General features: G+C 69.6%; 50 protein-coding genes and 3 tRNA genes (1 of these 53 only partly in view). 21 read left to right on the top strand and 32 right to left on the bottom strand.

What is annotated here, in order from left to right:
* The 4 genes from ELQ40_RS00265 to ELQ40_RS00250 all read right to left on the bottom strand — a co-directional run.
* A protein-coding gene (locus ELQ40_RS00265) for a TIGR03364 family FAD-dependent oxidoreductase (RefSeq protein ID WP_127791798.1) crosses the window boundary here: on the bottom strand, nt 1-1,042 show its 5' portion. The gene continues 185 nt to the left of window position 1, outside the view; only the first 1,042 of its 1,227 coding nucleotides appear in the window; the start codon lies at nt 1,040-1,042; the stop codon falls past the left edge of the window.
* On the bottom strand, nt 1,039-2,790 hold the full coding sequence (phnE, locus tag ELQ40_RS00260; RefSeq protein WP_127791796.1) for a phosphonate ABC transporter, permease protein PhnE: 1,752 nt from the start codon (nt 2,788-2,790) through the stop codon (nt 1,039-1,041). The genes ELQ40_RS00265 and phnE overlap by 4 nt, the downstream gene beginning before the upstream one ends.
* Complete coding sequence (phnC, locus tag ELQ40_RS00255; protein WP_127791794.1) at nt 2,787-3,668, bottom strand: phosphonate ABC transporter ATP-binding protein; 882 nt, start codon at nt 3,666-3,668, stop codon at nt 2,787-2,789. The genes phnE and phnC overlap by 4 nt, the downstream gene beginning before the upstream one ends.
* Before the next feature lie 73 nt (nt 3,669-3,741).
* Nucleotides 3,742-4,671: a phosphate/phosphite/phosphonate ABC transporter substrate-binding protein gene (locus tag ELQ40_RS00250; protein ID WP_127791792.1), complete on the bottom strand. Its 930-nt coding sequence runs from the start codon at nt 4,669-4,671 to the stop codon at nt 3,742-3,744.
* A gap of 173 nt (nt 4,672-4,844) precedes the next feature.
* Here ELQ40_RS00250 and ELQ40_RS00245 point away from each other — a divergent pair, with 173 nt between their 5' ends.
* Complete coding sequence (locus tag ELQ40_RS00245) at nt 4,845-5,597, top strand: GntR family transcriptional regulator (protein WP_240665873.1); 753 nt, start codon at nt 4,845-4,847, stop codon at nt 5,595-5,597.
* A gap of 42 nt (nt 5,598-5,639) precedes the next feature.
* Here ELQ40_RS00245 and ELQ40_RS00240 read toward each other — a convergent pair whose 3' ends face one another.
* Nucleotides 5,640-6,542 carry an EamA family transporter gene (locus ELQ40_RS00240; protein WP_127791790.1) on the bottom strand — a complete coding sequence of 301 codons (903 nt, stop codon included), beginning with the start codon at nt 6,540-6,542 and terminating at the stop codon, nt 5,640-5,642.
* 241 nt (nt 6,543-6,783) lie between these two features.
* On the opposite strand from ELQ40_RS00240, the gene ELQ40_RS00235 reads away from it, so the two are divergent.
* Nucleotides 6,784-7,491, top strand: a complete 708-nt coding sequence (locus ELQ40_RS00235; protein WP_127791788.1) for an SOS response-associated peptidase — start codon at nt 6,784-6,786, stop codon at nt 7,489-7,491.
* Here ELQ40_RS00235 and ELQ40_RS00230 read toward each other — a convergent pair.
* The 3 genes from ELQ40_RS00230 to ELQ40_RS18650 form a co-directional block, all read right to left on the bottom strand.
* Nucleotides 7,469-8,272 (bottom strand): DUF2306 domain-containing protein, encoded by an 804-nt coding sequence (locus ELQ40_RS00230; protein WP_127791786.1) that lies wholly within the window; start codon nt 8,270-8,272, stop codon nt 7,469-7,471. The two genes, ELQ40_RS00235 and ELQ40_RS00230, sit on opposite strands and share 23 nt — an antisense overlap.
* Before the next feature lie 62 nt (nt 8,273-8,334).
* On the bottom strand, nt 8,335-8,871 hold the full coding sequence (locus ELQ40_RS00225; RefSeq protein WP_127791785.1) for a MarR family winged helix-turn-helix transcriptional regulator: 537 nt from the start codon (nt 8,869-8,871) through the stop codon (nt 8,335-8,337).
* Between the two features lie 58 nt (nt 8,872-8,929).
* Nucleotides 8,930-10,393 (bottom strand): alpha/beta hydrolase fold domain-containing protein, encoded by a 1,464-nt coding sequence (locus ELQ40_RS18650; RefSeq protein ID WP_164863421.1) that lies wholly within the window; start codon nt 10,391-10,393, stop codon nt 8,930-8,932.
* Nucleotides 10,394-10,527: 134 nt separating this feature from the next.
* Here ELQ40_RS18650 and ELQ40_RS00210 point away from each other — a divergent pair, with 134 nt between their 5' ends.
* Nucleotides 10,528-13,068, top strand: a complete 2,541-nt coding sequence (locus ELQ40_RS00210; protein WP_127791783.1) for an MMPL family transporter — start codon at nt 10,528-10,530, stop codon at nt 13,066-13,068.
* A gap of 86 nt (nt 13,069-13,154) precedes the next feature.
* On the opposite strand, the gene ELQ40_RS00205 is transcribed toward ELQ40_RS00210, so the two are convergent.
* Nucleotides 13,155-14,654: an arylsulfatase gene (locus ELQ40_RS00205; RefSeq protein WP_127791781.1), complete on the bottom strand. Its 1,500-nt coding sequence runs from the start codon at nt 14,652-14,654 to the stop codon at nt 13,155-13,157.
* Nucleotides 14,655-14,824: 170 nt separating this feature from the next.
* Between ELQ40_RS00205 and ELQ40_RS00200 the strand changes: the two genes are divergently transcribed.
* Nucleotides 14,825-17,158, top strand: coding sequence for an arylsulfatase (locus ELQ40_RS00200; RefSeq protein WP_127791779.1), 2,334 nt, complete (start codon nt 14,825-14,827; stop codon nt 17,156-17,158).
* A gap of 30 nt (nt 17,159-17,188) precedes the next feature.
* On the opposite strand, the gene ELQ40_RS00195 is transcribed toward ELQ40_RS00200, so the two are convergent.
* Both ELQ40_RS00195 and ELQ40_RS00190 read right to left on the bottom strand, forming a co-directional pair.
* Nucleotides 17,189-18,904 (bottom strand): SulP family inorganic anion transporter, encoded by a 1,716-nt coding sequence (locus ELQ40_RS00195; RefSeq protein ID WP_240665872.1) that lies wholly within the window; start codon nt 18,902-18,904, stop codon nt 17,189-17,191.
* The gene (locus tag ELQ40_RS00190) at nt 18,901-19,431 is read right to left on the bottom strand and encodes a gluconokinase (RefSeq protein WP_240665871.1); all 531 of its coding nucleotides are present in this window, start codon (nt 19,429-19,431) and stop codon (nt 18,901-18,903) included. The genes ELQ40_RS00195 and ELQ40_RS00190 overlap by 4 nt, the downstream gene beginning before the upstream one ends.
* Nucleotides 19,432-19,512: 81 nt before the next feature.
* Between ELQ40_RS00190 and ELQ40_RS00185 the strand changes: the two genes are divergently transcribed.
* Both ELQ40_RS00185 and ELQ40_RS00180 read left to right on the top strand, forming a co-directional pair.
* The gene (locus ELQ40_RS00185; protein ID WP_240665870.1) at nt 19,513-21,474 is read left to right on the top strand and encodes an MDR family MFS transporter; all 1,962 of its coding nucleotides are present in this window, start codon (nt 19,513-19,515) and stop codon (nt 21,472-21,474) included.
* Complete coding sequence (locus ELQ40_RS00180; RefSeq protein ID WP_127791776.1) at nt 21,471-21,839, top strand: hypothetical protein; 369 nt, start codon at nt 21,471-21,473, stop codon at nt 21,837-21,839. The genes ELQ40_RS00185 and ELQ40_RS00180 overlap by 4 nt, the downstream gene beginning before the upstream one ends.
* Nucleotides 21,840-21,964: 125 nt before the next feature.
* On the opposite strand, the gene ELQ40_RS00175 is transcribed toward ELQ40_RS00180, so the two are convergent.
* A complete protein-coding gene (locus tag ELQ40_RS00175) occupies nt 21,965-23,113 on the bottom strand; it encodes an epoxide hydrolase family protein (RefSeq protein WP_127791774.1) in 1,149 nt (382 codons plus the stop codon).
* Between the two features lie 62 nt (nt 23,114-23,175).
* Here ELQ40_RS00175 and ELQ40_RS00170 point away from each other — a divergent pair, with 62 nt between their 5' ends.
* Complete coding sequence (locus ELQ40_RS00170; protein WP_127791772.1) at nt 23,176-24,144, top strand: YafY family protein; 969 nt, start codon at nt 23,176-23,178, stop codon at nt 24,142-24,144.
* 131 nt (nt 24,145-24,275) lie between these two features.
* Nucleotides 24,276-24,935, top strand: coding sequence for a hypothetical protein (locus ELQ40_RS00165; RefSeq protein WP_127791771.1), 660 nt, complete (start codon nt 24,276-24,278; stop codon nt 24,933-24,935).
* Nucleotides 24,936-25,032: 97 nt separating this feature from the next.
* Here the strand turns inward: ELQ40_RS00165 and ELQ40_RS00160 are convergent, their stop codons facing one another.
* Complete coding sequence (locus ELQ40_RS00160; protein WP_127791769.1) at nt 25,033-25,302, bottom strand: GlsB/YeaQ/YmgE family stress response membrane protein; 270 nt, start codon at nt 25,300-25,302, stop codon at nt 25,033-25,035.
* 229 nt (nt 25,303-25,531) lie between these two features.
* On the opposite strand from ELQ40_RS00160, the gene ELQ40_RS00155 reads away from it, so the two are divergent.
* Nucleotides 25,532-26,035, top strand: coding sequence for a GNAT family N-acetyltransferase (locus ELQ40_RS00155; RefSeq protein ID WP_205649387.1), 504 nt, complete (start codon nt 25,532-25,534; stop codon nt 26,033-26,035).
* Between the two features lie 207 nt (nt 26,036-26,242).
* Here ELQ40_RS00155 and ELQ40_RS00150 read toward each other — a convergent pair.
* A tRNA-Leu gene (locus ELQ40_RS00150) sits at nt 26,243-26,329 on the bottom strand.
* A gap of 180 nt (nt 26,330-26,509) precedes the next feature.
* On the opposite strand from ELQ40_RS00150, the gene ELQ40_RS00145 reads away from it, so the two are divergent.
* From ELQ40_RS00145 to pknB, 9 genes are all read left to right on the top strand, one after another.
* The gene (locus tag ELQ40_RS00145; RefSeq protein WP_240665869.1) at nt 26,510-27,406 is read left to right on the top strand and encodes an HAD-IA family hydrolase; all 897 of its coding nucleotides are present in this window, start codon (nt 26,510-26,512) and stop codon (nt 27,404-27,406) included.
* On the top strand, nt 27,403-29,913 hold the full coding sequence (locus ELQ40_RS00140) for a glycoside hydrolase family 65 protein (RefSeq protein ID WP_127791767.1): 2,511 nt from the start codon (nt 27,403-27,405) through the stop codon (nt 29,911-29,913). The genes ELQ40_RS00145 and ELQ40_RS00140 overlap by 4 nt, the downstream gene beginning before the upstream one ends.
* Before the next feature lie 63 nt (nt 29,914-29,976).
* Nucleotides 29,977-30,741, top strand: coding sequence for a DUF3662 and FHA domain-containing protein (locus ELQ40_RS00135; RefSeq protein ID WP_127791765.1), 765 nt, complete (start codon nt 29,977-29,979; stop codon nt 30,739-30,741).
* On the top strand, nt 30,738-31,283 hold the full coding sequence (locus ELQ40_RS00130) for an FHA domain-containing protein (protein ID WP_127791764.1): 546 nt from the start codon (nt 30,738-30,740) through the stop codon (nt 31,281-31,283). The genes ELQ40_RS00135 and ELQ40_RS00130 overlap by 4 nt, the downstream gene beginning before the upstream one ends.
* A 3-nt stretch (nt 31,284-31,286) precedes the next feature.
* Complete coding sequence (locus tag ELQ40_RS00125; RefSeq protein WP_127791762.1) at nt 31,287-32,519, top strand: Stp1/IreP family PP2C-type Ser/Thr phosphatase; 1,233 nt, start codon at nt 31,287-31,289, stop codon at nt 32,517-32,519.
* Entirely contained in the window at nt 32,512-33,921 is a 1,410-nt protein-coding gene (locus ELQ40_RS00120) for an FtsW/RodA/SpoVE family cell cycle protein (protein ID WP_240665868.1), read from the top strand. The genes ELQ40_RS00125 and ELQ40_RS00120 overlap by 8 nt, the downstream gene beginning before the upstream one ends.
* On the top strand, nt 33,918-35,372 hold the full coding sequence (locus ELQ40_RS00115) for a penicillin-binding protein 2 (RefSeq protein WP_127791761.1): 1,455 nt from the start codon (nt 33,918-33,920) through the stop codon (nt 35,370-35,372). The genes ELQ40_RS00120 and ELQ40_RS00115 overlap by 4 nt, the downstream gene beginning before the upstream one ends.
* Complete coding sequence (locus ELQ40_RS00110) at nt 35,369-37,075, top strand: serine/threonine-protein kinase (RefSeq protein WP_127791759.1); 1,707 nt, start codon at nt 35,369-35,371, stop codon at nt 37,073-37,075. Before ELQ40_RS00115 ends, ELQ40_RS00110 begins: the two co-directional genes overlap by 4 nt.
* Nucleotides 37,076-37,146: 71 nt before the next feature.
* Nucleotides 37,147-38,904, top strand: a complete 1,758-nt coding sequence (pknB, locus tag ELQ40_RS00105; protein ID WP_127791758.1) for a Stk1 family PASTA domain-containing Ser/Thr kinase — start codon at nt 37,147-37,149, stop codon at nt 38,902-38,904.
* A 40-nt stretch (nt 38,905-38,944) separates the two neighbouring features.
* Here the strand turns inward: pknB and ELQ40_RS00100 are convergent, their stop codons facing one another.
* From ELQ40_RS00100 to ELQ40_RS00095, 3 genes are read right to left on the bottom strand one after another with little or no spacing between them, the layout of a single operon-like run.
* Nucleotides 38,945-39,586, bottom strand: coding sequence for an aminodeoxychorismate/anthranilate synthase component II (locus ELQ40_RS00100; protein ID WP_127791756.1), 642 nt, complete (start codon nt 39,584-39,586; stop codon nt 38,945-38,947).
* Nucleotides 39,583-39,741: a hypothetical protein gene (locus tag ELQ40_RS18645; protein ID WP_164863420.1), complete on the bottom strand. Its 159-nt coding sequence runs from the start codon at nt 39,739-39,741 to the stop codon at nt 39,583-39,585. Before ELQ40_RS18645 ends, ELQ40_RS00100 begins: the two co-directional genes overlap by 4 nt.
* A 1-nt stretch (nt 39,742) precedes the next feature.
* Entirely contained in the window at nt 39,743-40,582 is an 840-nt protein-coding gene (locus ELQ40_RS00095; protein ID WP_127791754.1) for a class E sortase, read from the bottom strand.
* A gap of 72 nt (nt 40,583-40,654) precedes the next feature.
* Between ELQ40_RS00095 and ELQ40_RS00090 the strand changes: the two genes are divergently transcribed.
* A complete protein-coding gene (locus tag ELQ40_RS00090) occupies nt 40,655-40,897 on the top strand; it encodes a cell division protein CrgA (protein WP_127791752.1) in 243 nt (80 codons plus the stop codon).
* A gap of 217 nt (nt 40,898-41,114) precedes the next feature.
* On the opposite strand, the gene ELQ40_RS00085 is transcribed toward ELQ40_RS00090, so the two are convergent.
* The gene (locus ELQ40_RS00085) at nt 41,115-41,828 is read right to left on the bottom strand and encodes a rhomboid family intramembrane serine protease (protein ID WP_240665867.1); all 714 of its coding nucleotides are present in this window, start codon (nt 41,826-41,828) and stop codon (nt 41,115-41,117) included.
* A gap of 149 nt (nt 41,829-41,977) precedes the next feature.
* Nucleotides 41,978-42,523 (bottom strand): peptidylprolyl isomerase, encoded by a 546-nt coding sequence (locus tag ELQ40_RS00080; protein WP_127791748.1) that lies wholly within the window; start codon nt 42,521-42,523, stop codon nt 41,978-41,980.
* A gap of 119 nt (nt 42,524-42,642) precedes the next feature.
* Between ELQ40_RS00080 and ELQ40_RS00075 the strand changes: the two genes are divergently transcribed.
* Together ELQ40_RS00075 and ELQ40_RS00070 are read left to right on the top strand one after the other, a co-directional pair.
* Nucleotides 42,643-43,164: a hypothetical protein gene (locus ELQ40_RS00075; RefSeq protein WP_127791746.1), complete on the top strand. Its 522-nt coding sequence runs from the start codon at nt 42,643-42,645 to the stop codon at nt 43,162-43,164.
* Nucleotides 43,165-43,774: 610 nt separating this feature from the next.
* A complete protein-coding gene (locus tag ELQ40_RS00070) occupies nt 43,775-44,020 on the top strand; it encodes a hypothetical protein (RefSeq protein WP_127791744.1) in 246 nt (81 codons plus the stop codon).
* 73 nt (nt 44,021-44,093) lie between these two features.
* Here ELQ40_RS00070 and ELQ40_RS00065 read toward each other — a convergent pair whose 3' ends face one another.
* The 13 genes from ELQ40_RS00065 to dnaA form a co-directional block, all read right to left on the bottom strand.
* Nucleotides 44,094-44,540, bottom strand: coding sequence for an NUDIX hydrolase (locus tag ELQ40_RS00065; protein ID WP_164863419.1), 447 nt, complete (start codon nt 44,538-44,540; stop codon nt 44,094-44,096).
* A 56-nt stretch (nt 44,541-44,596) separates the two neighbouring features.
* A complete protein-coding gene (locus ELQ40_RS00060) occupies nt 44,597-44,866 on the bottom strand; it encodes a DUF6510 family protein (RefSeq protein ID WP_127791742.1) in 270 nt (89 codons plus the stop codon).
* On the bottom strand, nt 44,866-45,621 hold the full coding sequence (locus ELQ40_RS00055; protein WP_205649386.1) for an FAD-binding oxidoreductase: 756 nt from the start codon (nt 45,619-45,621) through the stop codon (nt 44,866-44,868). Before ELQ40_RS00055 ends, ELQ40_RS00060 begins: the two co-directional genes overlap by 1 nt.
* Nucleotides 45,618-46,208 (bottom strand): molybdopterin-dependent oxidoreductase, encoded by a 591-nt coding sequence (locus ELQ40_RS00050; protein WP_127791738.1) that lies wholly within the window; start codon nt 46,206-46,208, stop codon nt 45,618-45,620. Before ELQ40_RS00050 ends, ELQ40_RS00055 begins: the two co-directional genes overlap by 4 nt.
* A gap of 64 nt (nt 46,209-46,272) precedes the next feature.
* Nucleotides 46,273-46,345, bottom strand: a tRNA-Ala gene (locus ELQ40_RS00045).
* 54 nt (nt 46,346-46,399) lie between these two features.
* Nucleotides 46,400-46,476 (bottom strand) — tRNA-Ile (locus ELQ40_RS00040).
* An 81-nt stretch (nt 46,477-46,557) separates the two neighbouring features.
* Nucleotides 46,558-46,962, bottom strand: coding sequence for a DUF3566 domain-containing protein (locus ELQ40_RS00035; protein ID WP_127791736.1), 405 nt, complete (start codon nt 46,960-46,962; stop codon nt 46,558-46,560).
* Between the two features lie 8 nt (nt 46,963-46,970).
* Entirely contained in the window at nt 46,971-49,493 is a 2,523-nt protein-coding gene (gyrA, locus tag ELQ40_RS00030; RefSeq protein ID WP_370296803.1) for a DNA gyrase subunit A, read from the bottom strand.
* A gap of 82 nt (nt 49,494-49,575) precedes the next feature.
* The gene (gene gyrB / locus ELQ40_RS00025) at nt 49,576-51,597 is read right to left on the bottom strand and encodes a DNA topoisomerase (ATP-hydrolyzing) subunit B (RefSeq protein WP_127791733.1); all 2,022 of its coding nucleotides are present in this window, start codon (nt 51,595-51,597) and stop codon (nt 49,576-49,578) included.
* Between the two features lie 123 nt (nt 51,598-51,720).
* Nucleotides 51,721-52,209 carry a DUF721 domain-containing protein gene (locus ELQ40_RS00020; RefSeq protein WP_127791731.1) on the bottom strand — a complete coding sequence of 163 codons (489 nt, stop codon included), beginning with the start codon at nt 52,207-52,209 and terminating at the stop codon, nt 51,721-51,723.
* Complete coding sequence (gene recF / locus ELQ40_RS00015; protein WP_127791729.1) at nt 52,202-53,407, bottom strand: DNA replication/repair protein RecF; 1,206 nt, start codon at nt 53,405-53,407, stop codon at nt 52,202-52,204. The genes ELQ40_RS00020 and recF overlap by 8 nt, the downstream gene beginning before the upstream one ends.
* Before the next feature lie 63 nt (nt 53,408-53,470).
* Nucleotides 53,471-54,619: a DNA polymerase III subunit beta gene (dnaN, locus tag ELQ40_RS00010; protein WP_127795037.1), complete on the bottom strand. Its 1,149-nt coding sequence runs from the start codon at nt 54,617-54,619 to the stop codon at nt 53,471-53,473.
* A 410-nt stretch (nt 54,620-55,029) separates the two neighbouring features.
* Nucleotides 55,030-56,454, bottom strand: a complete 1,425-nt coding sequence (dnaA, locus tag ELQ40_RS00005) for a chromosomal replication initiator protein DnaA (protein WP_370296801.1) — start codon at nt 56,452-56,454, stop codon at nt 55,030-55,032.
* Nucleotides 56,455-56,541: the final 87 nt, after the last annotated feature.

Below are 56,541 nucleotides of genomic sequence, written 5' to 3'. Positions count from 1 at the left end.
CGTCGAGGTAGTCGTCGGGTCCGCTGGCGTAGACGCCCTGCCAGCGTTCGAGCACCCGGAACGGACCGGTGCCGAACAGGCGGACGGTCTCCTCGAGCATCGCCTCCGAGGCCGACTCCGCCTGGAACGGGGCGACGGTGGCACCGCGGTAGTGGGTGTCGCCGACGATGAGCGAGCCGTCGGGCAACTGCGTGTACATCTGGTTCAGGTCGATGGCCGCGAGGTCGGGGCGGTCGGTGTGCAACCGCTCGCGAAGCGCGGCCGTCGCCGGCAGCGCCGCGAACGCGCCGTAGCGCAGCAGCGACCAGCCGGTGAGCAGCGGTGCATCGAGGGGCATCCGCAGGTCGGCCGCGACGCGGAGCATGTCGAGGCCGCAGCGGACGATGCCGTGGCGTTCCGCGGCGTCCGGGAAGAGCAGGTCGATGTCGTGGTTGACCGCGACGACGACCTGCCCGGCCGAGATGTCGCCCCGACTGGTCGAGACGACCCCCGGAGCGACGCGGCCCACGGCGGTGCGGAACCGGAACTCGACGCCGCGCGCGGCGAGGAACGCGGTGATCGCGCCCAGCGCCTGGCGGGGGTTCGCCTGCAGGTCGGCGGGCAGCATGGCGCCGCCGATCACGCTGCCCGGAGCGACCGGGACGCACGCCTCCAACGCGGCCCGGTCGAGCAGGTCGACCGGAGTCCGTGCGTCTTGCGCGGCACGCGCCTCGGCGAACTCGGAGAGCACGTCGAGCTCGTCATGGGCGCGTGCGGCGACGAAGGTGCCGGACTCGCGCAGCCAGACGCCGGCGTCGCGCGCCAGTCGGAGCCAGATCTCGCGGGCGGCGAGACCGTACTCGAGCGCGACACCGGTCTGGGGGGTCACGCAGAGGTGGCCGAAGTTGCGGATGGACGCGCCGGATGCCTCGCTCCCCCGCTCGACCACGATGACGCTGAGCCCACGGTCGGCCACGGCGAGCGCGACGCCGAGTCCGACGATGCCGGCGCCGACGACGACGACGTCGGCCCGGGCAGCGCCCGTGCGGGTGCCGCCGCTCAACGGAACACCCGCCGCATCCACACCGCGAGGCCTTCGAACACGAGCTGCACGACCAGGATCATCAGCACGATCGAGGTGACGACGTCGTAGTTCGAGCCCTGCCCGGCGTTCAGCAGGTAGTAGCCGATGCCGCCGCCGCCGACGATGCCGAGCACCGTCGCGGCACGCAGGTTCGTGTCGATCAGGTAGAAGCTGTGGCCGATCAGGGCGGGCACGCCCTGCGGCAGCGTCGCCGACGCGTACACCTGGAGGCGCGTGGCCCCGGTGGCGATGAGCGCCCGCTCGGGTCCGCGCTGCACCTCCTCGAAGGAGTCGGCGATGAGCTTGCCGAGCAGCCCGATGCCGCCGAACGCGAGCGCGATCGTGCCGGCCTGGGCGCCGAGGCCGGTGATGACGATGAGCACGATCGCGAGGATCACCTCGGGCACGCCGCGGATCCCGACGAGCAGTAGTCGGGCGCCGCCGCGGACCCCGCCGTTCGGCGCGACGTTGCGGGCCGCGAACGAACCGATCACGAGGGAGAGCACGAAGCTCAGCAGCGTGGCGGCGAGCGCGACGGAGACGGTCTCGACCAGGGCGCCGAACATCGTGTCCCAGTCGTACGATCCGAACGACGGCGGCCAGAACTGCACGGCGACGCCGGGAATCTTCGCCCACACGGTGACGAAGTCGGACCAGGTGATGTTGCAGACGGCGATGCCGGCGACGATGACGGCGACCGCGACCCAGAACGCCGCGGTGCTGCCGATGCGCGCGCCGTCCCACGGGCGGCGAAGGGCGGCGCGCAGGTCGGCGGGGCTCGTCGCGGCGCTCGTGCCCGACGCGGAGGCATCCGTACCCGAGGCATCCGTCGGGGCCTTCGCCCGCGTCGCCCGACGGACGATCCGGTCGCCGATGCCCCGACCGGTCGGCTGCGCACCGAGCATCGCCCGGCGGATGAGGCTGGAGACGACCTCCATCACGACGCACAGCACGAACATGACGATCGCGATGCCGATGCCGAGCGAGTAGTCCAGCGACTTGAACGCGTACGACATCTCGAGGCCGAGCCCGGCGACGCCCACGTAGCCGAGCACGACGGAGTGCCGGAGGTTGATGTCGAAGCGGTGCAGGATCGTCGCGATCCAGCTCGGCATGACCTGCGGCAGGATGCCGCTCGTGAACTCCTGCAGCTTCGTGCCGCCGGCGGCGCGGATCGCGAGGCGCGGACCCTCGTCGATCTGCTCGATCGCGTCGGCGAAGAGCTTGGCGATCATGCCCACCGAGTGGATGCCGATCGCGAGGATGCCGGGCAGCGTGCCGAGCGAGAACATGAGCACGAACACCATCGCGAGCACGATGTCGGGCACGGCGCGCGTGAACACGGTGATGAACCGGCCGATCGCGCGCCACGCCGGACCCGGCGTCGTGTTGCCCGCGGCGAGGTAGGCGACGGGCACCGAGAGGACCGCGGCGAGCAGCGTGCCCGTGAGCACGAGACCGAGGGTCAGCGCGGTGAGCGAGAGCAGTTCGGCGGGTTCGGGGAACGTGACGGTGCCGACCCGTTCGAAGAAGTGCTGCGCGTTCGCCCAGCTCTCGACCATGCCGGCGATCGAGATGTCGATGTCGACGAGCGCCCAGACGGATGCCGCGACGAGCGCGACGAGCGTGAGCCCGGCGGCGATGCGCTCGGGCGAGACCGGTCGGCGGGGTGCACGGTGGGCGACGCCGGCGCGCGTCGGCGCCGGGCCGGTGACGAGGGCGGTCATCGGGCTCCCTCGTCGGCGAGCGAGACGACGGATGCCACGCCGGATGCCCGGCCGGATGCCACGCCGGATGCCTCGCGGCCCGTGGTCTCGCCGAGCTCCCGCTCGATGGCCTCGAGCTCGGTCGTGGCGGTCGCGACGCGACCGTAGATCTCCATGACCTCGGCCTTGCCGAGCCCGGCGGTCGGGGTGTCCAGCACCACCTGGCCGTGCCGCAGGCCGACGATGCGGTCGCCCCACGAGAGCGCGAGGTCGACCTGGTGCAGGCTGCAGACGACCGTGAGTCCGGCGTCCATGGCGATCTCGCGGATCAGGGCCATGACCTGTTCGCTCGACTCGGGGTCGAGCGAGGCGACGGGTTCGTCGGCGAGCAGGATCTCGGGCTCCTGCATGAGCGCGCGGGCGATGGCGACCCGCTGCTGCTGCCCGCCGGAGAGGGTGTCGGCGCGCTGGTACGCACGGTCGAGCAGGCCCACCCGGTCGAGGTGGCCGAGTGCGGCGAGCTTGTGCGCCCGCGAGTACCCGAAGAGGCCGAGGCGGGGGCCGCGCAGTTCGGCGAGCGCCCCCGTGAGCACGTTCTCGAGCACGGTCAGCGACGGCACGAGTTCGAACTGCTGGAACACGAAGCCGACGCGCGAGCGCAGACGGCGGAGGCGCCGCCCGGTGAGGGACGGCACCTCCTCGTCGAGCACCCGCACCGAACCCGCGCTGGGCCGCTCGAGCCCGTCGAGGTGCCGCAGCAGCGTCGACTTGCCCGAGCCGGAGAGGCCGAGGAGCACGACGATCTCGCCGCGTTCGACCTCGAGGTCGACGCCGTCGAGGGCGGTGGTCCGACCGAAGGCCTTGTCCAGTCCTGCAACCTGGATGACCGGTGTGCTCATGTCAGTTCTCTCGTGTCGTGCGATGCGTATCGTGCGCTGCGCGGGTTCGGTGGGGCGTGCGGTCAGCGCCGGGTCAGCCCTGGCACTGGGTCGCGTTGATCTCCGCGCAGATGTCGCGGATCAGGTCGTAGTACTCGTCGTCGACCGGCTTGGTCGCGAAGAACACCGAGCGGAAGCCGTCGCTGTCGGCGCTCTCGACGCCCGACTCGATGATCTGGTCGATGGTGACCTCGGCGAGGATGTCGGTGAGCTGCGACTTGAGCTCGTCGGGGAGCGCGTCGGAGACGACGATCGGGGCGCCCGGCACCATGGTCTCGGCGACGATCTCTACCTGGTCGCTCTTGGCGACCTCGCTGTCCTCGGCGAAGCCGGCCTCGCACTCGACGCCCTCGCCGACCTTCGTCACCGAGACGTCGTGCTTGCCCGCGAAGACGGGGGTCACGTCGGTCTCGGCGTCGATGCCCTCCTGCAGGAGGTTGTACGAGGGGAAGAGGTAGCCCGAGGTCGACGACGGGTCGACGAAGCAGACCTTCTTGCCGGCGAAGTCGGCGAGGCCCGTGATGGAGCTGCCCTTCGGGACGATGGCCTGCGAGTAGTACCCGGGCTCCTGGCCTTCGGCGGTGACGATCGAGGAGATCGGCGTGATCTCGGCACCGTTGTTGGTGGCGGTGACGTAGGTGAAGCCCGAGAACGACGCGACGTCGATCTTGCCGGCGATCGCGGCCTCGATGAGGGCGGCGTAGTCGGTCGACTCGTGGTACTCGACCTCCTTGCCGGTCTCCTGCGCGATGTAGTCCATGAGCGGCTGGTAGTTGGTCTCGGTGTCGACCGAGTCGGGCACGACGCCGAACACGAGGGTGTTCTCGTCGACGGCGAAGCCCGCACCGGAGTCGGCGGCGGCCTCCTCGCTGCCGCCCGCGGGGGCGGAGCATGCGGCGAGCGTGAATGCGAGCGCGCCGGCGCCGAGGAGCGCGAGGGCGGAGGTGGAGCGACGGGTGGTCATGACGGCCTTTCGGACGAGGGGGTTGGGAATCAACGCTGGCAACCTTCGCATCCCGCGAGCCGAGATGTATACCGAACTCGGATGGATTCATCGGTTGTTCACCTATGTCCAGCCCGGGTGAATACTCGGTGCCCGACGTCGCGCGGCGAGGCTACGCGAAGTAGTATTCCTACGTGGCTTCGAGTATCTACAAGGAGATCGCCGACGAACTCCGGCAGCGCATCACCAGCGGGCAGCTCGCCGCGGGCGACGACGTGCCGACGGAGGCCGAACTCGCCGAGCGGTGGAACACGTCGCGCGGCCCGATCCGCAACGCGCTCGCCTCGCTCCGCGAGGAGGGCCTGATCGAGACGACCAGGGGCAGGCCGGCCCGCGTCGTCGAGCGCAAGGCGCACCAGGCCGTCGACGTGTCGATCCCGTTCACGAGATGGGCCCGCGACCTCGGCACGAAGCCGGGCGCGGTCACGCAGTCGCTGTCGCTTCGCCGGCCCACCGAGGAGGAGGCGCTGCTGCTCGGCATCGAACCGACCGAACACGTCGTGCACGTACTCCGGCTGCGCCTGCTCGACGGCCGCCCGACCATGCTCGAACGCCTGACGTACACCGAGACGGTCGGCCGCCTGCTCTTCGACGCCGACCTCGACACCGTGTCGATCACCGAGTACCTCGGCGAGCGCGGGCACGCCTCGATCGACGTGCACCACGAGATCGACGCGGTCGCCGCCGACGACGACGATGCGCGCCTGCTCGAGGTCGAACCGGGCGCGCCGATCCTCCGCCTCAAGCGGGTCAGCCGCGACGGCGAGGGGCGGGCGTTCGAGGCATCCGACGACCGCTATCGCAGCGACATCGTGCGGTTCACGGTCGCCGCGTCCGGCCGCGCGAGCAGCGGCGAGCACTACCTCCGCGCCTTCGCGGGCAGCTGACACCGCCGGGCGGTCGAGGCGCGAAGCGAATCGAGACTCAGGTCATGCGGTCATCAGGAGCACGCCCGCCAGCACGGCGACGGATGCCCCGACCCGCCATCCGGCCCGACCCTCGCGCAGCACGAGCACGCCGAAGACGCTCACCAGCACGACGCTGACCTCGCGCAACGGCGCGACGAGCGACAGCGGCGCCATCGTCATCGCGGCGAGCACGAGGATGTACGCGAGCGGCGAGAGCGCACCGAAGCCGAGGATGCGCCGCCACTGCGCCCGCCAGACCCCGCCGAGCTCCCGTGCCCGCCGGCCGAGCAGTGCCGTGAACAGCACGATCTCGCCGAACGTCGTGCCGACCATGTACGCGACGGGTGCCGCGCCCCACTCGCGCACGGCGTTCGCGTCCCACACCGTGTAGGCCGCGATGGCCACGCCGGTGAGCAGCCCCCACGCGATGCCCGGGTCGATGCGGGCGCCGATGCGTCGCCGCTCCGGGTCCGCCGCCCCGGTGCCCACGCCGGCCACGCGTCGATCCCGGTCGACGAGGCCGATCGCCACGACTCCGGCGATGACCACCGCGATGCCCGCGAACTCGGCGGCCGTGGGTCGCTCGCCGAACCAGACGATCGCGGCGACCACCGCGATGGCCGGCCCGCTGCCGCGCGCGGTCGCGTACACCGTCGACAGGTTCCCCGCGGCGTATCCCCGCTGGAGCACGAAGCTGTACGCGCAGTGCAGCACGGCCGACACCACGGCGCCCGTCCAGAACTCCGCGGGTGGGGCACCGAGTCCGCCCGTGAGCGGCACCGCCGGCAGCCACATCGCCGTCGAGGCGACCGCGCCCCACCAGAGGAACGGCACGCCGATGCGGCTCACGCCGTGGGCGATCACGTTCCATGCGGCATGGCAGACGGCGGCGGCGAGGACGAGGGCGAGGGCGGTGGCGGACATGTCGGACCCTTCTGCCGTCGCGGGCGCGACGAACGGGTCCTCCGGGCTTTTGTCCTGTCAGATGACGGCCGCCGGCTGGGCGACGACCGTGGCGCCGCTCGGACCAGGCGGGCCGCACCTCCGCGCGGACCCCGGAACCCTAGGCGCTGTCGCGCACACGGTAGCACCGCCGGGTGAACACCCCTCGCCGATGTCGGCGGCGGGTGGCACGCTGGAGGGACGTCCGTGGAAGGGGCATCCGATGTGCGGCAGGTTCGTCGTCTCGCAGAAGGTCACCGATCTGACCGACGTCTTCGACGCCGAAGACGACTTCCCCGAGTGGGAGCCGAGCTTCAGCATCGCGCCCACGAACGTCGTGCCGATCGTGCGCGAGCGCGCCGACCGCGAGACGGGCGCGTTCACCCGGCGCGTCGAGCCGGCCGTGTGGAACTTCCATCCCTCGTTCATGAAGGAGTCGAAGCGCCCGCAGTTCAACAGCCGCATCGAGACGGTCGCGACCAACGGGCTGTGGAAGGGCGCGTTCGCGTCGGGCCGCTGCATCGTGCCGATGCACGGCTACTACGAGTGGACGGGCGAGCCGGGCAGCAAACGCGCCCACTACCTGCACGGGCCGGGCGACGTGCTGGCGGCCGCAGGCATCTCGACGGCGCGCAAGCTCGACGACGGCAGCTGGGAGGTCTCGACCTCGATCATCACGCGTGAGGCGAGGGATGCCTCGGGCGAGGTGCACGACCGGATGCCCGTCTACCTCCCCCTCGACGAGATCGACCACTACCTCGATCCGGTGAAGCTCGACGCGGGCGCCGCCGAGGCGATGGTCGGCTGGCTCATCGCGGCATCCGACCGTGTGGCGCCCACCATCACCGAGTACGAGGTCGATCCGAAGGTGAACAACACCCGCCGCGCCGACCCGAGCGACCCTTCGCTCATCGAGCCGCTCGAGGCGTGACGGCCGGCGTGACGGCGGGGGTGCCGGAAGGTGCGCCGGAAGCGATCGCCGGCGGCGGCCCGATCCGGTACGACGGAAGCCCGCGGCGTCGGATGAGCCACTCGGCGACGACGACGTTCGGCACCCAGCACAGGAACGGCACCGCGGCGTAGGCGTTCGCGAATGCCGCGTCGTAGTCGAACGGGCCGAACGGGCTCTGCACGACCAGCAGCAGCGGCAGCCACACCCGCAGCATGACCGCGCTGTAGGTGAGTGCGAAGTTCCGGATCATCCAGGCCTGGTGGTTCGCGACGTCGCGGTGGCGGATCGCCGCGTACGCGCGCCACCCGCTCAACAGCCAGAGCACGCCGAGTGCACCGAAGCCGAACATGCCGACGAGCCCCGCCTCGCTCGACGGCGCGATGACGATGCCCGCGACGCCGCCGACACCGACCGAGGCGAGGTAGGTCCGCCCGATCCAGCGGTGCACCGCGGGCCGCCGATCGCGCAGGCCCCGCCAGAATTGGAACGGGCCGAGCACGAGCGCCAGTCCGCCCGCGACGACGTGCGTGTAGAACGCCGCCAGCACCACCGGCGGCCGGTCGACGTAATTCCCCGCGAGCCCGGTGCCGGCGTCGGCCAGGTCGCGCAGCGTCTGCGTGAGGTACGGCGAGACGGCGAAGGCGACGATGCCGATCGAGGTCAGGACGACGATCGTCCAGCCGGTCCGACTCCCACGCCGGCGCCGGATGGGCCGTTCCTCGGCGGCGGCAACGCGCATCTGGTCGAGATCTGCGGTCATGCCGCGACGGTACCGACGGCCCGGAGACGGCGAGTATCCGGCGAACCCCCGGATGCCGCGGGTCAGAACCCGACCGTCGGCACCTTGGCGTCGGAGGACCTGGCGTCCAGGGGCTCGGCGTCGAGAGGCTCGGCGTCGAGAGCCCTCGCGCGGGCCCGCACATGGTCGCGGAGGTGCTCGAGCGCAGGCAGCGCATCCTCGATGGCCTCGATGTCCTCGTCGGTCAACTCCTCGAGGGCGAGCGCAACGATGTCCGTGCTGATCACCTGGAAGCGCGCGTAGACCTCCATCGCGTATCGGGATGCACGCACCTCGACCTGACGGTGATTATGGTCGGCCGTGCGCCGCTCGACCAGGTCGCCTTCCTCCATCGCCCGCAACAGGTTGCTGATGGTGGGTCGGCTGAGCCGGAGGATCGCGGCGATCTCACCGGGTGATCGCGTCTCACCGCCGACGAGCAAGCGCAGCACTTCGACGTGCGTCTCGGGGATCTCGGGTAGCTGGTCGTGGCTTCGCGCGATGCGCAGCAGACTCCGTCGCAAGGTCGGCACGAGGCTGCTGATCCGTGCGACGACGACACTGTCGAGCGTGCGGCTCATGCCCGCAGTCTCGCGGCGGTTCGGTCGCCGCGCAAGGCGCCACTCCGGGGCATCCGCCTCAGACGACGCGACCTGCGAACGCGATGGCCTGCTCGAGCAGCGCGTCGCGGTCGACGTCGCCCTCGAAGCGGTGGCCCGCCCCGTCGACGAGCACGAGTTCGACCTCACCGCCCGCCGAGTCGATCGCCTTGGCGAACGACTCGGCCTGCGAGTGGGGCACGGCGGTGTCTGCGGTGCCGTTCACGATGAGGAAGGGCGGGAGCGGAGCCGCCGCCGCGTCGCGCGAGTCGGCGCGAACCGGGTCGACGCCCACCAATTCGGCGCGCACCCGCAGGGCGGGGCTGGCCGCCGCCGCGAGGTCGGGCCGCTCACCCGCCGTGGCGCCGAGCCAGCGGGCTTCGGCGCACTCGGGGTCGGTCGTCCGGCCGAGGAGCCTGGCGTGGTCGATCAGGTCGGTCGGTCCGTACCAGTGCACGACGCCGCGCGGCGGGGCATCCGTGCCGAGCAGTTCGAGCGCGGTGAGCGACGCGATCGTCGCGCCCGCCGACTCGCCCCACAGCACCACGCGGTCGGCGGCGATGCGGAACTGCGGCGCCCGCGCGCGGAGCCATCCGATCGCGGCGACGACGTCGTCGACCTGCGCGGGGAACACCGCCTCCGCGCTGAGCCGGTAGTCGACCGAGGCGACGGCGAAACCGGCGGCGGCGATCCGCTCGAACGCGTCGAGGATCTCCGGCCCGAAGTCGCGCCGGCTCCCCTGCTGCCAACCGCCGCCGTGCACGAACACGACGAGCGGGGCAGCGGCATCCGATTCGGATCGCGGCGGCAGGTGCAGGTCGAGGGCGAGCGGCCGGAATCCGGGCCGCTCCAGGTAGACGACGTCGCGAACGCTCGAGCGGCGCTCCGCGAGACCAGCCGAGCCGGTTTCCCGACCGGATGTCTCGCCGCCCGCGCTCGGCGTCAACAGGGCATCCACGAGCCGGTGTGCGGTGCCGGGCGGCACGGGCATCGGACTCAGTGCGCGCAGGGTCAGGAATCCGACGAACGCCTCGATGATCTCGGCGACCGGGGCATCCGCTCGCAACTGGCCGGCCGCGATGCCGGCGGCGAGCCGAGCGCCGAGCGCCGACGCCCCTCCGATCCGTTCCTGGAGGCCGGTGGCGACGGCGTCGTCGGCCGTCGCCGCGGCGACGAGCGAGCGGACGAGTCCGGCGTTGGCGGGCTGCGCGAAGAAGTCGAGTACGAGGTCGAGCCATGCGACGAAGTCACCGCGCAGGTCGCCCGTGTCGACGGGTGCGAAGTGGTCGGGCAGGAGCAGGCCCTCGATCAGGCAGTCGGCCACCAGCGCGGCCTTCGACGACCACCAGCGGTAGATCGTCTGCTTGCCGACGCCGGCCGCGGCCGCGATGCCCTCCATGCTCAGGCCGTCGTACCCCCGCTCGGCGAACTGCGCCGCGGTCGCCTGCAGGATCGCCACCCGCGCCGCCTCGCTCCTCGTCGCCCCGCGTCGTCCCTCCGCCATCCTCACATCTTAGATTCAGACAACGAGACGGACCGTTGCGTATTCTTGGATGCGGTCGCCCACGGTCCGTGCGCCGAACGCGGCCGACTCGGCGCGCGCGGCGGCGCGGCATCCACCCGAGAGGACATCGCACGATGGCGGAACTGCTCTATCGACTCGGCAAGTTCGCCGCACGACGAGGCTGGGTGGTCGTCACCGCCTGGCTCGCGGTCCTCGCGATCGCGGTCGGCGGATTCCTGGTCGGGTTCAAGGGCCTCGCGACCAGCTTCGACGTGCCCGGCACCGCATCCGGCGACGTCGTCGCCGAGCTCGAGGAGGCTCTGCCCGACTACGCCGGGGCATCCGGCACCGTCGTGTTCCAGACCGTCGACGGCGAGCCGCTCACCGCCGAGCAGCAGGCCGAGATCACCGCGCTCGTCGACAGCGCGACCGACCTGCCGGACGTCGCCGAGGTCCGCGACCCGTTCGAGACGCAGCAGGAGCTCGCCGACCGTCAGCAGGAGCTGGCCGACGGGCAGCAGCAGATCGACGACGGCCGTGCCGAACTCGACGCGGGCCAGGCGCAGCTCGATGCCGCCTCCGCCCAGCTCGACGCCGGTCAGCAGCAGCTCGACGCCGGACAGGCGCAACTCGACGCGGCCCGCCAGCAGGCCGAGGCCGCGGGCGCCCCCGAGCAGCAGCTCGCCGCGCTCGACGAGCAGCAGGCGCAGCTCGACGCGCAGCAGGCACAGCTCGACGCGGGCCGACAGCAGCTCGAAGACCAGCAGGCGACCCTCGACGAGGGCCGCGACGAGCTCGAGGCCAACGAGGCGAAGGTCGAACTCGGCGCCGAACTGATCTCGCACGCCGACGGCATCCGCATGGTCTCCGAGGACGGCTCGACCGCCCTCGTCAACGTCGCGTTCAGCGAGACCCGCATGGAGCTGCCCGAAGCGTCGAAGCAGGCCGTCATCGACCACTTCGAGTCCGAGCCGATCGACGGCGTCGAGGTGTCGTTCTCGACCGAGATCTCGCAGGGCGTGCCGCAGCTCATCGGCGTCGGCGAGATCGTCGGCGTCGTGTTCGCCGGCATCGTGCTGATCGTGATGCTCGGCTCGCTCATCACCGCGTCGTTTCCGATCCTCACCGCGATCTTCGGCGTCGCGATCGCGGCGCTCGGCACCCTCGCGTTCTCGGGGGTCGTGCAGATGGCCTCGGTCACGCCCATGCTCGGGCTCATGCTGGGCCTCGCGGTCGGCATCGACTACTCGCTGTTCATCATCAACCGACATCGGAAGCAATTGCTGGAGGGCGCCGAGGTCGACGAGTCGATCGGCCTCGCGAACGGCACCGCCGGCAACGCCGTCGTCTTCGCCGGTACCACGGTGGTCGTCGCCCTGTTCGCGCTCAACGTGACCGGCGTGCCGTTCCTCGGCCTGATGGGTACCGCCGGCGCGGTCGCCGTCGTCATCGCGGTGCTCATCGCGATCAGCCTCACGCCCGCCCTGCTGGGCTTCCTCGGCCACCGTGCACTCGGCAAGCGGGCTCGCGCGAAGATCGGCGAGGTGCACCACGAAGACCTCGCCGCGAAGCCGATGCCGACCTGGCGCGCGATCGTCACGGTCATCGTGACCGCCGCAGCCCTGCTTGCGATCGCGATCCCGTCGCTGTCCATGCGCGTGGGCCTGCCCGACGGCTCGACCGAGCCCGAGGAGTCCGCCGCGCACCGCGCCTACGTCGCGACCGAGAACGCGTTCGGCGCCGGCGTCAATGGCCCGCTGCTCGTCACCGCCACGCTGCCCGAAGGCCTCACCGAGGACGAGCAGCTCCAGGCCCAGGCCGACATCGCCGCCGTCCTCGCCGACCAGGAGGACGTCGTCGCGGTCGCACCGATCGACGTCTCCGACGACGGCACGCTCACCGCGTTCCAGGTCGTGCCCGCTGAGGGCCCGAACAGCGAATCGACCGAGCAGCTCGTCCGCGACCTGCGCGAGCTGCCGCCGATCGAGTCGTCGACGGGCGACGACGAGTACACGCTCGGCGTCGCCGGCCAGGCCGCGATCAACATCGACATCTCCGCGAACCTCGCCGGAGTGCTGCCGCTCTACCTGACCGTGGTCGTCGGCCTCTCGCTGCTGATCATGATCCTGGTGTTCCGGTCGATCCTGGTGCCGCTCATCGCCACCGGCGGGTTCATCCTGTCGCTGTTCGCGACGTTCGGTGCGACGACCGCGCTGTTCCAGTGGGGCTGGGGCGCCGACCTGCTCGGCATCCAGACCGGGCCGATCCTGAGCTTCCTGCCGGTGATCCTCGTCGGCATCCTGTTCGGCCTGGCGATGGACTACCAGCTGTTCCTGTCGACCGGCATGCGGGAGGCGTACGTGCACGGTGCACCCGCGCGCCTCGCCGTCGCCCGCGGGTTCCGAGCCGGTCGCTCGGTGGTCATCGCCGCCGGGCTCATCATGATCTCGGTGTTCGGCGGCTTCGTGTTCGCCGAGTCGACGATGATCCGCTCGATCGGCTTCGGCCTCGCGTTCGGCGTGCTGATCGACGCCTTCGTCGTCCGGATGCTCCTCATGCCCGCGCTGATGCACCTCCTCGGCAAGTCGGCCTGGTGGATCCCGAAGTGGCTCGACCGCATCCTGCCCGACGTCGACGTGGAGGGCGCGGCGCTCGAGCGCCGGCACCACGCCTGATCGGGGCGCTCCACGCTCCGAACGAACGGATGCCCCGCCTGCGACTCGCAGGCGGGGCATCCGACCTCGTACCGGTCGCGATCAGCTCAGGCGCTGCCGCCGACCGTCTTCAGCTTCTCGAGCACCTGGTCGATGCTGAAGCTCGCCGACCGCTGACGCTGCGGGAAGTCGACGAGGGTCTGCAGCATCCGCGCCACGTACGACTGCGCGGGGATGAAGAGGTAGACGCGGTCGAGCATCCAGTCGAAGTAGGTGTTCGAGGTGATGTCGGCGCGCTCGTACGGGTCGGTGCGGAGGTTGAACAGCTTCGGGGCGCGGAGTTCGACGTACGGCTCGAGCCAGATGTCGAGCGTTCCCGCGGCGCGCTGCTCCATGAACACGATCTTCCAGTTGTCGAACCGCAGCGCAGTCAGGTCGCCGTCGTCCGACACGTAGAAGAAGTGCTTGCGCGGGCTCTCGTCGGCCTCGCCCGTGAGGTAGTCGAGCTGGTTGTGCCCGTCCAGGTGCACGCGGTACTCGGTGCCGCCGAGGTCGGCGCCCTCGAGGAGCCGCTCCGCGATGTCCGAGTCGCCGGCGGCAGCGAGCAGCGTGACGAACCAGTCGTTGTGACTGACGATCCCGTTCAGCGTGGTGCCCGCAGGGATGTGCCCGGGCCACCGCACCATCGCCGGCACCCGGTACGCGCCCTCCCAGTTCGAGTTCTTCTCGTTGCGGAACGGCGTCATGCCGGCATCGGGCCACGAGTTCATGTGCGGACCGTTGTCGGTCGAGTACATGACGATCGTGTTGTCGGCGATGCCGAGCTCGTCGAGCAGGTCGAGCAGGTCGCCGACGAGGTCGTCGTGGTCGAGCATCGTGTCGTGGTACTCCGACTGCCACCGCCCCGCGCGGCCGATGCTCTCGGGCTTCGGGTGGGTGCGGAAGTGCATGTGCGTCGAGTTGAACCACACGAAGAACGGCGTGTCGTCGTCGGCCTGCTTCCGGATGAACTCGGACGCCGCGTCGCGGAACTCCTCGTCGCACGTCTCCATGCGCTTCTTCGTGAGCGGCCCGGTGTCCTCGATGCGCTGCGTGCCATCGCCGTTCGCCCACGAGTGGATGACCCCGCGCGGGCCGAAGTTCTTGCGGAAGTCGGGGAAGTCCTCGGCCTTCGGATAATCGGGGTGCTCGGGCTCCTCCTCGGCGTTCAGGTGGTACAGGTTGCCGAAGAACTCGTCGAACCCGTGCGCGGTCGGCAGGTGCTCGTCGCGGTCGCCGAGGTGGTTCTTGCCGAACTGTCCGGTCGCGTACCCCTGCGCCTTCAAGGCCGTGGCGATCGTCGGGTCCTCCGCCTGGAGTCCGAGCGGAGCGCCGGGCATCCCGACCTTGGTCAGGCCGGTGCGATACGGGTTCTGGCCGGTGATGAACGCCGCGCGCCCCGCGGTGCAGCTCTGCTCGCCGTAGTAGTCGGTGAACTTCACGCCCTCGTTCGCGATGCGGTCGATGTTCGGCGTGCGATACCCCATGAGCCCGTCGGAGTAGGCGCTGAGATTGCTGATGCCGATGTCGTCGCCCCAGATGATGAGGATGTTCGGCTTGTCGGACATGTTCCCTCCCCCAGGGTCGACGGGGTCGCGCGCTGCGCGCACCCCCTCCGCTGATCCTAGGCCGCGACGGTGCCGTGGGGCGTGCCCGCGCTCTTCCGTTCGTCGGACCACGTCGGTACGTTCGAGTCCGGGGGCGGGTGGAATCACGGCCCCCGGAAGGGGAACCGCACATGTCCGAATTCAACTCGGATTTCCACGGGAAGATCGAGCTCGACGTCCGCGACTCCGTCGCCGACTGGACGCCCTACACGCTGAAGCAGGCTCCCGAGGGGGCGCCGAACGTGCTCGTCGTGCTGTACGACGACACGGGCCTCGCCGCGTGGTCGCCGTACGGCGGCGGGATCAACATGCCCACGATGGACCGGCTCGCGCAGGGCGGGCTCACGTACACGCAGTGGCACACGACCGCGCTGTGCTCGCCGACCCGATCGACCTTCCTCACCGGCCGCAACCACCACGTCAACCGGGTGGCGACGATCATGGAAGCCACCGACGGCTTCCCCGGTTCGGCCGGCCGCCTGCCGGCCGAGTGCGCGACGATCGGCCAGGTGCTGCAGGACAACGGCTTCTCGACCTTCTGGGTCGGCAAGAACCACAACGTGCCGGAGGAGGACCTCGCGCCGGGCGGCAGCAAGTCGGAGTGGCCGCTGAACAAGGGGTTCGACCGGTTCTACGGGTTCCTCGGCGGCGAGACCAACAACTGGTACCCCGACCTCGTCGAGGACAACCACTTCATCGAGCAGCCGTACTCGCCCGAGGAGGGGTACCACCTCTCGAAGGACCTGGCCGACCAGGCGCTCCGGATGCTCCGGGACCAGCAGTCGTCGAATCCGTCGAAGCCCTGGTACCTATGGTTCTGCCCCGGCGCGAACCACGCACCGCACCACGCGCCCGACGAGTACATCGCGAAGTACAAGGGTGCGTTCGACGGCGGCTACGAGGCGTACCGCGAGTGGGTGCTCGGTCGCATGATCGAGAAGGGCATCGTGCCGGAGGGCACGGCGTTGACACCCCTCAACCCGTTCCCCGAGGATGTCGCGAACCCGGCGGACCTCGTGCTCGCGTGGGACGACCTCGGAGACGAGGAGAAGGCACTGTTCTGCCGCATGGCCGAGGTGTACGCCGGATTCTCCGAGTACACCGACGCGCAGGTCGGCCGCATCGTCGACTACCTCGAAGAGACCGGGCAGTTGGAGAACACCCTGGTCTTCTACTGCGCCGACAACGGCGCGTCCGCGGAGGGCAGCCCGCACGGCTCGGTGAACGAGAACAAGTTCTTCAACGGGTACCCCGACAGCCTGGAGGAGAACCTCAAGCTGATCGACCGCATCGGTTCGCCGGACACGTACAACCACTATCCGACGGGGTGGGCGGCAGCGTTCTCATCGCCGTTCCAGATGTTCAAGCGGTACTCGCAGTTCTCGGGCGGCACGTGCGACCCGATGGTGATCCACTGGCCGAAGGGGTTCGAGTCGAAGGGCGAGGTGCGGCACCAGTACCACCACTCGACCGACATCGTGGCGACGATCCTCGACGCCGTCGGCCTCGAGATGCCCGACGTGTACCGGGGCGTGAAGCAGCATCCGCTCAACGGCGTGTCCATGCGGTACAGCTTCGACGCGGCACCCGACGGCCCGACCGAGAAGCACGTGCAGTACTACACGATGCTCGGTACCCGTGGCATCTGGAAGGACGGCTGGAAGGCGTCGGCCGTGCACGCCCCGATCAGCGGCAAGTCGAACTTCGACCGGGACGTCTGGGAGCTCTACCACGTCGACGAGGACCGCTCGGAGTCCAGGAACCTGGCAGCCGAGCAACCGGAGAAGCTGCAGGAGCTGATCGACGCCTGGTACGAGCAGGCGAAGGAAAACTTCGTGCTCCCGCTCGACGATCGCACCGCACTCGAACTGGTGACGATCGAGCGGCCGCAGTCGGAGCCACCGCGTACCCGCTACACCTACTACCCCGACACGACCGCGGTGCCGGAATCGGTCGCCGTGAGCGTGCGCGGGCGCTCCTACAAGATCATCGCCGACGTGATCCTCGACGAGGGCGCTGAAGGCGTGATCTTCGCGCACGGCTCGCGTTTCGGCGGCCACTCGTTGTTCCTGAAGGACGGGAAGCTGCACTACGTGTACAACTTCCTGGGGATCCCGCCCGAGCAGCACTTCGAATCGGAGCCACTCGCGCCGGGCGCGCACGCCCTGGGCGTCGAGTTCATCCGCGAGTCCGCGGGCGAGCATGGCGAGTCGGTCGGGACGGCGAAGCTCTACGTCGACGACCAGGTCGTCGCCGAGGGACCGATGCGCGCGCAGGTCGGCAAGTTCACCCTCTGCGGCGACGGCCTGTGCGTCGGCTACGACAGCGCCGATGCCGTGAGCAGCCGGTACGCCAACCCGTTCCCGTTCACGGGCGGGAAGCTGCTGGGCGTCGCGGTCGACGTGAGCGAGGAGCAGTACCTCGACCTCGAGCGTGAGGCCCAGGCCATCCTCTCCCGCGAATAACGCGAGGAGCGCGGGTCGGCGCGGCTGCGATCACCGCCCACGCTCGGCGACCCACTCGTGGGCGTCGGCGTGGGCGGTGCGCAGCGCGTCGCCGATCCACTCGCTGCTCCGGTACACGGATGCCTCTCCGATGAGCGCGATCACGCCGCCCGCGCCGAGTTCGGCGATCACCTCGTCGTTGGGCGCGATGATGCGCAGCGCCGAGTCGCGCTCGATGAGCTCGTGCGCGTAGCGCCCGAGCACCGCGATGAGGGCGAGGCCGAGCTGGTCGATGCCGCGCAGCCGCAGGATCACGACGGAGTCGCGCGTCGAGGCATCCACCTTCGGCAACTGCGACTCGAACACCGGCGCGCTCGCGAAGAACAGGCTGCCGTAGGGCTGCAGCACGATCACCTCGCCCGACCCGACGACGGGCACCGGGTCCTGTTCGCGCCGGCGGCCGTCGGGCTCGATGACGATCTGCCGCACCGACAGGCGGTTCGACTGGCGGGCGACGAAGAGGATGATGCCGAGCCCGACGCCGACGAGCACCGCGAACTGCAGCGGGATGATCAGCGTGAGCACGAAGGTCACGCCCATGATCGTCGACTGGAGCACGCCGGTCTTGAGCACCGACTTCACCTTCTGCGGCTTGATCGTGCCGAACCCGACGACGATGAGCAGGGCGGCCAACGACGGCATGGCCACGTAGGCGACGATGCCGGATGCCACGAGCACCACGAACGCCATCACCGCCGAGGCGATGAACAGCGCGAGCCTGGTCTTCGCGCCGGCCGCGGTGATCAGGGCCGAGGCCGACATCGAGCCGCCGACCGGCATCCCCTGGAACACGCCCGCGACGACGTTGCCCGCGCCCTGTCCGATGAAGTCGCGCGAGGCATCCGCTCGTCTGCCGTTGGCGTTGGGGACTCCCGCCGACACGGCTGCGCCCTGTACCAGTCCGACGAAGGCGAGCGAGAGCGCCGGGATCGTGAGCGCCACCACGTCGTCGATGCTCGGCAGCACGGGCGCCGGCAGTCCGCTCGGCACGTCGGCGATGTCGTCGACGGTCGCGACCTGCCACCCGAGCCACGCGTCGAGGGCGAGCGTCAGCACCGAGCCGATGGCGACGGCGACCACGAGGCCCAGCGACCCGAGCCTCGTGCGCGTGAGCCAGACGATGAGCCCGAGCGAGACCGCGCCGATGATCGTGGTGGGCCAGTCGAACTCCCAGAAGTGCCAGACGAGGTCGAACGCGCGCACGACCCGGTTCGGCCCCTCACCCTCTGCACCCGTGAAGTTGGAGAGCTGACCGAGGATCATGTTGATGCCGACCGCGGTGACGAACCCGGTCATGACGGCGGTCGGCACGAACCGCAGCAGGCGTCCGCCCTTCAGCACGCCGGCGACGATCATGATGATCCCGGTGAGCATGGCGAGCGTGAACAGCGCCCGGTCGGGGTCGGGTCGCGAGGCGAGGTCGGTGTCGGCGACGACGAGCGACATCGCGCCGGTCGCCTGCACGGCCATGAAGGTGCTGCTCGTGAAGCACGCGGCGCCGAGCATGCCGAACAGGTAGGCGTAGAGGCCGGCGATCGGGTTGACGCCGGCGAGCACGCCGCTCGCGAGTCCGTCGGGAACGGATTCGATGCCGAGCACGGTTCCCGCGACCGCGTCGCGGCCGAGGGTCTTCCGGCTGAACACGGGGCGGATGCGTCCCCACGCACGGGAGGTCGCCGTGCGGAGCGTCCATCGCCCGTCGGTCACGTCGCCCTCCGTTCGGCGAGCCATCCGATCGCGGTCGCGATGATCGTGTCGATGTCGGATGCCACGTCGACCACGAGACCCGGTTCGTCGGACCCGAGCGGCTCGAGCGTGTCGAGCTGCGAGTCCAGGAGCGAGGCCGGCATGAAATGCCCGGCGCGCGCCGAGGCTCGGCCGTGCAGGAGCTCACGGCTCCCCGTGAGGTGCACGAACACCGTCGCCGGCGCATGCATGCGGAGCCGGTCGCGGTACGTCCGGCGGAGCGCCGAGCAGGCGACGACGAGACCGGCGCGGTCCGACGCATCCGCCAGCTCCTCCCCGACCAGATCCAGCCACGGCCCGCGGTCGGCGTCGTCGAGCGGCATCCCCGCCGACATCTTGGCGACGTTCGCGGCCGGATGCAGGTCGTCGGCATCCCGCCACGCGACGTCGAGGGCGTCGGCGAGCGCGGCCGCGACGGTCGACTTGCCGACGGCGGAGACGCCCATGACGACGACGAGGGGCGGGTCGGGCAGTGCAGGCGAGGTCACGGCTCCATCCTCGCGCCACCTGCCGTGCCGGCGCACGACCCATCGACCGATCCGCGGTCGCGGGTCTAGCATCGGGACTTGATGGCGAACCAGCAACCGGCTTCGACGCCGTTGATGTCGCACAGGCAGATCCTCTTCGTGATCTTCGGCCTGATGGCAGGCATGTTCCTCTCGGCCCTCGACCAGACGGTCGTCGGCACCGCGATCCGCACCATCGGCGATGACCTCCACGGCCTCAGCCAGCAGGCGTGGGTGACGACGGCGTACCTGATCGTCTCGACGATCTCGACGCCGATCTACGGCAAGCTCTCCGACATCTGGGGTCGCCGCCCGTTGTTCATCGCGGCGATCGTGATCTTCATCGTCGGCTCGCTGCTGGCCTCGTTCTCGACGTCGATGCTCGAGCTCGCGGCGTTCCGCGCCATCCAGGGCCTCGGCGCGGGCGGCCTGATGTCGATGCCGCTCGCGATCATGGGCGACATGCTCGCGCCGCGCGAGCGCGCGAAGTACCAGGGCTACTTCCTCGCGGTGTTCGGCATCTCGAGCCTCATCGGGCCGCTCGTGGGCGGCCTGTTCGCCGGCGCCGACGAGATCCTGTTCATCGCGGGCTGGCGCTGGGTGTTCCTCATCAACGTGCCGATCGGCATCGCGGCGCTCGCGATCGTCATGCGGTTCCTGCACCTGCCGAAGCAGGAGCACGACCGCGTGCGCATCGACTGGTGGGGCGCGACGTTCGTGGTCGTCGGCCTGGTCCCGCTGCTGCTCGTGGCCGAGGAGGGCCGCGACTGGGGCTGGTCGAGCCCCATCGCGATCGCCTGCTACGTGGTCGGTGGCCTCGGCGTGCTCGCGTTCGTGATCGTCGAGTCGCGGATGGGCGACGACGCGCTGATCCCGCTGAAGCTGTTCCGCTCGTCGACGTTCTCGATGGCGACGGTGATCGGCGTGTTCGTCGGCTTCGGCATGTTCGGCGCGATGATGACGATCCCGCTGTTCCTGCAGCTCGTGTTCGGTGCGACGCCGACCGAGAGCGGCCTGCAGATGCTGCCGATGATCCTCGGCATGATGGCGGCTTCGATCGGGAGCGGCCAGATCATCGCGCGCACCGGGCGGTACCGGATGTTCCCGATCCTCGGCACGCTGTTCCTGGCCGGCGGGTTCCTCGTGCTCACCTTCATCCGGTACGACTCGACGTACTGGTACATGGCGGGCGCGATGCTGCTGATCGGCCTGGGCCTCGGCCAGCTCATGCAGACGCTGACGATCGCCAGCCAGAACTCGGTGGGGCTGCGCGACATGGGCGTCGCGACGAGCGCCTCGACGTTCTTCCGCCAGATCGGCGGCACGCTCGGCACCGCCGTGCTGCTGTCGTTGCTGTTCACCGTGATGCCGCAGAACATCACCGGGTCGCTGTCCGACGAGGCGACGCTCAGCGACGCACTGGATGCCGCGCTCGACCCGGCCGTCGCGACGGCGCCCGAGAACGCGCAGATCATGGAGACGATCTACTCCCCAATCGTCGAGCCGATCACCGCGAACCTGCCTCCGCAGGTCGATCTGTCGGACGAGGCGCAGCGCGCGCAGGTCGTCGAGCAGGCGCTCCCGCAGATCGAGGAGGCATTCGGCGGCGAGGGCTCGGCCGAGGCATCCGTCGGCGGTGACGCGCTCGACGACACGTCGTTCCTGACCGGCGCCGATCCGAGGCTCACGAAGCCGTTCCTCGTCGGCTTCACCGAGTCGGCGGTCGCGGTCTACCGCGTCGCCCTGATCGTCGTGCTGATCGCGTTCCTGCTCTCGCTGTTCTTCCGCACCCCGCCGCTGCGGGCGAAGTCGGCGATGCAGGAGGCCGCCGACGAGCGCGCGGCGGCCGCGGCGAGTTCGCGCGGAGGGGCATCCGACGGCGAGCCCACCGACACCGGCGTGATCGCGACCCTCGCGGCCGAGGAGGTCGGCGCCCTCGTGCAGCCGGGCGCGGACACGGCGTCGCATCGCGTGCACGACGAACCGCCGGCCACGGGCAGGCGGGCGAAGGGAGACGACGGATGAGTGCCGAGACCCCCGAGGAGTACCTCGCCGCCCAATCGCCCGAGGCGCAGGAGTGGTTGCGCGAGTTCCACGACTACGTGGAGGCCACGTATCCGAGCGTGCCGCTCATCATGTTCCGCGGGGTGCCGATGTTCCGGTTCGCGGACTCGTACCTGAAGGGCTACGTGATGTTCACGGCCGCATCGAAGACGATGTCGGCGCACGCGATCGACTTCGACCTCGTCGACGCGGCCAAGGCCGCCGTCGGCGGCTCGCAACCGGCGAAGGGCTGCGTGAAGGTGAAGTACATGGATGCCGCGGCCAAGCCCGTCGTCTACGAGATGATCGACGCGGTCATGGCGCGGAACGGCATCCCGAAGGCCTGACCTCCTGCGCCTGCATCGCCCGTTGCTCCCGATCCCGACGACCTTTTCAGGACCACAGCGGTCAGAGACTCTCTATCGGGCCATGGCCGCCGTGGTCCTGAAAACGTATGCCGGGCGGTGCTCACTCAGGCCCGAAGGCCGGCGAAGAACTCCCGCAGGTCGTCGGCCAGCAGCTCCGGCTGCTCCATCGCCGGGAAGTGCCCGCCCGACTCGTGCTCGCGCCACTGCGCGATGCCGCCCCACGCGTTGAACGCCTTCGCCATGAGCGGATGCGTGTCGAAGACCGACCACGCGGTCGGCACGTCGCCCCCGGCGAGCCAGTCGAGTCCGGAATGCGTCGACTCCCAGTAGAACTGCGCGCTCGACGCGCCCGACTTCGTGAACCAGTAGAGGCTGATGTCGGTCAGCAGTTGGTCGCGGTCGACGGCCTCGTCGGGGGTCGGGCGGGTCGGGTCGGTCCAGCCCTGGAACTTCTCGGCGATCCAAGCCAGCTGCCCGACGGGCGAGTCGACGAGCGCAGGCCCGATCGTGTCGGGCTTGTGGTTCTGCAGGTCGAAGTAGCCGCGGTCGGCGGCCTCGCGCTCTCGGATCGCCGCGATCTCGTCCTTCTCCTCGTCGGTCAGGCCGTCGGGGTACGGGAACTGGTCGCCGACCATCGCGAGCGAGTTGCCGTCGCTGCCGACGTGCACGCCGGTCACGCGGTCCGGGTACAGGGCCGCGAGCCGGCCGGCGATGCCCGCCCCGATGTCGGTGCCGTGGACGCCGAATCGGTCGTAGCCGAGCCGGGTCATGATCTCGGCGAACGCCTCGGTCGTCCGCGCGAGCTCCCATCCCGTGCTCGACAGGGGATTCGAGAACCCGAAGCCGGGCAGCGATGGCATCACCAGGTCGAATTCGTCGGTCAGGAGCGGGATGAGCCGCTGGTACTCGACGAACGAACCGGGCCAGCCGTGCACGAGCATCAGCGGTGTCGCGTCGGGGTTCGCCGAGCGCACCCGCACGACGTGGAAGGTCTGGCCGTCGACGACGGTCGTGTACTGCTCGTGCTCGTTGAGCGCGGCTTCCTGCTCACGCCAATCGAACGTGCGCCATGCGTCGGCGAGCTCGCGGAGGTACGCGTTCGGGATGCCGCGGCTGAAGTCCGTGCGATCGTCGCGGCCGGGGATCGGATCGGGCCACCGCGTGCGGTCGAGCCGCTCGTGCAGGTCGGCGAGGTCCGCCTCGGGGATGTCGACGCGGAAGGGGACGAGGTCGGTGTCGGTGTGTGCGTTCATGACCACCACGGTTCCAGCAATTGCGGCAGGATATCTTCCGCGATACGTGAAATGCTCGAGCCATGCTCGACACGTCCGCACGCCTCCTGAAGCTGCTCTCGCTGCTGCAGATCCCGCGCGAGTGGACGGGCGTCGAGCTCGCCGAGCGCCTCGAGGTGAGCGCGCGCACCGTGCGCACCGACATCGGCAAGCTGCGCGAACTCGGCTACGCCGTGGATGCCCGGCCGGGCGTCGCCGGCGGCTACCGCCTGGTCGCGGGCACGGCGATGCCCCCGCTCGTGCTCGACGACGACGAGGCGGTCGCCATCGCGATCGGACTCACGACGGCCATGACCCGCGGCATCCGCCTGGGTGAATCGTCGGTGACGGCGCTCGGCAAGGTCGAACAGGTGATGCCGCCGCACCTGCGGCAACGCGTGGACGCCGCCCGCGCTGCGACGAGCGTCGCGGACGACCCGGATGCCTCCCTCGACGTGTCCGTGTTCAGCGCGATCGCGTCGGCCATCCGCTGGAACGAGCGCCTCAGGTTCGACTACGCCACCCACCGCGGCACGCCGTCGCGTCGTCTCACCGAACCGCATCGGCTGATCAACTGGGGATCGCGCTGGTACCTGCTCGCGTGGGACGTCGAGCGCGGCGACTGGCGCACGTTCCGCGCCGATCGCATCGTGCCGCAGCCGCCGACCGGGGTGCGCTTCCGCCCTCGCGAGATCGACGAGGAACTGGTCGTCGCCCACGTCATGCGCGGCGTCGGGCGGGCGCTGTGGGCGTATCGCGCACGGATCCTCGTGCAGGCACCGGCCGCCGAGGTCGAGGCCAAGATCGGCCCACCCGCTGTGGTGACCCCGGTCGGCGAGCGCGCGTGCGAGGTCGAGGTCGGATCGGACGACCCCGACCGGCTCGCACTGTGGATCACCCAGCTCGACGCCGAGATCGAGGTGCTCGAAGGCGACGAGCTCATCGCCGCATTCGCCCGCCTCGCCGCGCGCCTGCGCCGCGCCGCGGGAGCCGCCGGAGCCGCCGAGGGCTGAGTCGAGGGCTGAGTCGAGGGCTCGACGGGCGCCGGACACGCACCGGTCGAAACGGAGTCCCCCTTCCGGGTCGGCGGTCGCGTCGCTACGCTGTGCCGCAACACGGCACCGACGAGCGAGCGGAGACCGAGATGATCTGGAGCAGGGGCAGCACCCGTCGACGTGGATGGCTCGGTCTCGCGGCCGTCGCCACGGCGGGCATCCTCGTGGTCGGCGGTTCGGTGGTCGCGACCGCGGCCTCGCAATCGCCGACCTACCGAGGATGCGTGAATCAGAAGACCGGAGTACTGCGCGTGTTGCAGCCGGGTAAGCCCGGAAAGCTCGGATCGTGCATCACCGAGCCGGCGGTGCTCGCCGAGACGCCGATCACCTGGAATCAGCAGGGCCCGGCGGGCATCCCGGGTCCGACCGGGCCGGCCGGGGCCACCGAGGTCGTGACCACCCGCTTCGAGCACGCCGTGCCGGTGTTTCCGAACGACGACCGAACACTGCTGGAGCTCCCGTTGGGAGGCGGCAGCGCGTATCAGGTCACGGTGAACGTCAACGCGGTCGCCGAGCGAAACGACCCGCTCGAGGGGTACTGCCTGCTGCTGGGCGAGGATGGCACGACTCTCGATGAGGCCGTGTTCGCTGCGGACCCAGGCGCGCGATTGCCCATCTCGTTCACCGCCATCGCCGCCGGTACCACCGAGGTCGCTGTGGTGTGCGGCAGTGACTCCGTCGACTTCGTCGTGCACGGCGGGAGCATCTTCGCGACCCCGGCCGTCGTGACGAGCGTGACGCAGCCCTGAGTTCGGGCGGTGGACCTCCCGACGGATCTGAGCGCAGACGACCGAGGCGGGGCATCCGATCGGATGCCCCGCCTCGCGGTTCGCGTGCGCCTCGCGGTCAGGCCGCCTTGCGGCTGCCGCGCGTGATGAGGCCGTAGATCAGCAGCACGATGATGGCGCCGCCGATCGCGAGCAGCCAGGTGCTGAGGTCCCAGAACTCCTCGAGGCCCACGCCGAAAAGCACGCTGCCCAGCCATCCGCCGAGGATCGCGCCGACGACGCCGAGCAGCAGGGTGATGAGCCAGCCGCCGCCCTGCTTGCCGGGCAGGATCAGCTTCGCGATGGCGCCGGCGATGAGGCCGAGGATGAGGAATGCGAGGAAACCCATGGTGTGCTCCTTCGTTCGGTGACGGCCGGTTGCTGCGCCGTGGGGGCGGCGCTCCGGCCGATCAGGATGCGTCAACCGAACCACTCGGCCGCGGATTCCGGATGCCCCTTGCGCTGCAGGGCGCGAACGCGCTACGCGCGGTGCGGTTCGACGGTTCGGCCCGGGCGGGCGTGCTGCCCGGCGCGCGCGGCCCGGTGCGGCTCCGCGACATACGACCTACGCTGCCGGAATGGATGCCTCCGCTCCGCTCGTCCGCCCCGCGAGGCCCGAGGACGCCCGCGCGATGGCCGAGGTCATCGTGCGGTCCTGGCGCGAGACGTACCGCGGGCTGATGCCCGATCGGGTACTCGACGACCCCGGGTTCGTCGACGTCCGCGAGCGGTTCTGGACCACCGCGCTGACCGACGATCGCCACCGCGACAAGCGGATCGCGATCGCGGAGGTCGGCGACGCGGTCGTCGGCGTGGCCATGGCCGGACCGCCGGAGCCGCCCGCGCTCCCGTGGCGATCGCACCTGTACGTGCTGTACGTGCTCGCCGCGCACCACGGCACCGGGATCGGCGCCGACCTGCTCGATGCGGTGGTGCCTCCCGGGTCATCGGCCGCCCTCTGGGTCGCGTCCGAGAACCCGCGTGCCCTGGCCTTCTACCGCAAGCACGGGTTCGTCACCGACGGCACCGTGCAGGTCGACGACGGGGTGCGTGAGCTGCGGATGGTGCGCGCCGGCGACTGAGTGTGATGGGCAGGGCCACTCGCGCGACGGCACGCGAACCGCGCGCGGCCCACACGCAGCGCATGAGAATCCGGTGCACGCGCCGTTCAGGCGGGCTGCAGTCCCGATCCTCATGCACCGGTCGGATGGCCGGCCCGTGGCGTTGCTCGCCACAGGCCGAGACGCGAAACGGCCCGGATCCTCACGAGGATCCGGGCCGTTCCATCTTGGTGCGCAAGGGGGGAGTTGAACCCCCACGCCCTCACGGGCACACGGACCTGAACCGTGCGCGTCTGCCTATTCCGCCACTTGCGCATACCGATTCGCACCATCAGGTGCGCATCAGCCAACAGAGACTAACATTTCGTCGCGCCAATAGCCATTCGGGCAGCGTCGCCCCACTTCACCTGCGCCCCTCGCGCCCTGCGAGGCATCCGGAATAGCATCGATATCTGGGTACAGGCGCCCGGCCGACGCGACGAGAGGACCGCCCCCGTGACCCGACCCGATACGAGCGACGACACCACCGTCACCACCACTCCCCCGGCCGACGCCGACCTGAGCGGCATCCGCGGGTGGCTGTTCGACCTCGACGGCGTGCTCACGCCGACGGCGATCGTGCACATGCACGCCTGGTCGCGGCTGTTCACGCCCGTCCTCGAGGAGCACGGCGTCGCCCCCTACTCCGACGCCGACTACTTCGCGTACATCGACGGCAAGCCCCGCTACGACGGCGTGCGTTCGCTGCTCGAGAGCCGTGGCATCGAGCTCCCCGAGGGCGAAGTGACCGACTCCCCCGACGAGAACACGGTGCACGGCCTCGGCAACCGCAAGAACCGGGCGTTCAACGCGACGCTCGCCGAGGAGGGCGTCGCCGCCTATCCGGCGTCGGTCGCGTTCCTCGACGCGGTGCAGGCGGCCGGATGCCTCGTCGCCGTCGTCTCGAGTTCGAAGAACGCGCCCGCCGTGCTCGCGGCTGCGGGCATCGCCGACCGGTTCGAGGTCGTCGTCGACGGCCAGGTCGCGGCGCGCGAGGGAATCCCCGGCAAGCCGTTCCCCGACACGTACGAGCGCGGCGCCGCGTTGCTCGGCCTGCCGACCGCGGCCTGCGCGGTCGTCGAAGACGCCGAGTCGGGCGTGCGGGCCGGGGCATCCGGTGACTTCGGCATCGTCGTGGGCGTCGATCGCGGCGTCGGACGCGACGTGCTCGCGCGCCTCGGCGCCGACGTGGTCGTCGACGAGCTCGACGAGCTGATCCCGGCCGTCGAGCGGGCCGGGGCCTCGATACGCTCCGCTACTCGACCGCCGGAAGACGGCGCTACTCGACCGCCGGAGGACGTGGGCGAGGCATCCGACAGCACCACCAGCACCACCCGAGAGGACGCCGAATGAGGTTCGCCGACACCGACCCGCTGAACCGCACCAGGTTCCCCGTCGACGAGTGGGCGCTCGTCGAGACGGACTTCGGGCAGGACGACCAGGGTCGCACCGAGACCCTGTTCGCGGTCGGCAACGGCTACCTCGGACTCCGCGGCAACGTCGAGGAGGGCCGCGACGGCCACATGCACGGCACGTTCGTGAACGGGTTCCACGAGACGTGGCCGATCCGGCACGCCGAGGAGGCGTTCGGCTTCGCGCGCGTCGGCCAGACGATCGTGAACGCGCCCGACGCGAAGGTGATCCGCCTGTATGTCGACGACGAGCCGCTCGTCATGACCGAGGCGGAGATCCTGGCGTACGAGCGTCGGCTCGACTTCCGCACCGGCGCGCTGATCCGCTCGGTCGAGTGGCGCACCCCCTCGGGCAAGCGCGTGCTCATCACGAGCCGCCGACTCGTGAGCTTCACCGACCGCCACCTCGCGCTCATCGACTACGAGGTCGAACTGCTCGACGCGGATGCCGCGATCACGATCTCCAGCCAGATCCTCAACCGCCAGGACGGCCGCGACGAATACCGCTCGGGCGTCACCGAGACGTCGGAGGGGTTCGACCCCCGCAAGGCCGACGTGTTCCTCGACCGCGTGCTGCAGCCGCGGGTGAAGCGCCACGGCGACGGGCGATACGTGCTCGGCTACCAGACCACCAACTCGGGCATGGCCATCGCGATCGGCGCCCAGCACCACATCGACACGCAGAGCGCGTACACCGAGTCCGGGTCGATCGGCGACGACCTCGCGAAGCACATCTACAAGATCGCCGGCAAGCGCGGCGAGCCGGTGCGCGTCACCAAGGCCGTGAGCTATCACACGGCCCGCAAGGTACCGGCCCGTGAACTGGTCGATCGGTGCGACCGCACCCTGGACCGCGCCGAGGAACTCGGGGTCGCGCGGATCTTCGAGCACCAGCGCGCGTGGCTCGACGAGTTCTGGACCCGCTCCGACGTCGAGGTCGCCGACCAGCCGGTGCTGCAGCAGGCGATCCGCTGGAACCTGTTCCAGCTCGCGCAGGCCTCCGCGCGCACGGACGGCGGCGGCGTCGCGGCGAAGGGCGTCTCGGGGTCGGGCTACGGCGGTCACTACTTCTGGGACTCCGAGGTCTACGTGATGCCGTTCCTCTCCTATACGACGCCGAACGTCGCGAGGAACGTGCTGCGGTTCCGGCAGAAGATGCTCGATGCCGCCAGGGCGCGCGCGATCGAACTCAACCAGCTCGGCGCGCTCTTCCCGTGGCGCACGATCAACGGGCAGGAGTCGAGCGCGTACTATGCGGCCGGCACCGCGCAGTACCACATCGACGCGGACATCTCGTATGCGCTCATGCAGTACGTCACCGCGACGGGCGACGAGGACTTCCTCGCCCGCGGCGCGATCGACATCCTCGTCGAGACGGCCCGCATGTGGGAGGACCTCGGCTTCTGGCGCACCAACGCCGACGACGTGTTCCACATCCACGGCGTCACCGGGCCCGACGAGTACACGACCGTCGTGAACGACAACCTCTACACGAACGTGATGGCGCGCGCGAACCTCGAGTCGGCCGCGAAGGCCGTCGACTCGCTGCAGGTGCACCAGCCCGTCGAGTACCGCAAGCTCGTCGATCGGCTCTCGGTGACGCCCTCCGAGGTGGCCGCGTGGCGCCGTGCCGGCGCGCACATGCACATCCCGTTCGACGAGAAGCTCGGCGTGCACCCGCAGGACTCCGCGTTCCTCGAGAAGGAGCTCTGGGACCTCGAGCACACCCCCGACGACCGGCGCCCGCTGCTGCTGCACTACCACCCGCTGGTCATCTACCGCTTCCAGGTGCTGAAGCAGGCCGATGTCGTGCTGGCGCTGTTCCTCCAGGGCGACCGGTTCACGACCGAGCAGAAGCTCGCCGACTTCGAGTACTACGACCCGCTGACCACGGGCGACTCGACGCTGTCGGCGGTCGTGCAGTCGATCATCGCGGCCGAGGTCGGCTACCACGAGCTCGCGCTGCGGTACTTCCGGGCGGCCCTGTTCGTGGACCTCGCCGACCTGCACCACAACGCGGCCGACGGCGTGCACGTCGCGTCGACGGGCGGCGTCTGGGGCGCGCTGGCGTTCGGCTTCGGGGGCTTCCGCGACCAGGGCGGGAAGTTCACCTTCGACCCGCGCCTGCCCGACGGCTGGGGCTCGCTGGTCTTCCGCATCACGCTCCGCGGCACGCGCCTCAGGGTCACGGTCGAGCACGCGGCGATCACCTTCGAGATCGAGGACGGCGACGGAGCGGATGTCTCGGTGCGCGGCACCGCCCTGCACGTGGAGCCCGGCGAACCCGTGCGCGTCGCGCTCGACGGGCAGGGGCCGCGGATCATCGGTTCGCCCACGATGCGGGATATGGCCGGCAGCCGCAGGGCCGACGGCACCCTGCTCACGGCGTCGATACCGACCCTGTCGCTGGACGTCGACGCAGACGATTCGCCGATTCCGGTGGACTGAGGCGCGGCGTTCCCAGCGCTTCACGCTATTCTGTCGCGAGTCACGGAACGGATCGGGAGACCTGTGGGCCTACTGGACAACTTCGAGAAAGGTCTCGAGCGCGCGGTGAACGGCGCCTTCGCGAAGACCTTCCGCTCGGGGCTGCAGCCGGTGGAGATCACCGCGGCGCTCAAGCGCGAGATCGACACGAAGGCCGCCGTCGTATCGCGCGACCGCGTGCTCGTTCCGAACAGCTTCACGGTGCGCATGTCCCCGGAGGACCACGATCGGATGACCCGCCTCGGCCCCGCGCTCACCGACGAACTCGTCGACCTGGTGCAGAAGCACGCGGCGAGCCAGCGCTTCCAGTTCGCCGGAGGCGTCACGCTCGAACTCCTGCCCGACGAGAGCCTCTCGGTCGGCATGGTGCAGGTCGACTCGTCGAACGTGAAGGGCCGCGTCGCGTGGACCCCGGTACTCGACGTGAACGGCAAGCGGTACCCGATCATCAAGGGTCGCACGGTCATCGGCCGCGGCAGCGAGGCCGACGTCACGCTCGACGACACCGGTGCGAGCCGCAGGCACGCCGAGGTGCAGTGGGACGGCTCGCGCGCCCGCGTGCGCGACCTCGGCTCGACGAACGGCACCCAGCTCAACGGCGCCGCGGTGAAGGAGGCCGTGCTCGAGCCGGACTCGGTGATCACGATCGGCCGGTCGCGGATCACCTTCCGCGTGCTCGCGCAGTCGGGCGGCGCCCAGCCCGGTGCCCAGCCCGGTGGCGCCCGCCCGGGCGGCGCGCCCGGCGCCTCGCAGCGCTCCGACCTCGGCGGATTCTGGGGGCCGGCGTGAGCGAACTGACCCTCCTCGTCCTCCAATTCGGCTTCCTGCTGCTGATGTGGCTGTTCGTCTTCGCCATCGTCTACGCGCTGCGCAGCGACCTGTTCGGCCAGCGGGTCCGCAAGCTCCCCGATGCCGCGGCGGCCGCTGCGGCGCCGGCGTCCCCGGTCGCCTCCGCGTTCCCGTCGTCGTCGCTCTCGCAGGCGCCGACCGAGGCGGTCAACCGGCCGCCGGCCGCCGAGACCGGCCAGGCGACCGCCGAGAACGCGGGTCGACTCGTCATCACCTCCGGGCAGAAGGCGGGGGCGGAGTTCCCGCTCGGACGTGACGAGATCACGATCGGGCGATCGAGCGACTCGGCGATCATCATCCGTGACGACTACACGTCGACGCACCACGCCCGGCTCATGCTGTGGAACGGCCGCTGGATGCTGCAGGACCTCGATTCCACGAACGGCACGTTCCTCGACGGCTCCCGCGTGACCGTGCCGACCCCGGTGCCGCTCGGAGCCACCGTGAAGGTCGGGGCGACGACGTTCGAGCTGCGGCGGTAGCCCGTGGCCTCAGTCAAGGCGAGCGCTGCGGTCTCGCACGTCGGTCGGATCCGCGCGAACAACCAGGACTCCGGCTACGCCGGTCACCAGTTGTTCTTCGTGGCCGACGGCATGGGCGGTCACGCCGGGGGCGACGTCGCCAGTGCGATCGCGACCCACCGCATCGCCGAGGCCGACATCGACCACCCGAGCCCCACCGAGGCCGCCGCGGCCCTCGAGTCCGCGCTCCTCGCGGCGAACCGCCGCATCACCGAGACGGTCGCCGACCACTCCGAGCTCACCGGCATGGGCACCACGTGCAGCGCCCTCATCATCGAGGACAGCCGGGCCGCGATCGCGCACATCGGCGACTCGCGCATCTACCTCGCGCGCTCGGGCGAGCTCAGCCAGATCTCGACCGACCACACGTTCGTGCAGCGCCTCGTCGACGCGGGCCGCATCACCGCCGAGGAGGCGATGGTGCACCCTCGCCGGTCGGTCCTCATGCGGGTGCTCGGCGACGTCGAGTCCTCCCCCGAGGTCGACACGCTCGTGCTCGACACCCGCCCGGGCGACCGCTGGCTGCTCTGCTCCGACGGCCTGTCGGGCGTCGTGTCGTTCGACGAGATCCAGCAGGTGCTGACCTCCGACGCCGGTGCGAAGCAGGTCGCCGACCGCCTCGTGAAGGCCTCGCTCGACGGTGGCGCGCCCGACAACGTGACCGTCGTCGTCGTCGACATCGGCGAACCGCCCGCGCCCGATACGCCTCCGCTGATCGTCGGCTCGGCGGCAGCGCCGCTGGCGTTCGGCCAACCGGCCGAAGCACCGCGAAGCCGCGGCATCTTCCTGACCCCGTTCCGGCCGCACCCGGTGCAGGAGACCCACTTCGAGCCCGACTCCGAGGAGTTCTTCGACGAACTGATCGAAGAGGATGCCCGCCGCCGGCGCCGCCGCCGGATGGTCTGGGGGTTCTGGATCGTGCTGCTCATCGCCGCGATCGTCGCGGCGTTCGTGCTCGGCTACCAATGGACGCAGACCCGCTACTACGTCGGCGAGTCGAACGGCCGGGTCGCCGTCTTCCAGGGCATCCAGCAGGACCTCGGACCGATCTCGCTGCACGAGCTCCACACCGAGACGCAGCTCGACGTCTCCGAGCTCCGGGCCTACGACCAGCAGCGCGTCGAGCAGACCATCACCGCGGGCGACCTCGCCGAGGCGCTCCTCATCGTGCAGCGGCTGGAGGCCTCCCTTGAGTGAGCGCCGCACGCAGACCCCGCCGCAGGGCACCACCGCGACACCGCCGAGCGGTGTGCGACGCATCCGCATCCCGCAGAAGCTGCGGAACCTCGAGTTCTGGTTGCTCGCGTTCGCCTGCCTGATCAACGCATCCGCCATCTTCCTGGTGCAGCTCGGAGCGCTCGGCACCATCGACACGCAGCTGATCCTGCTCGGCGCCGGCCTGTCGCTGCTGGTGTTCGGCCTGCACATCGCGATGCGGTACGTGGCGCGTGACGCCGACCCGTTCCTTCTGCCGATCGCCTCGGTGCTCAACGGCATCGGCATCGCGATGATCTACCGGATCGACATCGCCGAGGGCGACGCCGGGTGGGAGTCCGCGGCCGTTCGCCAGATCGCGTGGAGCGCGATCGCGATCATCTGCGCGATCGTGACGATCATCCTCATCCGCAACCACCGGGTGCTGTTCCGGTACACGTACCTCGCGGGCCTCCTGGCCATCGTGCTCCTGATCCTGCCGCTCGTCCCCGGCATCGGCCGCGAGGTGTCCGGCGCCCGCGTCTGGATCTCCTTCGGCGACTTCGCCTCGTTCCAGCCCGGCGAGATCGCGAAGATCGCGCTGGCCGTGTTCTTCGCCGGGTACCTCGTGCGCAACCGCGACTCGCTGTCGATGGTCGGCACCACCTTCCTCGGCATGCGGTTCCCGCGCGCACGCGACCTCGGCCCGCTGCTGGTGGTCTGGGCGCTCTCGATGGCGGTCATCGTCTTCCAGCGCGACCTCGGCACCGCCCTCCTCTACTTCGGGCTCTTCCTCGTCATGCTCTACGTCGCGACGAGCCGGATCTCGTGGGTGCTGCTCGGCCTCACGCTGTTCGTCGGCGGTGCGCTCATCGCGTCGCAGACCCTCGACTACGTGCGCAACCGCTTCGCGAACTGGCTCGACCCGTTCAGCGACGAGCGGTTCGGCGCCGACCCCGGCGGCAGCTACCAGCTCGTGCAGGGCCTGTTCGGGCTCGGCAACGGCGGCCTCATCGGCACCGGCTGGGGGCAGGGCCGTCCCGACCTCACGCCCGTCCCGCAGAGCGACTACATCATCGCGAGCCTCGGCGAGGAGCTGGGCCTCGCGGGCGTGTTCGCGATCCTCGCGCTCTACCTGCTCTTCGTCTCCCGCGGATTCCGCATCGGCTTCGCCGGCCAGGACGACTTCGGCAAGCTCCTCGGCGTCGGCCTGTCCTTCACCGTCGCGCTGCAGGTCTTCATCGTGGTCGGCGGCGTGATGCGCGTCATCCCGCTCACCGGCCTCACGACGCCGTTCCTCGCGGCCGGCGGCTCGTCACTGGTCGCCAACTGGATCATCGTCGCGCTGCTGCTGCGGCTCTCCGACACGATCCGGAACCACCCGAGGCTGGTGATCGACGGATGAATCGCGAGCTCAAGCGGGTCACGATCGTCGTGCTCGTGATGTTCCTGACGCTCTTCGGCGCGTCATCCGTCATCCAGGTCGCACAGGCGTCCAACCTGGCGGCGGATCCCCGGAACTCGAGGACCCTGTACGAGAGCTACTCCGTCGAGCGCGGGCCGATCCTCGTCGCCGGGTCGCCCGTCGCGTTCTCGCAGCCGTCCGATGACGACTACAAGTTCCAGCGGGTGTACGCGAACGGTCCGCTGTACGCCCCGGTCACCGGATTCATCCCGATCAACGGCGAGCCGACGGGCCTGGAGCGCTCGCTGAACTCCTACCTCTCGGGGCAGTCGTCGACGCAGTTCTTCGACCAGCTCAACCGCCTGATCTCCGGGCAGGACCCGATGGGCGCATCCGTCGAGGTCGCGATCGACCCGGTCGCGCAGCAGGCCGCGTGGGACGCGCTCGGCGACTACACCGGCGCGGTCATCGTCACCGAGCCGGCGACCGGCCGCGTGCTCGCGATGGTGACCAAGCCGACCTACGACCCGAACGCCCTCGCGGTGCACGACGGCGACGCGGTCGAGGCGACGTACCAGACGCTCGTCGACGACCCGATGGATCCCCTCTTCAACCGGGCCACGGGCGGCGACATGAACCCGCCCGGCTCGGTGTTCAAGCTCGTCGTCACGGCGGCCGCGCTCGAGTCCGGCCGGTACACGCCCGACAGCACGTTCCCGAACCCGGGCACCTACACGCTGCCCGGCAGCTCGTCGGTCGTGCGGAACTCGGGCGGCGGGACGTGCGGCGGCGGCGCCGAGGTGACGCTCGCGACGGCGCTGCGACTCTCGTGCAACATCCCGTTCGCCGAGCTCGGCGTCGAACTCGGCGACACCGCGATCCGCGAGCAGGCCGAGAAGTTCGGCTTCAACTCCGAGTTCCTCATTCCTACCGAGACGGCGGTCAGCGTCTACCCCCGCGGGCTCGACGACGCGCAGACCGCGCTGTCCGCGTTCGGCCAGGGCGAGGTGCGCGCGACCCCGCTCCAGATGGCGATGGTCTCGGCCGCGATCGCGAACGGGGGCATCGTGATGAACCCGAACCTGGTCGACGCGATCACGGCCCCCGACTTCCGTCCGATCGAGGAGTTCGAGGCCTCGGAGTTCCGTCGCGCGATCAGCGAGCAGACGGCCTCCACGATGACCGAGATGATGGTGAACGGCGTCGAGAACGGTGCCGCCAGTAATGCAAGAATAGACGGCGTCAGCGTGGCCGGTAAGACAGGTACCGCGGAGAACGGCGAGGACGACCCGTACACTCTCTGGTTCACAGGTTTTGCCCCCGCCGACGACCCCCAGTACGCGATCACGGTGCTGGTGGAAGATGGCGGGGGACTTGGTCAGGAGGGGTACGGCAACTTGATCGCCGCACCCATCGCACAACAGGTACTAGAGGCGGTGCTGAACAAATGAGACCGAGTGCTGGGCTCACCTTCGGTGGACGGTACGAGCTGCAATCCCGGATCGCCATCGGCGGTATGGGCGAGGTGTGGCAGGCCACCGACCTCGTCATCGGGCGACAGGTCGCCATCAAGATCCTCAAGGACGAGTACCTCGGCGATCCCGGCTTCCTCGAGCGGTTCCGCGCCGAGGCCCGTCACGCCGCACTCGTCAACCACGAGGGCATCGCCAACGTCTTCGACTACGGCGAGGAGGACGGCAGCGCGTACCTCGTCATGGAGCTCGTCCCGGGCGAGGCCCTCTCGACCATCCTCGAGCGCGAGCACGTGCTGTCGACCGACAAGGTGCTCGACATCGTGGCGCAGACCGCCGCCGCCCTCCAGGCCGCGCACGCGGCCGGCCTGGTGCACCGCGACATCAAGCCCGGCAACCTGCTCATCACGCCCGACGGCCGGGTGAAGATCACCGACTTCGGCATCGCCCGCATCGCCGACCAGGTGCCGCTCACCGCGACCGGCCAGGTCATGGGCACCGTCCAGTACCTTTCGCCCGAGCAGGCCTCCGGCCACCCGGCATCGCCGACGACCGACATCTACTCCCTCGGCATCGTCGCGTACGAGTGCCTGGCCGGTCGTCGCCCGTTCACGGGCGAGTCGCAGGTCGCGATCGCGATGGCGCAGATCAACGAGACCCCGCCCGACCTGCCGGTGACGGTCTCGGAGCCGGTCCGCAACCTCGTCTACGCGTGCATCGCCAAGAACCCGGCCGACCGTCCGCAGTCCGCGGCGCACCTCGCGCGCGCAGCGCAGGCCCTCCGCCGTGGCGATGTGCACGGTGCCGCCGCCGCGGTGCCCGCAGTGCTTGGCGCCGCGGGTGCGACCGCCGCGACGATGCTCATGCCGCAGCAGGGCGCGACCGCGGCCACGACGGTGCTCCCGGCGACCGCTCCGACTCCCGAGGACGAGACCGAGGAGACCGAGGAGAAGAAGCGGAGCCCCTGGACGTGGCCGCTCATCATCCTCATCGCGATCCTCGCGATCGTGCTCATCGGCACGCTCATCGCGGTGTTCGCCAATCAGGGGCGTGACACTCCGCCGTCGACGACGAGCGGGCCGCCGAGCACGTCGGCGGCTGCGCCCAGTACCTCGACGCCGCCGCCGACCACCGAGGCACCCCAGGCGGTGCAGGTCGACCGCGACGCCTACCTCGGCATGAACGTCGACGAGGCCGCCGCGGCGATCGAGGCGCTCGGCCTCCCGACGAGCCGCGTCGAGGGTGGGCGTGCGACCGACCCCGGACAGACGAACACCGTCACCGACGTGAACCCGTCCGGGCCGGTGCAACCGGGCACGACGATCACGCTCACCTACCTCGCGGCGCCCGAGGACCCGGCGGCCCCGACCGGCGGGCCGACCATCAACGGCGCCACGGACACGGATGTCGAGCCCAGCCAGAAGCTCACGCTCTCGTGGCCGCAGCAGTCGTGCCCATCCGGGCAGACGCTCAGCGGCTACACCATCACGATCACGAGCGGCGGCACGTTCGACAGCTTCGGCAACGGCACGCAGGCGAACGTCTCTGCCGGTCAGACGAGCACCCCGATCACGGTGACCGGCGCCGCCGGCTCGCAGTTGAGCGTCAATTTCGTCTACTACTGCGGTCAGGTGAGCTCGGCGACGTCGCCGACGTCGAACTTCCCGATCGTCGCGCCGTGAACTGACCCGCGACCGACCAGCCGACAGACCCACCCGACCGACCCACCCGAAGGACCCCACGACAGGAGCAGATGACCGTGACTGATGATGGACGTGTGCTCGCGGGTCGGTACCGCGTCGGCGCCCTCATCGGGCGCGGCGGCATGTCCGACGTGCACGTCGGGACGGACACCCGCCTCGGTCGCCAGGTCGCGATCAAGCTCCTGAAGCCGCAACTCGCGACCGACCCGGCATTCCGGATGCGCTTCCGGCAGGAGGCGCAGTCGGCGGCGAGGATGGCGCACCCGACGATCGTCCGCGTGTTCGACGCGGGCGAGGAGACCGTGGTCGACGCATCCGGCCACGAGGTCCAGCTGCCGTTCATCATCATGGAGTTCGTCGAGGGCCGGCTGCTCAAGGATGTCATCAGCGATGGTCCGCTCGAAGCGCAGGCGGCCGTCCGCGTCATCGACGGCGTGCTCACCGCACTCGAGTACTCGCACCGCGCCGGCGTCGTGCACCGCGATATCAAACCGGGCAACATCATGATCACGACCACCGGGCAGGTCAAGGTCATGGACTTCGGCATCGCGCGTGCGGTGTCGGACTCGGCGACCACCGTCGCGCAGACCACGGCGATCCTCGGCACGGCCGCGTACTTCTCGCCCGAGCAGGCGAAGGGCGAGACGGTCGATGCCCGCACCGACCTGTACTCGACCGGCGTCGTGCTCTTCGAGATGCTGACGGGCCGCCCGCCGTTCCGCGGTGACACCCCGGTCGCGGTCGCCTACCAGCACGTCAGCGAGCGACCCGCCAAGCCCAGTTCGATCAACCCGCGGGTCTCGCCGGCGCTCGACGTCGTAGTGCTGCGCGCCCTCGCGAAGGACCGCACGCAGCGGTACCAGACCGCCGCGGAGTTCCGCGCGGACGTCGAGACGGCGGCGGCCGGCCGCGTCCCGGTCCATCAGCAGGCCCGAGGCGCGGAGGCGCTGTTCGGCTCCAACCAGACCGGCGCGGTGCCGTTGTCCACGACGGAGCTCGCCCTTCGCCAACTCAGCGAGGACGACTCGATGTCGCGCACGCAGCGGCGGCCACCGGCGATCTGGATCTGGTCCGGCATCGTCGCGGTGCTCGTCATCGTCATCGCCGTCATGTACTGGGCGTTCAACCTCCAGCCGAGCGACGAACTGCCGTCGAACGTCCGAGAGGTCCCGACGCTCACCGGCGCCTCGTATGAGGAAGCCGTCGACCAACTGCAGCAATTGACCCTCCCGGCCACGCGTGTCGACCGCTCGGACGACACGATCCCGGCCGGGCAGGTGATCGGCACCGACCCGCCGGCCGGCGAGAAGGTGCCCACGGCGACGCCGATCACCGTGTTCGTGTCGACCGGGAAGGTGCCGGTGGCGATCCCCTCGGTCGTGAACATGAGTCTCGACCAGGCGAAGCAGGCGCTGACGGATGCCGGGCTCACGCCGGGTGCCGAGACCCGGGAGTCCTCTGCCACGATCCCGGGGAACACGGTCATCCGCACCGACCCGGCCGAGGGCTCGACGGTCGAGACGGGTTCGACGGTGAACCTGACGGTCTCGAGCGGCAACGTCACACTGCCCGATCTCACCGGGCAGACCTTGGCCGCGGCTTCGGACTACCTCGGCACCGATGAGCTCCAACTCACACCGGCACCGAAGCCCGATCCCTCCTGCCCGGCCGCGGACGGCTCACCCGTCACTCGACAGTCGCCGGCTCCGGGCGAGGTGCCCCAGCGGTCGACCGTCGAGCTCACGTACTGCGCGGGAGCGGCATCGGGTGCGCCGGCGCCGACCGGCGCCCCGAACGCGAACGGCTGACCCCGGCGCAAGTCGTGGCGACGTACGCCGCTCGAACGGCTCAGGCCGTTGCGCGCACCAACGGGCTGAGGGTCGCCGCGCGCTCGCGCACGCCCGGCAGTCCGACTTCGGCGAGCCAGTTCCCGAGCATCCGGTAGCCGCCCTGCGTGAGCACGGACTCGGGGTGGAACTGCACGCCGAAGATCGGGGCGTCCACGTGCCGCAGGCCCATGATCACGCCGCCTGCGGTGCGGCTGGTGACGACGAGTTCGTCGGGAACCGTCCCGTCGACGACGGCGAGCGAGTGGTACCGGGTCGCCGTGAACGGCTGCGGGACGCCCTCGTAGAAGGAGCTGGCGTCATGCTCGATCTGCGAGGTCTTGCCGTGCATCAGCTCCTCGGCGTTCGTCACCACCGCGCCGAACGCCTCGGCGATCGCCTGGTGGCCGAGGCACACCCCGAGCAGCGGCTGCCCGCTCGCGAGTGCCGCCTCCACGGCCGGGATCGAGACCCCGGCGTCGGACGGCTTCCCCGGCCCGGGTGAGACGAGCACCCCGTCGTACGCCGCCGCGCGGGCCGCCACCTCGGAGGCGTCGAACGCGTCGTTGCGGACCACGTCGGTGTCCGCCCCGAGCTCCTGGAGGTAGCCGTTCAGCGTGTAGACGAAGCTGTCGTAGTTGTCGATGACGAGGATCCTGGTCATTGCTCCACCGTGACGTCGATCGGATTGAGGATGAGGTCGACCCAGGGGAAGACCCAGGTGAACAAGGCGTAGACCACCGCGGCGATCAGGACGAGCAGGAGCAGGAGCCGCACCCACCAGGGGCCGGGCAGGATCCGCCAGAGGGCACCGTACATGTCAGCTCTCCCAGCTCGCGACGGCGGCGGCGATCTCGGCCGGCGGAGTGGCGGCGCCAGGCTGCCACGACTCGAGCACGCCGTACGCGATGATGCGCTCCGCCGTCGAGTACAGCGGGTTGCAGCTGGTCAGCGTGATGATGCGGTCCGTCGGCGTCAGTTCGGGGTGGTGCGGTACCGGCGCGAGCACGTCGACGGTGTCGGGGGTGACGTACTCGAAGTCGCGGAACCGGTAGGTGTACCAGCCGTCCTTCGTCTGGATGTAGATCGCATCGCCGAGCTGCAACTGCTCGATCTCGTGCATCCCGCCGCCGTAGGCGCTGCGGTGCGCCGCGATCGCGAAGTTCCCGACGGCGCCGGGCATCGCCGTTCCCGGGTAGTGGCCGACGCCCTGCGAGTAGCTGTTGAGCACGTTCAGGCCGGTTCCCACCGCGATGTTGCGCACCGAGTCGAACGTCTCCGGGGTGTCGAACCGCGGGACGTACATCACGGCGAAGGTCTCGCCGTCGGCGTACGCCGTCGTGTCGACGACGGGTTCGCCCGGGTCGACCGGCGGGGGGGTCTCCGCTCCCGGATCGCGTGCGGCCCGGTCCTGGTCGGCGAACGTCTGGAAGGACTCGGTCGCGGCCTCCGACTGCTGGCCGGCCATGATCGCGTCGTTCCACCAGAGCTGCCAGCCGAGGAAGAGCAGGATCAGCACGCCGGCGGTGAGGAGCAGTTCGCCGAACACCCCGACGACGGTCAGGCCCGGGCTGCGGGCCGGGGCCCGGTCGGCGACGGGATCCGCGGCCGACCCCGCGGTGCGGCGCGCACGGCGGGACTCGGGGTGCGGCTCGGACATACGGGCGATTCTATCTGCGCGGCGACCTCCCTCGGCTGGGAGTCCGGCGCACGCTCGGCTAGAATGCCCCTCATGGCACGAACCAAGTCCCCGAAGCCCGCGCGCGCGGAGGTCGCTCCCGGCGAAGAAGCCCCGAACCCCGTCTGGTTCAAGCCGGTCATGTTCGGATTCATGCTGATCGGACTCGCCTGGATCATCGTCTTCTACGTCTCGGGTGGTGCGTTCCCGATCCCCGACCTCGGATCGTGGAACATCCTCATCGGCTTCGGCATCGCGTTCATCGGGTTCCTGATGACGACGCGCTGGCGTTCCTGATCTCACGAACCGACGCGAACGCGTCGATCGCCTGCAGGGCGGATGCTTCGGCATCCGCCCTTTTTCACAGTTCTATCCCCAGCCATGCACAGGCTGTGGAGGCCGACTTCCGCGGAATTCCGGGGAAGTTCGGAATCACACTCGTGTGATTCTCCCCAGACTGTGGATAGCTTGTGGATAACTCGCGGTCCGAGCAGCCGATGCAGGCGGGCTCCGCTCACACCAGCGGGAACACGAAGAACCGCAGGCTCAGGATGAGCAGTACGACCGTCAGGCCGATGAGCAGGCCGACCTGCAATCCCTGCTGGTTGCGCTTCCGGGTCTCGACGAAGATGAGCCCGATGAGCGCACCGACGACGAGGCCGCCGAGGTGCGCCTGCCAGGCGATGTTCCATCCGGGCACGAAGCCGATCACGAGGTTGATGCCGAGGAGCACGAGAAGCTGCGTGGTGTCGCCCCCGAGCCGCCGCTGGATCACGAGGAACGCGCCCATCAGGCCGAAAATGGCACCGGATGCCCCGACCACGCCCGTGCGCGGATCGCTGAGCCAGAGCACCGCGACCGAACCGCCGAGACCGGCGATCAGGTACAGCGCGAGGAACCGCCAGCGTCCGAGCAGGCCCTCGAGCAGTTGCCCGAAGATCCACAGCGTGTACATGTTGAGCAGGACATGGAAGATCAGGCCCGTCGAGTGCACGAACATCGACGTGATCATGCGCCACGGCTCGAAGTTGAACGGCAGCGAGTAGACGCCCGCGTAGAGCAGGCGCTCCGTCACGGCCAGGCCAGGGATCAGTTGCAGCAGGAACACCGCGATCGTGACCCCGATGAGCGAGTACGTGACGACGGGCGCGCCGCGCCCGGTCGCCGACCGCATGCGGGTGAGCACCGCCGGCTTGGTCTTGGGAGCGTTCGCCCGCTGCTCCCTCATGCACTCCGGGCAGATGACGCCGACCGGCGCCTGGGTCTGGCACTCACCGCAGATCGTCCGGCCGCATCGTTGGCACAGCACGTAGCTCGGACGATCCGGGTGGCGGTAGCAGACCCCGTTTCGGTCGCCGGCGGCGTCACCCACGCCGGTCAGCGGGACTCGACGGTGACGCGCTCGATGACGATGTCGTCGAGCGGCTTGTCACGGCCGTCGGTCGGAACGGCCGCGAGGCGGTCGACGACCGCCTGGCTCGAGGCATCCGTGACCTTGCCGAAGATGGTGTGCTTGCCCTGCAGCCACGTCGTCGGGCCGACCGTGATGAAGAACTGCGAGCCGTTGGTGCCGCCGCCGGTGACGCGGTCGGGGCCGGCGTTCGCCATCGCGAGCACATAGGGCTCGGTGAAGTCGAGCTCGGGGTTGATCTCGTCGTCGAACTGGTAGCCGGGGCCCCCGACGCCCTGTCCGAGCGGGTCGCCGCCCTGGATCATGAAGCCCGGGATGATGCGGTGGAAGATGACCCCGTCGTAGAGCGGGTCGGTCGTCTTCGCGCCGGTGGCGGGGTGGGTCCACTCGATCTCGCCCGTGGCGAGGCCGACGAAGTTCCTGACGGTCTTCGGGGCGTGGTTGCCGTAGAGCTCGACCTCGATGGGGCCGTGGTTGGTGTGGAGCGTCGCGACTGCGGTGGGAATCGGCATTCCCTTATTCTCTCACGGGCCTGTTCGTCAACCACCACGCCGCATCCGGACTCCCATCCCGTTTCCAGCAGGTTCGGTGGCAAGATGGGAGGACTCGCTGCACAACGATGGAGGTCGGTATGAGCCTGTCACGCAAGCGCAAGAAGGAACTCAAGCGGTTGCGCGCGAGTGCGGAGGATCTGTGGGGGAACCAGCAGGTGGTGCTCGACCACGCCAACAGCGTCGCGCGGGAGGCGAGCCGACAACTCGGCCACCTCACGCGTGAAGAGGTCGTTCCCCGCGTGCGTACCGGGTACGAGACGTACGTGCGCCCGGGATTCGAGCAGGCCAAGGGCTATGCGCGGAACGCCGGCGACGCCGCCGAGCAGGGGCTCGGCAACGTGCTGGGCTCGATCCTCTCGATCGGCGACATCGCCAACGACGTTCGCGTCCGGCGGGCCGTCGGGCGGATCTCGCCGCGCGCGGTCGCGCAGATCGAGAAGAAGAGCGGTCCCGGCGTCGGGACGTGCCTCGCGATCGGCGCCGCGGTCGTCGCTGCGGCCGGTGTCGCATACGCCGTCTGGCAGACGTTCCGCGCCGACGACGAACTGTGGGTCGCGGACGACGAGCCGCTGCCGGCATCGGACTCCCCCGCGCTCTGACGCAACTCGCTCGAAGGGCCTCGCCGAACGGCGGGGCCCTTCGGCGTGCCGGGCGGAGGCCGTCCACCTCGGGCGCTCGTCTCAGTGCTGTCCCTGAATTCCGCTCCGATTCCGAATTCCTTCGCATGGATGCTTGCGGAGGCATCCGTTCATTCGCTACTGTCTCTACTCGTTCGCCAATCGGCGATCGCGCTGATCTGAGAGGAGTTGAAGACCAATGATGCGTTTCATCGAACCCCGCACCGGCCTCCTCCTCCGCAGCGCCGCCTGCTGAGCCGACACGGCCAGCGAGCATCGCTCGCGCCGAACCGAGGTCTCACGCCCACGTGATCGCAGCCCGTTCGTGCTGCACACGCCAGAGCGTCGTTCCACGACGCCGACTGATCGCTGATCGGTCGACCGCACCGTTCGCACGACCATTCGTCGGCCGGATGCGCCATCCCCGCCGATGCGGCGACGAGTCCGAGCGACGACCCGAGCGGGATGCTCGACCGTCGCCCACGACGCCCGTCGATCGCGCCCCGAACGGTTCGTCGTACTCCTGAACCCCACCTCACCCGGCCCCGCATCCGCGTTGCCGGACCGCTCCATCGAAGATGAAGGAACCACCGTGAACACCACGCTCACCGCAGTCCGCTCCCCCGGGAGCACCATCGGCGTCCGCCGACGAGCACGCCTCGTCCACGAGCGCATCGCGATCCGCGCCGGCGTCGCCCTCGTCGCCTGGGGCCGTCGCAACGACGCGCACCTGACGCACGAAGCCGTCCAGCACGCGCGCCGCAACGCGATCGCCGGATCCGCACTGCGCGATGCCACCTACAACGGCATCGCCACGGCGACCCGCCAATCCTTCTGACGATCATGTTCGCCGAAGGGAATCCGCACGAACAGCCCCGTCCGGTCCGGACGGGGCTGTTCCGCGTTCGGCGTCAGCGAGCGGGAGGCACGCCGTCGGCGGGCTCCGCCGAGTTCAGGCGCAAAGCAATGTCGACCAAGCCGACCCGCTTCAGGTTCGCCACCTCGTCCAGTGCGAACCACCTCGCCTCGTCGCTCGAACCGCCGACCTCGTTGCGCAACTCGCCGCCCGTGACGGTCGCCCGATAGACCACCCGCATCGCGTAGAGCGGAGCCGCTCCGCGATGCCGCCGGGCCGCCGGCACGACCATCGTGTCGATTCCGAGCAGCCGGTCGATGGATGCCTCGTACCCCGTCTCCTCGCGGATCTCGCGCTTCGCCCCCTCCACCGGGTGCTCGCCGCCCTCGATGCCCCCGCCGGGAAGAGACCAGCCCGATCGGCCGTGCTCGTTCCAATGCGAGAGCAGGATTCGGTCGTCGCCGTCGATGATGACGCCGTACGCGGCGATGCGGATGTCCATCACGCCACTGTACTTAACGCGAGTCCGTGCTTCGCTCGGGCCTCAGTCGGCCTCCGTCACCCGTCGGTTCCCCGGTCGGATGTCTCGAGCCCGTGGATCCCGCTGAGATCGACACGGGTCGCCCCGGCGTGTGCCGCGAGCACGAGGAGCACGTCGCCGCAGGCCGGGCACCGACCGACCGACCCCATCGCGGTGCGGTAGACGATCAGCGTGGCGAGGCACGAGCGGGTGCCGCAGTGCGCGCACGAACCGGCCAGTGCGGTGAGGTCGCCGTCGAACACCTCGGCGAGGTCGCCGGCGAGCGCGTTGCCGTCGAGGTGCTGCATCACGTGCCTCCGAATCGTTCGGTACGGATCGAAGCGGGTCGGTGACCGGCGGCGACCAGCGCGTGCGCGACCGCCTCGACGTAGGCGGTGGGCCCGCAGACGAATATGCGAGGCTCGACGTCGGGCGGCCAGACGAGTTCGGCGAGCAGCTCGGGAGTGACCCGTCCGACGGGGCGCTGCGCGTGGTCGGGTGCGCGCCGGGTGAACACGTAGTCGACCTCCATCGGGGTCGCCGCATCGGCCGCGGCAAGGTCGCGGAGCTCTCCGGCGAAGAAGACGTCGTCGGGGGTGCGCACCGAATAGAGGAGGCGGAAGGGCGTGGCATCCGCTGCGGTCGCGTGGGCCTGCGCCATCGCGATCAGCGGCACCACTCCCGATCCGCCGCCGATGAGCTGCACCGGGCGGCCCGGCTCGACGGACGGCCGCCAGACGAAGAACGCACCGAGCGGGCCGTGCAGTTCCGCCTGATCGCCGACACGGAGATCCTGGACGAGGAACGGCGACACCTCGCCGCCCGGCACCTCGGCGACCGCGAGCACGACCCGGGTGCCCTCGCCCGACGAGGCCAGGGAGTACGAGCGGGTCGCCTGGTATCCGTCGGGTGCGGTGAGCCTGATGTCGACGTGCGACCCCGCGTCGTTGCCCGGCCAGGTCGGCACGTCGAAGGTGATTCGGCGCGAACTCGGCGTCTCCTCGCGGGTGTCGATCACCGTCGCGACGTGCCAGGATGCCCGGGGTGCGGGCGTCCGGGTCACCAATAGCGCTCCTCGAGCCACGGATCGCCGTGCAGGTGATAGCCGTTCTGCTCCCAGAACCCGGGGTCGTCGTCGGGCATGGTCACGAGTCCGCGCACCCACTTCGCGCTCTTCCAGAAGTAGAGGTGCGGCACGAGCAACCGGGCCGGTCCCCCGTGCTCGGGGTCGAGCGGTTCGCCGTCGGCCTCGAACGCGACCCACGCCTTGCCGTCGAGCAGGTCGTCGAGCGGGACGTTCGTCGTGTACCCGCCGTAGCTGTGCGCCATGACGAAGTCGTGCGAGGTCTCGACGTGCTCGAAGATCGTGTCGAGCGAGACGCCGCGCCAGTCCATGCCGAGCCTCGACCAGTGCGTCACGCAGTGGATGTCGACCGTGATGTCCTCGACGCCCAGGGCATGCATCTCGTCCCAGTTCCAGCGGGTCGTACCCTGTTCGGTCCGTACCTCGAACGACCAGTCCTCGGTGGCGACGTCCGGTGTCGGTCCTGCCGACAGCACCGGCCAATCCTCGACGAGGGTCTGCCCGGGCGGAAGATTCGGATCGTGGTCGCGTCCGCGACCGGAGAACCCCCGAGTGATGAACGACATGACGCTCCCTCCGACGCTCCAACGCTAGTGAGCGGAGGCGCGGATGTCACGAGGTCCGAAGGAGTGGAGCCTAGGAGATTCGAACTCCTGACATCCTGCTTGCAAAGCAGGCGCTCTACCAACTGAGCTAAGGCCCCGGGTCGGATGCCGAGGCATCCGGAGTTGTGGAGTTGTGCGTCCCTCTCGGGCACTGGTGGGGATACGAGGACTTGAACCTCGGACCTCTTCGTTATCAGCGAAGCGCTCTAACCGCCTGAGCTATATCCCCGGATTTTCGGCCGGAGGACAGCCTACCTGACGCTGGACGAAAGTCCGAATCGAGGTGGGCGACCCTCACGGCCGGGCCGGATCAGTTGTTCGTGAAGCCGACGAGCAGGCCGCCGGTGATGCGCACGCTGAGGTTGTACAGCACCGCGAGCACCGCCCCGAGCACGGTCGTGACCACGAGGTTGATCAGCGAACCGACCACCGCGAAGCCCATGACGTTGCCGAGCGACAGGACCGTCGTCAGGTCGGTGCCCGAGCCCGCGACATCCTGCACCAGGTTGTTCACCAGCGAGAAGATGCCCGTCGAGTTCAGCACCGTCCACACGAGGAACGACACCACGATGTTCACGATCGCGAGGCAGATGGCGACGAGGAACGACAGCTTCACGCTCGACCAGAAGTCGATGTAGACCAAGCGCAGACGTACCTGCTTCGCCGGCGGACGACGGTTGGACTTGCGGGCCAACTTGTCGGCGACGCTACTCATGGATTCGATCACTCCTCTTCCGCGACGGCAGCCGTTTCGGGCTCAGTGCCATCGCCGGTCTCGTCATCGTCGAGGTTGCGTTCGCTGTTCTTCGCGATGGCGATGATGCGGTCGTCTTGCGCGAACTTCGCGAAGACCACGCCCATCGTGTCACGACCCTTGGCGGGCACCTCGGCGACGTCAGAGCGTACCACCTTGCCACTGGCAAGAACCACAAGGACCTCGTCGGTCCGGGAGGTGATCAGCGCGCCGGCGAGGTCGCCGCGTTCCTCGTTCAGTTTGGCGACCTTGATGCCCAGTCCACCGCGCTGCTGCTTGCGGTACTCCTCGATCCTGGTGCGCTTCGCGTATCCGCCCTCGGTGACGACGAACACGTACGTGTCGGTCGCGCTCGGCTTCTGCCCCGTGACCTCTTCGACCTCGGTGACGTCGTCGTCGTCCGACGAGGCGACGACGGATGCCTCGAGCAACGAGTCGTCGCCGCGGAAGCTCATGCCCTTCACGCCCGACGTCGCGCGGCCCATCGGGCGCAGTGCATCGTCGGTCGCCTCGAAGCGCAGCGACATGCCCTTGCGGGAGACGAGCAGGATCTCGTCGGAGTCGTCGGCGAGCATCGCGGAGACGAGCTCGTCGCCCTCGCGGAGGTTGATCGCGATGACGCCGCGGGACCGGTTCGTGTCGTACGCGGTCAGGTCGGTCTTCTTGACCAGGCCCTCGCGGGTTGCGAGCACGAGGTACTTCGCCACCTCGTAGTCGCGGATGTCGAGGATCTCGGCGATCTGCTCGTCGGGCTGCAGTTCGAGCAGGTTGGCGACGTGCTGGCCCTTCGCGTCGCGGCCGCCCTCCTGCAGTTCGTAGGTCTTCGCGCGGTACACCCGGCCCTGGTTGGTGAAGAACAGGAGCCAGTGATGCGTGGTCGTCACGAAGAAGTGCTCGACGACGTCGTCGGCGCGCAGCGCAGCGCCCTTCACGCCGCGACCGCCGCGATGCTGCGAACGGTAGTTGTCGCTGCGGGTGCGCTTCACGTAGCCGCCGCGGGTCACCGTGACGACCATCTCCTCCTCGGGGATGAGGTCTTCGATCGACATGTCGCCGTCGAACCCGGGGATGATGTGCGTGCGACGCTCGTCGCCGTACTTGTCGGCGATCTCGCGGAGCTCGTCCGAGATGATGGAGCGCTGACGCGACGGGGTCGCGAGGATCTCGCGGAAGTCGGCGATCTGCCGCTCGATCTCCGCAGCCTCGTCCATGATCTTCTGGCGTTCGAGGGCCGCGAGCCGGCGCAGCTGGAGCTCGAGGATCGCCCTGGCCTGGATCTCGTCGATGTCGAGCAGGTCGATCAGGCCGTTGCGCGCCTCCTCGACGGTCGGCGATCGGCGGATGAGCGCGATGACCTCGTCGAGCGCGTCGAGCGCCTTCAGGTAGCCGCGCAGGATGTGCGCGCGGGCCTCGGCCTCGCGGAGGCGGTACTCCGTGCGGCGCACGATGACCTCGACCTGGTGGTCGACCCAGTGCGAGATGAACCCGTCGATAGACAGGGTGCGGGGCACGCCGTCGACGATCGCGAGCATGTTCGCGCCGAAGTTCTCCTGCAGCGAGGTGTGCTTGTAGAGGTTGTTGAGCACGACCTTGGCGACGGCGTCGCGCTTGAGCACGATGACCAGGCGCTGTCCGGTGCGGCCCGACGACTCGTCGCGGATGTCGGCGATGCCCGAGATCTTGCCGTCCTTCGCGAGGTCGGCGATCTTGATCGCGAGGTTGTCGGGATTCACCTGGTACGGCAGTTCCGTGACCACGAGGGACGTACGGCCCTGGATCTCCTCGACGTTGACGATCGCGCGCATCGTGATCGAGCCGCGACCCGTGCGGTACGCGTCGATGATGCCCTTCTGGCCCAGGATCTGGGCACCCGTCGGGAAGTCGGGCCCCTTGATGCGCTGGATCAGCGCCTCCTGGAGTTCCTCGCGCGACGCCTCCGGGTGCTCGAGCGCCCAGAGCGCACCCGCGGCGACCTCGCGGAGGTTGTGCGGGGGGATGTTCGTCGCCATGCCGACGGCGATGCCGACCGAACCGTTGACGAGCAGGTTCGGGAACCGCGCCGGGAGCACCACCGGCTCCTGCGTGCGGCCGTCGTAGTTGTCCTGGAAGTCGACGGTGTCTTCCTCGATGTCGCGCACCATCTCGATCGCGAGGGGCGCCATCTTGGTCTCGGTGTACCGGTGCGCGGCCGCACCGTCGTTGCCGGGCGAGCCGAAGTTGCCCTGCCCGAGTGCGAGCGGGTACCGCATGGACCACGGCTGCACGAGTCGCACGAGCGCGTCGTAGACGGACGAGTCGCCGTGCGGGTGGAACTGGCCCATGACGTCGCCGATGATGCGCGTGCACTTCGAGAACGCACGGTCGGGTCGATACCCGCCGTCGTACATCGTGTAGATCACGCGGCGGTGCACGGGCTTCAGGCCGTCGCGCACGTCGGGCAGCGCGCGCCCGATGATGACGCTCATCGCGTAGTCGAGGTACGACCGCTGCATCTCGAGCTGCAGGTCGACCTGGTCGATCTTCCCGTGGATGCCGGGGCCGTCGGTCTCGCCGGCGGCGCCGGGCTCGATCACGTCAGATGTCAAGGAAACGCACGTCCTTCGCGTTCTTCTGGATGAAGTTCCGTCGGCTCTCGACGTCGTCGCCCATCAGCGTCGAGAAGATCTCGTCGGCCGCTGCGGCGTCGTCGACCGTGACCTGCAGCAGGGTGCGGGTCTCGGGGTTCATCGTCGTGTCCCAGAGTTCCTGGTGGTTCATCTCGCCGAGGCCCTTGTAGCGCTGGATCCCGTTCTCCTTCGGGATGCGCTTGCCGGCCGCGGTGCCCGCGGTGACCAGTGCGTCGCGCTCGCGATCGGAGAAGACGTACTCGTGCTCGGCATTCGTCCACTTGATGCGGTAGAGCGGCGGCTGCGCGAGGTACACGTAGCCCATCTCGATGAGCGGTCGCATGTAGCGGAAGAGCAGCGTGAGCAGCAGCGTCGTGATGTGCTGGCCGTCGACGTCGGCGTCGGCCATGAGCACGATCTTGTGGTACCTGGCCTTCTCGGGGTTGAAGTCCTCGCCGATGCCGGTGCCGAACGCCGTGATCATCGCCTGGATCTCGGCATTGCCGAGCGCCCGGTCGAGTCGAGCCTTCTCGACGTTCAGGATCTTGCCGCGCAGCGGCAGGATCGCCTGGGTGTCGGGATTGCGGCCCTGCACGGCGGAGCCGCCGGCCGAGTCGCCCTCGACGATGAAGATCTCGGAGATCGACGCGTCCTTGCTCGAGCAGTCCTTGAGCTTGCCCGGCATGCCGCCGCCCTCGAGCAGGCCCTTGCGGCGGGTGGCCTCGCGCGCCTTGCGGGCGGCGAGTCGCGCGGTGGCCGCCTGGATCGCCTTGCGGATGATCTCGCGCGCCTGGACGGGGTTGCGGTCGAACCAGTCGCCCAACTGGTCGCCGGTGACCCGCTGGACGAACGACTTCGCCTCGGTGTTGCCGAGCTTCGTCTTCGTCTGGCCCTCGAACTGCGGCTCGCCGAGCTTCACCGAGATGACCGCGGTCAGGCCCTCGCGCACGTCGTCGCCGGAGAGGTTGTCGTCCTTCTCCTTGAGGATGCCCTTCTCACGCGCGTACCGGTTGACGAGGGTCGTCAACGCGGCGCGGAAGCCCTCTTCGTGCGTGCCGCCCTCGTGCGTGTTGATGGTGTTCGCGTAGGTGTGCACGGACTCGGTGTACGCCGTGGTCCACTGCATCGCGATCTCGAGCGAGATGCGCCGCTCCGTGTCCTCGGACTCGAACGAGATGATCTCGTCGTTGACGAGGTCGGCCTTCTTCGAACGGTTCAGGTACTCGACGTAGTCGACGAGTCCGCGCTCGTAGTGGAAGGTGTCCGCGCGCGGACCCTCGGTCGCGGCATCCGTCAGGTTCTCGACGTCGGCGGGATCCGCCGGATCGCCCGCGTGACGCAGGTCGGTGAGGGTGATGCGCAGGCCCTTGTTGAGGAACGCGTACTGCTGGAACCGGGTGCGCAGGGTCTCGTAGTCGAACTCGACGGTCTCGAAGATGTCGGGGCTCGGCCAGAAGGTGATGGTCGTGCCAGTCTCGGACTCGGGAATCGATTCGTCCTGCGAGAGCGGTGCGTCGGGCACGCCGACCCGGTACTGCTGGCGCCAGACGTGTCCCTGCCGCTTGACTTCGACTTCGAGGCGCGTCGACAGCGCGTTCACGACCGACGAACCGACGCCGTGGAGGCCACCCGAGACCGCGTACCCGCCGCCGCCGAACTTGCCGCCGGCGTGCAGGACGGTGAGCACGACCTCGACGGTCGAACGCCCCTCGGTCTTGTGGATGTCGACGGGGATGCCCCGGCCGTTGTCGATCACCCGGACCGCGCCGTCGGCGAGGATCGTGACGTCGATGTCGGTCGCGTAGCCTGCGAGCGCCTCGTCGACGGAGTTGTCGACGATCTCGTAGACGAGGTGGTGGAGTCCGCGCGGCCCGGTCGAGCCGATGTACATGCCCGGCCGCTTGCGGACCGCTTCGAGGCCCTCGAGTACCTGGATCGCGTCCGCCCCGTATTCGGGCGCGGGCTGGGCCTTCGTCGGTTCCGCTGTCATGGGTGAATCGGGCTCCAAACCGTCGTTCTGGCGACGTTCGATCCTATCAAACCGCGGCTCCGCAGCAGCCCTCGACGGGCCGTCTGGGGCGATTTCACGGCCGTATCGACCGTTTTCGCCTTCTCAGCCGTAGGTATCGCGCGGACCGCGGCCTGGAACCGATCTGGGGCCCCATTTCCAGGTGGGGGCGTCCGGGCCTTGGAAGCGGATCGTGTCGACACCGGCGCCGGGGTACCGTTCGAGGATCCGGCTCACGAGGTCGGCGCGCATCATCCGCAGCTGGGTCGCCCACGCCGTCGACTCGCACCTGACCTGGAGCACGCCGCCCTCGATCGCGATCGGCTCGGAGTGTCGGGCGGTGTCCTCGCCGACCACTTCCGCCCACGACGCGAGCAGGTCGTGCTGCGAGAGCGGACCCGACCAGCCGAGCTCGCCCGACATGAGGTCGATGGCATCGCCGAGCGGCTTCGGATCGCGGCCGGGCGTGAACGGCTCGCTCCCGGCGCGCGGCGCCTGACGGCGCGACGAGCGGGGCCGCGGCCGGTCGTCGCCGAAGATCTCGCGGAAGTGGCGGTAGACGCGGGCCGCCTCCGATACCGGCTGCTCAGGCATCCGCCGCCTCCAGGATGCTTCCGGCGGCGATCTGCACGATGCGCGCCGTCAACGGCTCGGGCACGTCCTCGAGCACCGCGGCGGTCACGAGCACCTGCTCGAATCCGCCGATCGCCGCGGCGAGCCGCTCCCGGCGCAGCCGGTCGAGTTCGGCGAACACGTCGTCGAGGATGAGCACGGGGTCGCCTGTCGCGGAATCGCGACGCAGCAGTTCGGCGGATGCCAGACGCAGCGCGAGCGCGAACGACCACGACTCCCCGTGACTCGCATACCCCTTCGCGGGCAACCCGTTGAGCAGGAGCAGCACGTCGTCACGGTGCGGTCCCGAGAGCGTCAGCCCGCGCTCGAGCTCCTTCCCGCGCTGCGCGCGGAGCGCGACGCGGAATCGGTCGGCCGTGGAGGCATCCGACACGGGGGCCTCCTGGCCGGCGGATGCCTCGCCGTCGCGATCGGCGTCTGCGGCGGCATCCGTGCCGTCCCGCTCGCCGTCCGGGTCCGCACCGTCGATCGAAAGGACCGGGCGGATGCCCGGGCCGTGGTCGGCATCGACGATCGAGCGGTAGGCGGCGCGGAGCGGGTCGGCGAGCTCGGCCACGAGTGCGAGGCGCTGGTCGATGAGCTCCGAGCCGAGTTCGACCAGGCGCTCGTCCCAGATGTCGAGCGTCGGCAGCGCGTCGGCGCGCAGGCCCCTCGCCCTGGCGCTCTTCAGGAGGGTGTTGCGCTGCCGGAGCACCCGGTCGTAGTCGGCCATCACGCCCGCGAGGCGCGGGGTGCGCTGCACGAGGAGCTCGTCGAGCAGCCGTCGGCGCACCGACGGTTCGCCTCGCACGATCGCCAGATCCTCGGGCGCGAACAGCACCGAGTGGACGTACCTGGGCAGGTCGCGCGGCTTCGCCGGCGATCGGTTGAGCTGGGCCTTGTTCGAGCCCTGGCGATTGATCTGCAGCTCTGCGAGCACCCTGCGGTCGCCGTGGGCGAGCATCGCCCGGACGATCGCCGCATCGGCGCCCGCCCGGACCAGCGCCTGATCGCCCGACACCCGGTGCGAGCCGAGGGTCGCGAGGTAGCCGATCGACTCCACGAGGTTCGTCTTGCCCTGGCCGTTGCGGCCGACGAAGACCGTCGCGCCCGGCTCGAGCTCGATCTCGGCCCGCGCGTAGTTGCGGTAGTCGGTGAGCGAGAGCCGCTCGACGTGCACGCTGGCTCCCTTCCGTTCGACGACCCGATCAACGCTACTCGCGGCCGCCGACGGGCGGCCCGGCTACCGGAGCAGGAGGTTCGGCTGGAGCAGGTACCGGTAGCTGTCGTTGCCGGCCTGCTCGCGCGAGGTCTGGCTCGTGATCAGCACCGGACCGGGCTTGTTCGGGTTCTCGGTCTTCGTGAACGAGATGCGCACGAACTCGCTCGGCACGGCGGAGAGCCCGTCGAGCAGGAACTGCGGCTTGAGCGACACGACCGTGTCGTCGCCCGTCAGGATCGCGTCGATCGACTCGGAGGCCTGGGCCTGTTCGCTGCCGATGGCCTCGAGTGTGAGGCCGTCGGCCGTGAAGCTGTACCGCAGTGCGGCCTCGCGCTCGAGCACGAGTGCGACACGGCGCGTGGCCTCGATGAGCTCGGCGGTGTTCATGACGGCGTAGTTGTCGACCGTCTCGGGGAACAACCGCCGCACCGGCGGGAAGTTGCCCTTGATCAGGAGGCTCGTGACCGTCTTCTTGTCGGCGCTGAACGCGATGAGCTCGCGGTCGTCGCGGCTCGTGATCGCAACGGCGATCGTGCCGGAGTGGCCGAGCGTCTTGCCGACCTCCTGGAGGGTGCGTGCCGGAACCAGTGCCGTGTGCACGTCGTCGGATGCCACGGTTCCGCCATCCCAGTCGATCTCGCGGATCGCGACGCGGTAGCGGTCGGTCGCGACCAGGCTCAGGCTGTTCTCCCGGACCTCGAGCTGCACGCCGGTGATGACCGGGGTCACGTCGTCGCGGGACGCGGCGACCGCGACCTGGGCGACGGCGGCCGAGAATTCGTCGGCCGGGACCACGCCGGTCTGCTCGCCGATCTCTGGGATCGACGGATATTCCTCGACCGGCATGGACAGCAGCGTGAAGCTCGCCGAGCCGCAGGTGACCGAGATCCGCGATTCCTCGGTCGCGACCCGCACCGGGGCGTTCGGCAGCCGGCCGGCGATCTCCGCGAGGAGACGACCGGAGACCAGCACGGTGCCCGGCTCCTCGACGTCGGCCTGGATCTCGGTCTGGCTCGAGACCTCGTAGTCGAACGAGGAGAGCACGAGGCCGTCGTCGCTCGCCTGGATGAGCACCCCCGAGAGGATCGGCAGCGTGGTGCGCTGGGGCAGCAGCTTGACGGCGAAGGAGACGGCCTCACTGAAGACGTCGCGGTTGACCTGGAACTTCACGGTTCTCCCGTCGTGGAAGTGCTGAATCGAACCCATGCTAGCGGCTGCCCCGGTTCGGAGCCCGGGTGATCCGCGCAGATCGGAGCCGGCGTCGACGAGGTTGCCGATCGCCCATTTCCTTAACCATTTCTCTTAACGGTGTTAACCGTTGTGCAAACTGTGGATGGTGTCAGGTGATCCGCGACCTGGTGCCGATCGGGGCTCGTCGGATCTGTGCACGGCGTGTGGAATCCACCTCGAGGCGGCGGCTCGGCCGACCTGGGCGCGACCGGGCAGTCCACAGCGACGTCCGCCGTCTCCCCAGCCCTGTCGCGGTTGCTCGTTAACAATCCACAGGTTTTCCCCAACTGTGGGGAACGTGCCGCCGGGGGCCGCAGGCGGGCGCACAGCGTGCCGCACGAGGCATCCGATCAGCGGACGCGGGACGTCTGCTTGATGCGGGCGGTCAGCTCGGTGACCTGGTTGTAGATCGAGCGCCGCTCCTTCATGAGCTCCGAGATCTTCTTGTTGGCGTACATCACGGTCGTGTGGTCGCGGTTGCCGAACAGCTGGCCGATCTTCGGCAGCGACAGGCTCGTCAGCTCACGGCACAGGTACATCGCGATCTGCCGCGCCGTCGCGACGGCCTGCGACCGGCTCGACCCGTACAGGTCGTCGACCGTCAGCTTGAAGTAGTCGGCCGTCGCCGTGATGATGTCGACCGGCGCGACGACGTTGTCGGTGTCATCCGTGATGAGGTCCTTCAGGACCGTCTGCACCAGCGGCATGTCGACCGACGTCCGGTTCAGGCTCGCGAACGCCGTGACGCGGATCAGCGTGCCCTCGAGCTCGCGGATGTTGCTCGACACCTTCGAAGCCATGTACTCGAGGATCTCGTCGGGCACCTGGAGACGTTCGGACTGCGCCTTCTTGCGGAGGATGGCGATACGCGTCTCGAGGTCGGGCGCCTGCACGTCGGTGATCAGTCCCCACTCGAAGCGACTGCGCATCCGATCCTCGAAGCCGGTGAGGTGCTTCGGCGGCACATCGCTGGTGATCACGACCTGCTTGTTGTGATCGTGCAGGGTGTTGAAGGTGTGGAAGAACGCCTCCTGCGTCTCCGCCTTCCCCTGCAGGAACTGGATGTCGTCGATCAACAGGATGTCGATATTGCGGTAGCGCTGCTGGAACAGCGAGCCGCGGTTGTTCGCGATCGAGTTGATGAAGTCGTTCGTGAACTCCTCGCTCGACACGTACCGCACCCGGATGCCCGGGTACAGGCTCATCGCGTAGTGCCCGATCGCGTGCAGGAGGTGGGTCTTGCCCAGGCCGGAGTCGCCGTAGATGAACAGCGGGTTGTACGCCTTCGCCGGCGCCTCGGCGACCGCGACCGCGGCGGCGTGCGCGAACCGGTTGGACTGACCGATCACGAAGCTGTCGAACGAGTACTTCGGGTTCAACCGGGAATCGCGGGGGCGGTCGCCGCCGGTCTGCTCGAACGCGACATGCGGAACCGGTGAGAAATCGGATGCCTCGGCCAGGTCGTCGGGGTATCCCGGCATGCCCGTGCCCACCTGCGCAGCGAGCGCCGGGCCCGGACCGCCGATCCCGCCCGGGCCGGCCATCGCGGCCGCGCCGGGGGCATCCAACGATCGAAGCTCCTCGAGCTCGGGGTTCACGACCACGTAGAAGGAACTGACCGGAGTCGGTGCCTCGATCCTGCCCATGGCCTTCAGGAGCGGCACCCGCATGCGCTGGTTCAACATGCTCGCGGTGAAGTCGTTCGGCACCTCCAGGTAGAAGGTGCCCGCGGCGATGCCCTTCGGCTCGACGAGATTCAGGAAGCCCTGGAGCATCGGGGTGATGGCCTCGTCGGCGGAGAGTTCTGAGAGGACCGTCGCCCACGTCTCGGAAATGGGCTGTTCCGTCATCGTTCCCCGCAT

The sequence above is a fragment of the Agromyces sp. LHK192 genome, from assembly GCF_004006235.1.
Taxonomy (GTDB): Bacteria; Actinomycetota; Actinomycetes; order Actinomycetales; family Microbacteriaceae; genus Agromyces.
The sequence above is the reverse complement of the archived record's forward strand: the minus strand, read 5'-3'. Positions and strand labels throughout refer to the sequence as shown.

Excerpts from the sequence above, each read along its gene's own strand:
- phnE (WP_127791796.1), bottom strand. The coding sequence starts at position 2,790 with ATGACCGCCCTCGTCACCGGCCCGGCGCCGACGCGCGCCGGCGTCGCC.
- phnC (WP_127791794.1), bottom strand. The coding sequence starts at position 3,668 with ATGAGCACACCGGTCATCCAGGTTGCAGGACTGGACAAGGCCTTCGGT.
- ELQ40_RS00250 (WP_127791792.1), bottom strand. The coding sequence starts at position 4,671 with ATGACCACCCGTCGCTCCACCTCCGCCCTCGCGCTCCTCGGCGCCGGC.
- ELQ40_RS00240 (WP_127791790.1), bottom strand. The coding sequence starts at position 6,542 with ATGTCCGCCACCGCCCTCGCCCTCGTCCTCGCCGCCGCCGTCTGCCAT.
- ELQ40_RS00235 (WP_127791788.1), top strand. The coding sequence starts at position 6,784 with ATGTGCGGCAGGTTCGTCGTCTCGCAGAAGGTCACCGATCTGACCGAC.
- ELQ40_RS00230 (WP_127791786.1), bottom strand. The coding sequence starts at position 8,272 with ATGACCGCAGATCTCGACCAGATGCGCGTTGCCGCCGCCGAGGAACGG.
- ELQ40_RS00225 (WP_127791785.1), bottom strand. The coding sequence starts at position 8,871 with ATGAGCCGCACGCTCGACAGTGTCGTCGTCGCACGGATCAGCAGCCTC.
- ELQ40_RS18650 (WP_164863421.1), bottom strand. The coding sequence starts at position 10,393 with ATGGCGGAGGGACGACGCGGGGCGACGAGGAGCGAGGCGGCGCGGGTG.
- ELQ40_RS00210 (WP_127791783.1), top strand. The coding sequence starts at position 10,528 with ATGGCGGAACTGCTCTATCGACTCGGCAAGTTCGCCGCACGACGAGGC.
- ELQ40_RS00205 (WP_127791781.1), bottom strand. The coding sequence starts at position 14,654 with ATGTCCGACAAGCCGAACATCCTCATCATCTGGGGCGACGACATCGGC.
- ELQ40_RS00200 (WP_127791779.1), top strand. The coding sequence starts at position 14,825 with ATGTCCGAATTCAACTCGGATTTCCACGGGAAGATCGAGCTCGACGTC.
- ELQ40_RS00185 (WP_240665870.1), top strand. The coding sequence starts at position 19,513 with ATGGCGAACCAGCAACCGGCTTCGACGCCGTTGATGTCGCACAGGCAG.
- ELQ40_RS00180 (WP_127791776.1), top strand. The coding sequence starts at position 21,471 with ATGAGTGCCGAGACCCCCGAGGAGTACCTCGCCGCCCAATCGCCCGAG.
- ELQ40_RS00175 (WP_127791774.1), bottom strand. The coding sequence starts at position 23,113 with ATGAACGCACACACCGACACCGACCTCGTCCCCTTCCGCGTCGACATC.
- ELQ40_RS00170 (WP_127791772.1), top strand. The coding sequence starts at position 23,176 with ATGCTCGACACGTCCGCACGCCTCCTGAAGCTGCTCTCGCTGCTGCAG.
- ELQ40_RS00165 (WP_127791771.1), top strand. The coding sequence starts at position 24,276 with ATGATCTGGAGCAGGGGCAGCACCCGTCGACGTGGATGGCTCGGTCTC.
- ELQ40_RS00160 (WP_127791769.1), bottom strand. The coding sequence starts at position 25,302 with ATGGGTTTCCTCGCATTCCTCATCCTCGGCCTCATCGCCGGCGCCATC.
- ELQ40_RS00155 (WP_205649387.1), top strand. The coding sequence starts at position 25,532 with ATGGATGCCTCCGCTCCGCTCGTCCGCCCCGCGAGGCCCGAGGACGCC.
- ELQ40_RS00140 (WP_127791767.1), top strand. The coding sequence starts at position 27,403 with ATGAGGTTCGCCGACACCGACCCGCTGAACCGCACCAGGTTCCCCGTC.
- ELQ40_RS00115 (WP_127791761.1), top strand. The coding sequence starts at position 33,918 with ATGAATCGCGAGCTCAAGCGGGTCACGATCGTCGTGCTCGTGATGTTC.
- ELQ40_RS00110 (WP_127791759.1), top strand. The coding sequence starts at position 35,369 with ATGAGACCGAGTGCTGGGCTCACCTTCGGTGGACGGTACGAGCTGCAA.
- pknB (WP_127791758.1), top strand. The coding sequence starts at position 37,147 with ATGACCGTGACTGATGATGGACGTGTGCTCGCGGGTCGGTACCGCGTC.
- ELQ40_RS00100 (WP_127791756.1), bottom strand. The coding sequence starts at position 39,586 with ATGACCAGGATCCTCGTCATCGACAACTACGACAGCTTCGTCTACACG.
- ELQ40_RS18645 (WP_164863420.1), bottom strand. The coding sequence starts at position 39,741 with ATGTACGGTGCCCTCTGGCGGATCCTGCCCGGCCCCTGGTGGGTGCGG.
- ELQ40_RS00095 (WP_127791754.1), bottom strand. The coding sequence starts at position 40,582 with ATGTCCGAGCCGCACCCCGAGTCCCGCCGTGCGCGCCGCACCGCGGGG.
- ELQ40_RS00090 (WP_127791752.1), top strand. The coding sequence starts at position 40,655 with ATGGCACGAACCAAGTCCCCGAAGCCCGCGCGCGCGGAGGTCGCTCCC.
- ELQ40_RS00085 (WP_240665867.1), bottom strand. The coding sequence starts at position 41,828 with ATGAGGGAGCAGCGGGCGAACGCTCCCAAGACCAAGCCGGCGGTGCTC.
- ELQ40_RS00080 (WP_127791748.1), bottom strand. The coding sequence starts at position 42,523 with ATGCCGATTCCCACCGCAGTCGCGACGCTCCACACCAACCACGGCCCC.
- ELQ40_RS00075 (WP_127791746.1), top strand. The coding sequence starts at position 42,643 with ATGAGCCTGTCACGCAAGCGCAAGAAGGAACTCAAGCGGTTGCGCGCG.
- ELQ40_RS00065 (WP_164863419.1), bottom strand. The coding sequence starts at position 44,540 with ATGGACATCCGCATCGCCGCGTACGGCGTCATCATCGACGGCGACGAC.
- ELQ40_RS00060 (WP_127791742.1), bottom strand. The coding sequence starts at position 44,866 with ATGCAGCACCTCGACGGCAACGCGCTCGCCGGCGACCTCGCCGAGGTG.
- ELQ40_RS00050 (WP_127791738.1), bottom strand. The coding sequence starts at position 46,208 with ATGTCGTTCATCACTCGGGGGTTCTCCGGTCGCGGACGCGACCACGAT.
- ELQ40_RS00035 (WP_127791736.1), bottom strand. The coding sequence starts at position 46,962 with ATGAGTAGCGTCGCCGACAAGTTGGCCCGCAAGTCCAACCGTCGTCCG.
- gyrA (WP_370296803.1), bottom strand. The coding sequence starts at position 49,493 with ATGCAGCGGTCGTACCTCGACTACGCGATGAGCGTCATCATCGGGCGC.
- gyrB (WP_127791733.1), bottom strand. The coding sequence starts at position 51,597 with ATGACAGCGGAACCGACGAAGGCCCAGCCCGCGCCCGAATACGGGGCG.
- ELQ40_RS00020 (WP_127791731.1), bottom strand. The coding sequence starts at position 52,209 with ATGCCTGAGCAGCCGGTATCGGAGGCGGCCCGCGTCTACCGCCACTTC.
- dnaA (WP_370296801.1), bottom strand. The coding sequence starts at position 56,454 with ATGCTCCAGGGCTTCCTGAATCTCGTCGAGCCGAAGGGCATCGCCGCG.